Here is a 55,879-nt window from a genome sequence, read left to right as displayed (position 1 = left end):
GCGCCGGTTATGATCGCGACCTTGTCCTGCAGACGTCCAGTCATTCCAACCTCAAAAAGTCGGCCGTCCTCACCAGTCGACGATGGTACCGTCCGGCATCACGGCGTTCTGCGTGTGCAGCACCTCGGGCGCGAAGGGATAGCGCGCGCAGACCGCCTCGTCGACCTCGATGCCGAGACCCGGTGCTTCGGGAATCTGCCAGAAGCCATCAATCATGCAGATCGGGCCTTCGACCACGTCGAAATACCACGGTACCGCGCCGACCATTTCCTCCTGGATGATATGGTTTGGCGTCGAGACGGCGAAGTGCAGCGCGGCGGCGCCGGCGATCGGCCCGAGCGGGTTATGGGGAGCGACGCCGACGCCGACGGCCTCGGCATGGGCCGCGATCTTCTTGGCCTCGGAGAGGCCGCCGCAATGGCAGATGTCGGGCTGGATGATGCTGACCGCGCCTGCCGAAAGCAGTTCGACAAATTCGGCGCGCTCGACCAGTCGCTCTCCGGTCGCCAGCGGCACCGAAGTATGAGCGGCGAGGGCTTTCAGACCGGCCGTGTCGCCGGGCGGCAATGGCTCTTCGATGAACATCGGCCGGCCGGGAGCGAGGGCCTCGACATAGGATAGTGCGGCGGAAACCGAGGCCGGGCGGCCATGAAAATCCACCATGATCTCGATCCCCGGTCCCACTGCCTTGCGCAGAGCGTCCATCAGCCGCGCTGCCTTGTCCACATCGGGCAACGGCGCGTGATAGTGGGTATAAGGAATGAATACCGCCTTGAAGGCGCGGTAGCCCTTTTCGACTACGGCATGCGCGCGCTCGACCAGCGGATCAGCCTCCATCGTCTCATAGACCGCGCGCATGTCGCCAAGACCGAGATGGGTGTAGACGCCGACCTTGTCGCGCACCTTGCCGCCAAGCAGGCGCCAAACCGGCACGCCGAAATGCTTGCCCATAATATCCCACAATGCCATCTCGATGCCCGAGATCGCACTCATGCCGATCGCCCCGAGCCGCCAGAACGATTGCTTGCGCATGATCCGCACGGCCTGCTCGATGTCGCGAGGATCGCGTCCGATGATCAGCTGCGCCAGATCCTCCACCGCGCCGACCACCGCGTGCGTCTTCCATTCCAATGTCGCTTCGCCCCAGCCATGGAGCCCCGCCTCGTCGGCCAGCACCTTCACGAATACCCAGTTTCGCATTTCCGCGTTGACCACGCGGGTTTCAATGCCTGTGATCCTCACTCGGAGAACTCCCGCGCAATCAACCAATAGATCATATCTATATGGACACGTTAGTCGACTTTGACATCGTGTTCAATGGTGATTGTGACGCCGATTCGGCGGCAATCGGCCAATGCGGCGTCCGAATATGCGTTGACAGCCGTTTTAAACATAGTATCTATAAGTAAGTTTGATCCGATCTAGTCGCCTGAACGTTGATCTCGGATTAGGCAGACCGTAGGGAGAGGTTGCCTGCAGTCCGACTTGGCTGCGGGCGCCGCGACGGGCGCAATTCATCATCCGTTGGGAGGACGACATGAAATCCATAAAGCAGTTTGCAATGGCAGCGCTTGCTGCGGTCACGGTCGGCTCGGCGGCAGCGCCGGCGCTCGCCGATTCGACCGGCATCGGTGCCATCTATCTGGATGACGTCGGTTTCTATGCCGCCGTGCGCAAGGGCATCCAGGACAGCGCCAAATCGATGGGCAAAGAGATCGACCTGCTCGAGACGAATGCTCGCGCCGATCCGGGCGCCGAAGCCTCTTTCATCGACCGCCTGATCTCGGCAAACGTCAAGGCGATCATCCTGTCCGCCGTCTCCGCCGACGGTTCGGTGCGCGCCATCAAGCGGGCGCATGAGGCCGGCATTCCGGTCGTGTGCTACAACACCTGCATCAACGACGCCGACATGAAGAAATATGTCTATGCCTATGCGGTCGCCGATCCGACGGAGTTCGGCCGCCAGCTCGGCGACGTCGCGGCCGATTATTTCATCGCTCAGGGGATCAAGGAACCGAAGATCGGCGTGCTCAACTGCGAGTTCGTCGAAGTCTGCGTCAAGCGCCGCGAGGGCTTCGAAGCGGCGCTCAAAGCCAAGGTTCCGGGCTACGTCATCGCTGCGAACCAGCGCGGCACGGTGCTCGATGATGCCGTCTCGGTCAGCGACCAGATGCTGTCGGCCAATCCGGATATCGACGCTTTCTTCGGCGAGGGTGGCGATGCCGGCACCGGTGCGGTGCGCACCATCAAGCAACGCGGCCTGGCCGGAAAAGTCGTCGTCTTCGCCGCCGATATGACGTCTTCAGCCGCGACCGAACTCGCCGACTTCTCGGTGATGAAGGCAGTCGCCGACGTGTCCGGCCAGGGCATCGGCAAGCTGGCTCTCGAACAGGCGCTGAATGGCGCCGAAGGCAAGAAAGCCGCCGACATCATCGTGCCGATGGGCATATCGATCTTCAAATCGGCAGACGAGGCCAAGAAGTGGCTCGAAACCCACAAGGACGGCCTCTCCTGATCGCATCCTCCCGAACATGCGATACTGGCGGCCGCCTCCCGGCGGCCAGTCCTTTTGGGGAACCGACAATCTCGGATACTGCCCGCGGTTGAATGAACCGGGTCCGGAGCTTGACGATGCCAAAAATGCTTGCCGCCTACCTTCCAGGCAATTCCACAGTCGACCTGCGCGAAATCGACCGTCAGAAGCCGGGCATCGGCCAGGTGCTTCTAAAGATGAAGGCGTCCGGCATCTGCGGCAGCGACATCCATTATATCTATCACAAGCATCTCGGCGACGATCCGCGCACGTCCTATCAGGGCGTAGTGGCCGGGCACGAGCCGGCCGGGCAGGTGGTCGATCTTGGCGCTGGCTGCCGGCATTTCAAGCCGGGCAACCGTGTCGCCGTCTATCACATTTCCGGCTGCGGCTTCTGCCGCAACTGCCGCAAGGGGTTCCAGATCTCCTGTACCGACCCGCAGCGTGCCGCCTATGGCTGGCAGCGCGACGGCGGCCACGCCGAGTATCTCGTCGCCGACGAGCGCGATCTCGTGCACCTGCCTGACACACTGTCCTATCGCGACGGCTGCTTCATCTCGTGTGGCGTCGGCACCGCTTATGAGGCCGTGCTGCGCGGCAATGTTTCGGGTAGCGATGCGGTGCTCGTCGTCGGCCTCGGGCCGGTCGGCATGGCGGCGCTGATGCTGGCCAAGGGCCGTGGCGCGCGCCTGGCGATCGGTGTCGACACTCAGCCCGACCGGGTTGAGACAGCGAAAAAACTCGGCCTGCTCGATCACGGCTTCGTCGCCGGGCCGGACGCGCTCGGCGCCATCAACGAGTTGACCAAGGGCGGTGCGGCGGTCGCCATCGACTGCTCCGGCAACCCGCGCGGCCGGGTGCTGGCGCTGCAGGCGACGCGGACATGGGGGCGCTGCGTCTATATCGGGGAAACCGGCAAGGTCGAGTTCGACGTCAGCGACGACCTCCTGCACCGCCAGCGGACCATCTACGGCTCATGGGTGACCAGCGTCCACAATATGGACCAGTGCTGCGAGGACCTCGACGCCTGGGGCCTGCACCCGCACGATATCATCACCGATGCCTTCCCGCTGGAAAAAGCGCCCGAGGCCTATGCACTGATGGCAGGCGGGCGCTCCGGAAAAGTCATCGTCGAATTTCCGGAGTGAGCGATGGCCGATATAGAAATCGGCAACGAAGCACTAGACCTCACCGTCACCACGACCGGCGGATCGATCTGGCGGTTCCTTTCGCGTTCGGGCGGTGTCGAGATGCCGCTGTTTCGCGAGCCGCAGCAAGGGCCGGAACGCGCGGCGTTGAAATCGGGCTGTTTTCCGCTGGTGCCTTTCGGCAACCGGGTGCGCGACAACCGCTTTTCCTTCGAAGGCCGCGAACTTTCGCTAGAACCCAACATGGATTGGGACAAGCACTATCTGCATGGCGATGGCTGGACCGGCGAATGGCGTCTTGCCAGCCATGCGAAAGGCGAGATCGTGCTTTGCCTTGGCCATCGCGGCACTGGCACCCCCTATGCCTACGATGCCCAGCAGCGCTTCACGCTCGCCGGTCCCACGCTGACGACGACACTGTCCGTGACCAATCGTGGCGAGTTCGCGCTCCCATTTGGTCTGGGCTGGCATCCGTATTTTCCGTTAACAAAAGAGACCACGCTCAAGGCGGCCGCTTGCTCCTATTGGGAAGAGGATTCCTCCTGGCTGCCGACCGTCGAGCATCCGGTCGCTGGCGATTTCGATTTCTCCCAACCGCGCGGCCTGCCGCGCCGCTGGGTCAACACGGTTTTCGAGGACTGGGACGGCGGGGCGAAGATCGACTGGCCGGAGAACGGGATTTCGCTGGCGATCGATGCCGATCCCCTCTTTTCCCGTTATCTGGTTTTCGTCTCCGATCCGGCCTTCGATGCCGGCTACGACTATGATTTCTTCTGTTTCGAACCGATGAGCCATAGCGCCGATGGACATAACATGCCCTCACGCGGCGGGCTGGTGAGGCTGGCGCCCGGTGAAAGCCTCACAGGCTCCGTTCGCTACACATGCCACCGGCCTTGACGAGGAAGATTGCGATGAGCGTCACCACAACCACCCCCGACCGTCGGCACGGCTTTCGCCTGCTTGCCCTCGACATGAACGAGATCGGCCTGATCGTCATTTTGCTTCTGCTCTATTTCGGCTTCGGCGCGACCACCAACGGCTTTCTGTCGGCCAACAACCATCTCTCACTGCTGCGCGACGCGGCCTCCATCGCGATTGCCGCCTGGGCGGTGACGTTGATCATCATCGCCGGCGAGATCGACGTCAGTGTCGGGCCGATGGTCGCCTTCACCTCCGTCTGCCTCGCCTTCATGCTGAAAGCCGACGTCAACGTCGCGCTCGCCATCCTGGCCGCACTTGCCATCGGCGCTGCGCTCGGCACTTTCGCCGGATCGCTGCGCGCCTATTTCGGGGTGCCTTCCTTCGTTGCCACGCTCGGCCTGTGGAGCGCGCTGCGCGGCATGTCATTCTTCACCACCAACGCGCTGCCGGTCACCTTTCCCGACAACGCTTTCCTCGACATCCTTGCCGACAACATGTTCGGCATCCCCACCTCCGCCATCGTCATGCTGGTGCTGTTCGCCATCTTCTCCTTCGTCAGCCAGAAGACCGCCTACGGCCGGTCGATCTATGCCGTCGGCGGCAACGCCAATGCCGCCGAACTATGTGGAATCAACGTCGCGCGCATTCGCGTGCTGATCTTCACCACGTCGGGCGTAATGGCAGCACTTGCCGGCGTGCTGCTGACCGCACGCCTAGGCTCCGGCAATGCTGGTACCGCCTCCGGCCTCGAATTCGACGTGATCGCCGCCGTCGTCATCGGCGGCACGGCGCTGTCGGGCGGACGCGGCTCGATGCTTGGCACACTGCTCGGGGTCTTCGTCATCACTCTGATCGGCAACGGGCTGGTACTGCGCGGCATCAATCCGTTCTTCCAGGAAGTGGTGCGCGGCGTCATCATCGTCGCCGCCGTGCTCGCCAACATCCTGGTCATGCGCTATCGCGAACGCCGCATTTTCGGCGCGTGACAGAAACCGGGAGGATCAGCCATGCAGACCGCCCGCAAGCAGGATCCGCAGACTTTAGTCGCCGCGGTGCATGGTGCGACGAAGCAGTATCCCGGCGTGCTTGCGCTGGACGATGTCGATTTCGGGATCCGCCGGGGCGAAGTCCGTGCTCTGCTCGGCAAGAACGGGGCGGGGAAATCGACACTGATCCGGCTGCTGACCGGGGCCACGGTGCCTGACAGCGGCGACGTCACGATCGATGGCTCGTCGCTGACCGGTTCCGGTACCCAACGCACGGTCGAAGCTGCCCGTCTCGGTGTGCGCGCCGTCTATCAGGAGCTCAGCCTGATCGTCGGCATGAGCATCGCCGAGAACCTGTTCCTCGGCCGCTGGCCGTCCAGCATGGGCGTGCTTTCCCATGGCGAAATGGAACATCAGGCACGTGAGACGCTGGCCCGGCTCGAGCTGAAGCTCGATCCGCGCCGCCGCGTCGCGACGCTGAGCCCGGCCGAACGACAACTCGTCGAGATCGCGCGCGTCATGATCGGCGAACCGAAGCTCGTCATCCTCGACGAGCCGACCAGCTCGCTTGCGGCCGCCGAGGTCGAGCTCCTGTTCAAGGCCGTGCGCAGCTTGGCCGCCGCCGGCATCGCGGTGATCTATGTCAGCCATCGCATGAGCGAGATCCGGCAGATCGCCGAGGCCGCCACGGTGATGCGCGACGGCAAGGTCGCGGGGACCGTCGAGCTTGCCGGCGCCGACACCACGGAGATCATCCGGCTGATGCTCGGTCACAGCGAGCAGGAGGATCGGCTCGTCGGCGAGGCGAGGGGAGGCGATACGGTTCTGTCGGTGCGGCATCTTGCCGTGCCGCCGAAGCTCGCCGGCGTCAGCTTCGACCTCAGGCGCGGTGAAGTGCTGGGCTTTGCCGGACTGCTCGGCTCCGGCCGCACCGAGTTGCTCAGGGCGATCGGCGGGCTCGATGCCGTGCGCGCCGGCACGGTCCTGCTCGATGAAAAGGACATCACCCGCGGCTCCTATGGCGAGCGGGTCAAGAGCGGTATCGGCATGACGCCGGAAAGCCGCAAGGAGGACGGCATCATGCCGCTGCTCGGCGTGGACGAAAACACCGTCGCCACCGACTTCTCGAAGGTGGCGGTGAACGGGGTGATCTCGGCATCAAGGATGGCAGAAGCGGCAGGCGACATCATCCGTCGTATCGGCATCAAGACGGCGCGTATCGATACGCCGGTCGGCACGCTTTCGGGCGGTAACCAGCAGAAAGTGGTGATAGGCCGCTGGATCTATGCCGGCAGCCGGATACTGCTGCTCGACGAGCCGACCCGCGGTGTCGACGTCGAAGCGAAGTCGCAAATCTACGCTCTCATCCGCCAGCTTGCCGCAGAGGGGAAAAGCATCGTTTTCGTGTCCAGCGAGATCGAGGAGCTGCCGAAGGTCTGCGACCGGGTCCTGGTGTTGAAGGACGGGTGCTTCGTACAGGAATTCGTCGCGCCGGGCATCGAGACCGACACGCTGATGGCCGCCTGCCTTTAGGACTCCGCTGACGAAATCGCGAGAATCAGCCGTCGCCGCCGCCCTAATCGCGAGACAATTGATTGACGAGGATCTGCATCACCGTGACCCGTTCGGGCAGCTCGACAAGGAACTCTTCGTCGCGCGGCAGGTGATGGATCTTGTGCGGGTCGTCGCCGGTGAAGGTCGCCATGGCTTCGACGTCAGGCCAGTACGAGATCGTCACGAACTCTGTTTCTTCTTCACGATCTTCGCGAAACACACGCCAAGTGCCTTCTCCTGAAGCGGCGGAATGCCTTCGCGGCGGAGATAGGGCTCGTAGACGTCTGCCAGATCACGGCGTGTCCTTCCTCGCCAGATCCGGGCGATTGTGGCGTTGTCGATCATGGGTTGCGATCCTCTCTCGATGGGTCGTGATGAGGATGGGGCAGCGATGGCGGAATCCGCTGCAGTGTTGTGCGGGCGATTACTGCAGGACCTCGCCCAGAAACCGTCGCACCAGTGGCAGGGCGACCTCGAAATGGGTCTCCAGCAGCCAGTGGCCTGCGTCGTTCAGCAAATGCAGCTCGGCCTCGGGGAGATCGCGCAGATAGGCGCGCGCTGCCGGCTCGGGCATGTATTCGTCCTTCGGTCCCCAAAGGATCATTGCCGGTGGCCGCTGCTCGCGCAGGTATGCCTGGTAACGAGGGAAACAGTCAAGATTAGCCTTGAGCTTCTCCATCAGTCCGACTGAAAGCGCACGGCGCACAGGCGTATCCATCAGCGGCCAATGCAACTTCCACAGATCGGGCGGGACACGTCGAGCGACGTCGTCATCGACTTCGCCTACGAATTCGGCGCGAAAGCCGTCTTCGCTCACCGCCTGTTCGAGCGGTGCACGGTTCGCTGGTGAAGGATCGCGCCAGAAGCGCCGGATCGTTTCGTATTTCGGGCCAAGAGCATCGGCGTAGATGTCGCCATTCTGGATGATCAGGGCCCTGATTCGCGATGGGTGCGCTATGGCGTGGCGCAGGCCGATCTGCGAGCCGTAGTCGTGCAGCCATAACGCGTAGCTGCCGAGTTCGAGCGCGTCGGTGAACCGCTCCAGGAACGTTGCATAGGCATCAAAATCATAACCGAACCGTGCCGGATCGGGGGTTCCACTGTAGCCAAAGCCGGGGAAATCCGGCGCGACCGTCCGCCACCGATCGGCGAGTGCCGGCATCAGCCGGCGATATTGGTAGGATGAGCAGGGATAGCCATGCGGAAGCAGCAACACCGGCGCGGTTTCAGGACCTGCTTCTCTGTAAAAGACGATGTCGCCGTCGATCGTGCGGGTGCCGTGGCGCACCTCCAGGTCACTCCTGTCGTTCATAGACGCTTCTCTATTTTGATCTTCCAGATGTTAACCGAAGCTGGTCTAACGCCCTTTACCCGGTATGCGTTCCGGTTGCGCTCGACGGCGATCGGCCTGCCTCGTCGCTTCTGCGGTGATCCTGCGGGTCGACTTCTTCTATCTGCCGGCCAGATTCTGTGGTAAGCAGATGCCGCAATTCCATGCGGGAGACGCGGATATTCCGCTCTGTCATGAAGGGGCGCATGCGTGTCGGCACGCGCAGATCGTCCAAGACAGATTTGGCGATCGGGGAGGAAATGCCATGCGTGCAATCGCGTTTTTCGCTACCGTGTCCGTTGCGATCTTCGTCACGAGCCAATCCCAGGCACAGGATGCCGCGGCGGGTGAGAAGGTCTTCGCCAAATGCAAGGCCTGCCACGTCGTCGACGAGGACAAGAACAAGATCGGTCCGTCATTGAGCGGCGTTATCGGCCGGACGGCCGGCACGCATCCGGGGTTCAAGTATTCTAAAGCCATGACCGAGGCGGGGGCATCCGGCCTCAAATGGGACGACGCCACGCTGACGAATTACCTTCGCGATCCCAAGGCCATGATCAAAGGTGGGAAGATGGCGTTTCCCGGTCTCAAGAAGGACGAGGATCTCGCCAACGTCATCGCCTACCTGAAGCAATTCTCCAAATGACCCGGTTCTTCCGCCAGGAAGACCGGCCGAGGGGCCGGCCAGATTGCGTGTCCCAATCGGTAGTCGCCTGAAATGTCGGCTCGGGAAAGCGGCCTCAAGGATGCCGGTATCGCAATTTCGGAAGCGACGGTCAGTGATTTCTTCGCGCTTCTGAAACCACGCGTCATGGCGCTTGCTGTTTTTACCGCTTTCGTCGGCCTGATGGTGGCGCCCGGGGCGATGAATCCGGTCATCGCCGTGATTGCAATTGGTGCAATTGCGGTTGGAGCGGGAGCGGCCGGGGCACTCAACATGTGGTACGATGCCGATATTGACGCGTTGATGTCGCGCACGTCAAAGCGGCCGGTCCCGTCAGGCCGGGTCACGCCAGGCGAAGCGCTCGGCTTCGGCTTGGTGCTTTCCGTACTTGCGATCATGACGCTCGGCGTGCTGGTGGGGTGGCTCGCCGCATCGCTGCTGGCCTTCACCATCTTCTTCTACGTCGTCATCTACACGATGTGGCTGAAACGCTCGACGCCGCAGAACATCGTCATAGGCGGCGCCGCGGGTGCGCTTCCTCCGGTCATCGGGTGGGCGGCCGCCACCGGCGCCGTCGGGGTTGAAAGTCTCGTCCTGTTTCTGATCATTTTCCTCTGGACGCCGCCGCATTTCTGGGCGCTCGCGCTGTTCAAGATCGGCGACTATGCCGCGGCCGGCATTCCCATGATGCCGAACGTGGCCGGCCAGGTTTCGACCAGAAGACAAATCTTCGTCTATTCGCTGATCCTGGCACCAATCGGCGTGCTCCCCTGGCCTTTCGGATTCGCGAGCGGATTGTACGGGATTGTTTCGGCCGCATTGGGCGCGGGTTTCATCTGGCATGCCTGGAAGCTTCTGGTCGACAAAAGCTGGGTTGAAGGGCGGGAGATGAAACGCGCAAAGGCGCTGTTTGCCTATTCGATTCTCTATCTTTTCGCGATCTTTGCCGTGCTGCTTGCCGATACCGTTGCAATGCGTGCGGTCATGCCAGCCGGAAATTGACGGCCGGAAAGACGGAATGACCTGCTCAAGCCTTACGTTGGCAGTGCACAAAATCCCAAAAACAGCAGAATAACTACGCCAAGGCCGAGTATGAGAACGGTCTTTCCATCCATGACCTTTACCCCCTTCCCCAATTTTGAGAATATCGAAGAAAGGCCGTTAGAGCTAGCCTGATCACCGGGGCCGTCCTCCCAGAGACTGTTTGGAAACTCGCCAGAGCAGATTTCAATACAGTCTAATAAATAAAGGGCCGCGACAAATCCCATGCAAGAGCGTATGTTGATCATGGTGCAGGTCGCGATTTTGCGTGGCCAGTCACGCTGAACGGCAGCACCGTGAAATCGCGACCTTACCGGACCTGGTCTGGAGGAATGGTCATGGCAAGTTTTCACGTGATTGCAGGCGCCAGCGAGACGCTGGAGCACACCAGAATTCGAAAGATAGGCGTTTCCGACCTTTTCGACGCGCTCAAGCGTGGCGTCGACGATTTCATGGTCAAACCGTCGCACATCGTTTTTCTCTGCCTGATCTATCCGCTTGTCGGCGTCGTGCTCGCTGTCTGGACGTCAGGCAACAACGCGTTGCCGCTGTTGTTTCCGCTGGTGTCTGGTTTTGCGCTGATCGGTCCATTCGCGGCGCTCGGCCTTTATGAGATCAGCCGGCGGAGAGAGGCCGGGCTCGACACCTCATGGAGCCACGCTTTCGAGGTCAGGAATTCTCCAGCGCTGCCGGCCATCGCGGCGGTCGGGATCATGCTGCTTGCGATCTTTATCGCCTGGCTGTTGACCGCGCGGATGTTTTATCAGCAGGTGTTCGGTCCGGCCCCGCCGGAATCACTGTCCAGCTTCATCAGTGAAATATTCGCCACCGGACGCGGCTGGACGCTGATTATCGTTGGCCACGCAATCGGCTTCGTCTTCGCCGCGGTCGTGTTGTGCACCACGGTCGTCGCGTTCCCGTTGTTGCTCGACCGCGACGTCGGCGCCTACGAAGCCATCCATACCTCGGTGCGGGTGGTGCTGGCGAACCCGATCGTCATGGCTGTCTGGGGCCTGATTGTCGCCGTCGCGCTGATTATTGGCTCGCTGCCGGTGTTCGCCGGGCTGGCGGTGGTGCTGCCAATCCTCGGTCACGCCACCTGGCACGTCTATCGCAAAGTCGTGGAATCACCGGCCTCCACCAGGCCGGCGGACTGAAAAAATTGCCCTGCCGCACCGGCCTCTCGCCGGTGCGGCAGGTTGGCATGAGCGTTTAGTAAGCCGGGTAGCTAAAGCGGGCTTGTTGTGCGTCGCTGGTCAGGTTGCGGAAATCCTTGCCGCTGACATGCACGAGCGTCCTGTGGTCGCCACCCTCGAAATAGATATCGCCGGCATTGCCGAGGCTTTCATCGACAATCACCGGCACATCGTAGGCCGCGCCGATCGGCGGGATGGCGCCGGTGTCGCAATCCTCGAAGAGCGAAACCACCTCGTCCTCGGAGGCGAGCCCGATACGCTGGCGCATCACGTCCTGCAAAGTGCCGAGCTCGATCCTGTGCGTACTGGGGACCACGGCCAGCGCATAGCCACCGTCGTGGTGAACCACCACCGATTTGGCCATTATGCTGCCGGGCACATGCGCCGCTAAGGCGGACTGCCTGCTTGTCGACGTGCGGTGGTGCTCGACGGTATCGTAGGAAATTCCTTTCTCGTCGATAAAGTCTTTCAATCTGTTTGCGATCGTCATCTTGAGCCTCCCTTGCTGGAGTTCGCGACGGAGAAACGACGAAAATCGTTCTCCTTCTGTCGTTTTCCGGTGGTGACAAAAATGGGCCAGCTGTCGACCGTTTCAAGGCAAAGCAGAGCGGGCCGTGAACAGCCCCTCCGGCCCTCGACGGGAAATGCTGCCCGAACCCGGATTGCGCGTCAGGGCTCGGCCCCAAAAAACAGCGTCCGGGTGAGAAGCGTATAATCCGATTCGAAGACCATCATTGCCACGAACACCAGCACCAGGATCGGCGGCAATATGATCGCATATGTCAGCGCCAGCCGCTCCCAGGCCATGTGCATGAAGACCGCGACGATCAGCCCAGCCTTGAGCATCATGAAGATCAGGATCAGCGACCATCTGAGATAGCCCTGGAGGCCGACATAGTCGACCAGATAGGAGCAGGCGCTGAGGATGAACAGCCATACCCAGACCACCAGATAGAGCCTGATCGGGTGCTCCTGATGAACCTCCGCAGGGGCGATGCCGGTTGCTGCCGCATCATGCGCTTGAGCTCCGTGCAGCGTGTGTTGCCCCAGGCCGTTTGCGGTTGCTTCAGCCATATCTGCCTCTCACCAAAGCCATGTCTGCCTCTCACCAAAGATAGAAGAATGCGAAAATGAACACCCACACCAGGTCGACGAAATGCCAGTAGAGCCCCATGATCTCGACGTGCTCGTAGCGGCCCCTGCGGCTGGTAAAGAACCCGCGCCGGCCGGTTTCGTAATCTCCGCGCCAGACCTTTCGCGCCACGATGATCAGGAAGATCACCCCGAACGTCACATGGGTGCCGTGAAAGCCGGTGATCATGAAGAAGGATGACCCGAACTGCGCCGCACCCCACGGATTGCCCCAGGGCCGCACCCCTTCGGTGATCAGCTTGGTCCATTCGAAGGCCTGCATGCCCACGAAGGTCGCGCCGAGCGCTGCGGTCAGAAGCATCAGGATCGCCGTCTTGCGGCGGTCGTGGCGATAACCGAAGTTCACCGCCATGGCCATCGTTCCGCTGCTCGAGATCAGCACGAAGGTCATGATCGCGATAAGGATCAGTGGAATATCGGAGCCGCCGATATGAAGCGAAAAGACCTCGCTCGGATTGGGCCACGGCACTCGGGTGGACATGCGGGCGGTCATGTAGGAGAGCAGGAAACAGCCGAAGACGAAGGTGTCGCTGAGCAGGAATATCCACATCATGGCCTTGCCCCAGGACACGTTCTTGAACGCGCGCTGATCCGACGACCAATCGGCGGCGACGCCTTGCAAACCAGCCGGCCGCGCCAGTGCTTGGCCGGTATGCGTCACTGTCGTGTCTGCCATCCGTCCGGCCCTCCTAGGTCAGCAGCTGTCGGCAAATCTCGATAAAAGTCGCGGCCCAGCCGGCCAGAAGTGCAAAAATGGCCAGCCAGACGAAAAGCAGGAAATGCCAGTACATGGCACACAGTTCGACACCGAGGCGAAGCCGCTCCGGCCGTGCTCCGTTCCAGGCGCCGGCGGTCGTTCTGCTCAGACCGACCAGCCCGCCCAGTATGTGCAGGCCATGCATCCCGGTTATCAGGTAGAAAAAGCTGTTGGCCGGATTGGCAGTCAGCAAGTAGCCGTCGGCGGTCAGTTCCCGCCATACCACAAGCTGTCCGACCAAGAAGGCAAGCGCGGTGAGCCCAGCCGTGGCGAGGCCGAGCCTGACCGTGTCTATTTGGCCGCGTCGCGCGGCGACCGAGGCGCATTGCAGCGCGATGCTGCTCAGCACCAGCACGCCGGTGTTGAGCCAGAGCACGCGCGGCAGCGGCAGCGCCTGCCAGTCCGACAGCGCCATGCGCATGAAATAGGCACTGGTGAAGAGCGCAAACAGGCAGCCGACGACGGCGAGGAAGACGCCGAGGCCGATCTTGGCGGTCGGCAGCGCCGATCCTTCCAGGGCGACAACATCCCCGATCACTCCTTGCTCGAGCCACGGCTTGGCCATCAGCCGCTGGTGGGAGAGCCACCATCCGGCAAAGCCGGCGATGACGAGGAGGAACACCAGAATGACGCTCATGCCGGCTCCCTGGAGGTTCCGAAGGAGCCCGGCATGTTTTGCGGGATAAAGTCCTCCTTGGCGCCGGGGACGCTGTAGTCATAGGCCCAGCGATAGACGATCGGCAGTTCCTTGCCGAAATTGCCATGGGCGGGCGGTGTTTCCGGCGTCTGCCATTCGAGCGTCGTGGCGCGCCATGGATTGCCGCCGGCCTCGCGGCCGTGGCGGATGCTCCAGATCAGATTGAACAGGAACACGATTTGGGCGAAGCCGACGAGGAACGCCATGATGCTGATGAACGCGTTCAGATCGTGGGCCGACTCGGTCATCACCGTCGTGTTGGTCAGTTCGTGGTAGCGGCGCGGCACGCCCATCAGGCCGATGTAGTGCATGGGAAAGAAAATCAGATAGGCACCGAGGAAGGTGACCCAGAAATGGAACTGGCCCATCGCCTCGTTCAGCATCCGGCCGGTGACCTTCGGGTACCAGTGATAGATCGCGCCGAAGATCACCAGAATCGGGGCGACGCCCATGACCATGTGGAAATGGGCAACGACGAACATCGTGTCCGACAGCGGAACGTCGACGACGACGTTGCCGAGAAACAGTCCGGTCAGCCCGCCATTGACGAAGGTGACGATGAAGGCCAGGGCAAAAAGCATCGGCACGGTGAGGTGGATGTCGCCGCGCCACAGCGTCAGCACCCAATTGTAGACTTTGATCGCGGTCGGCACGGCAATGATCAACGTCGTGGTGGCGAAGAAGAAGCCGAAATAGGGATGCATGCCGCTGACATACATGTGGTGCGCCCAGACTACGAAGCTCAGCGCACCGATGCCGACGATGGCCCAGACCATCATCCGGTAGCCGAAGATGTTCTTGCGCGCATGGGTGCTGATCAGGTCGGACACGATGCCGAAGGCCGGCAGCGCCACGATGTAGACCTCGGGGTGGCCGAAGAACCAGAACAGATGCTGGAACAGGATCGGGCTGCCGCCGCCGTGCTGCAGTTGTTCGCCCATCTGGACGATCGCAGGCATGAAGAAGCTGGTGCCGAGCGCACGGTCGAACAGCATCATCACGCAGGCGACAAACAGCGCCGGGAAGGCGAGCAGCGCCATGACTGTCGCGGTGAAGATACCCCAGACAGTCAGCGGCAGGCGCATCAGCGTCATGCCGCGTGTGCGGGCCTGCAGCACCGTCACGACGTAGTTCAAGCCGCCCATGGTGAAGCCGATGATGAACAGAATCAGCGAGACGAGCATCAGGATGATGCCCCAGTCCTGGCCGCCTGGTGTGCCAGTCATGATCGCCTGCGGCGGGTAGAGCGTCCAGCCGGCACCGGTCGGTCCGCCGGGCGCAAAGAAGCTTGACGCCAAAACCAGCACGGCGAGCAGGTAGATCCAGTAGCTCAGCATGTTGACATAGGGAAAGACCATGTCGCGCGCGCCGACCATCAGCGGGATCAAGTAGTTGCCGAAGCCGCCCAGGAACAGTGCCGTGAGCAGATAGATCACCATGATCATGCCGTGCATGGTGATGAACTGGTAGTAGGCTTCGGGGCTGATGAAGTCGAACGTGCCGGGGAAGCCGAGCTGCAGCCGCATCAACCAGGACAGCACCAGCGCCACCAGGCCGATTGCCGTCGCCGTCGCCGAATACTGGATGGCGATAACCTTGGCGTCCTGCGAAAATACGTATTTCGTCCACCAGCTGTGCGGATGATAGAGTTCCATCTCCGCGACTTCGGCCGGCGGTACCGCATCTGCAGGTGTGACATCGACCATATAGGAACACCTCCGTGCCCTTTTCGGCCAGACTCGACAGTTTCGAGCCGTGCCGCGATTTCAACCCAAATCGCCGACTTTGCCGGCGTCTACTCTGCCGAGCCCACCTGCTGGGGGGCCGACAATTGCGCAAAAGTCTGCTGTTCGCCGAGCCACGCCAGATAGTCCTCCGGCGTGTCGACCATGACCACGCCATTCATCAACGGATGCCCCTGGCCACAAAGTTCAGCACACAGGACCTGAAACGTTCCGGTCTTGGTCGGGGTGAACCAGAAATAGGTGACCGAGCCCGGGATCATGTCCATCTTGGCGCGGAATTCCGGCACGTAGAAATCGTGCAGCACGTCGATCGAGCGGAGCAGCATCTTGACCGGCTTGCCGACCGGCAGATGCAGATCGGCGGCTTCGATGACGACATCGTCCTGGCCGTTGGCGTCACTGGCGTTCACGCCGAGAGGATTTTCAGGGCTGACGTTGCGGGTGTCGGACGTCCCAAGCTTGCCGTCCTTGCCGGGCAAGCGGAAACTCCACTGCCATTGCTGGCCGACGACTTCGACCACTGTTGCGTCGCTTGGGACGCTGACGAACTGGTTCCAGACGAACAGGCCGGGAACCAGCATGGCGGTGACGCCGATTGCGGTGACGATCGTCAGCCACCATTCGAGCCGCTTGTTCTCGGGTTCGTATGCCGCCTGGTTGCCTTCCCTATGACGGAAGCGGAAGACGCAATAGGCCATGAATAGGACGACGGCGGCGAAGACGACGCCGGTGATCCAGAAGGTGATGATGATGGTGTTGTCGATATAGTCCCAGTTAGAGGCAATCGGCGTCCACCACCATGGGCTCAGGAAGTGGAACAACACTGAGCCCACAACTACCAAAACGAGTACAAGCGCTATGGCCATATCCCGTTCCTCCCGGCATTCCAAGGGCGCGAAGCCGTCCCAGGAAATGCCAAATGCATCATAGCTCGATTTCCGGTCGAAATTCTAGTGCGGTCTTCCCGTCAGCCGAAAACGCAAGGGCGGTGATGTGGAAGAACCCAAGAAGAAGAAGGCTGCGGCGAAGAAAAAACCTGCTAGGGCACCGAACAACACGGCTTTCTGCCGAATCGCGAAACGCCGCCCCTGTGCGCCCTTTTTCGTTGCGGCCGACGCATGTTCAAGCAGGGCGTCAGATCAGCAGCAGGCCCTTCATGCTGGCATGACCCTTCTTGCCGATGATGATGTGATCGTGGACGGCGATGCCGAGCGGTTTGGCCGTCTCGATGACCAGCTTGGTCATCTCGATGTCGGCGCGCGACGGCGTCGGGTCGCCTGACGGATGATTATGCGTCAACATACCGTAGAATAATCTTGTTTTGTTTCAATAGTTTGGCAAAGTTTTAAAATCAACTGGGGTCGCTAACTGGTATATGTGCCGCGTGACCTTCAAGGATAAATACCAAACGATCATGGAAGAATTTTCATGATACTCGATTGTCCCGCCTGATCACGGATTCCGAATCGTGAATCGGAATATATCTTATCGTGCGAACATTGAAAGCCAGTCGCAATGACTCGGTTCAACATGCCGGAACACATTCCTCCAGCGACAAGGATCGAGAGGGTCTGCAAACCACCAGATTTGATTTGTCCCAACGATCGAGCTCGCTGAACGGGATAGAGGACCGCTTTGCCGATCTTGATGTAGGATGGACCGATGCGCATCGTTCTCCAGTTCCGCAGTGTACCTTCGCTGACTTGGCCACGGTAGCGGGCGGCGACTTCTTCTAGCGTGAGATAGGCGGGGGTCGACACGAGATCTCCTGAGAGGACAAGCAAACATGCGGCAAAAGCTGGATGTTGGAACGGCGACCTGTGGACTTCCGGCCCGGCGACTTTCGGGCGTGATCGCTGCGATCGCGGACGGCGTGGTGTCCTGCTTACGACTGCTGCCCACTGCTGCGACGTAGAGCTCCCGGTTTCACCATGTGATCAATAGGGACGATGCACCCAAGTGTCGTAGCGCACTTCAGCGGCTTTGATGAAAGTAGCGGCGATGGTCAGCGCATCCGCCGATGCGTGGGCACCATAGCAACTCGATGGGAAGTTCTGTCGGTGCTGGTCGTGGTCAACCTTCTCATGCATTGGCGCCACCGTCGATGGTGAGGCCGGCACCATTGATCGATCGAGCTTCGGGGCTGGCGACAAAGGCGACCAGCGCCGCTACATGGTCGGGTCGTCCATATTGTTTTATTGCCATACGCTGGCGTTGGTGCTCGGCGTAGGGACCATCTGCGGGGTTCATATCCGTATCGGTTGAGCCGGGATGGATAATATTCACAGTGATGCCGCGTGGCCCCAGATCGCGTGCCAGCCCCTTAGTAAAACCGACCAATGCGGCTTTGCTTGCGGAATAAAGCGCGGTCCCAATGTCAGGTACGCGCTCAGCGAGGTTGCTTCCGATAGAGATGATCCGGCCTCCATCAGAGAGATAAGGCAGCACGGCAAGCGAGGCTAGCATGACGGCCCGAACGTTGACGGCGAGCGTATCGTCGATATCTTTGAGCGAAACTTGCTCAAATGGGCCGGCACGCCAGATGCCGGCGTTGTTGACGAGGATGCCGATACCGCCCAACTCCCTGGCCGCCCGATCCACCGCGCTCTTGATTGAGGTTGGATCAGATGCCTGCATCTGAATGGCAATGGCGCGTCGTCCAGATGTTCGAAGTTCGTCTGCGAGCCTGTTGGCAGCATCGGCCGACCGCTCATAAGTTATTGTGACGTCGGCGCCCTCTGCCGAGAGCCGGCGCGCGATTGCAGCGCCGATACCCCGGCTCGCACCAGTTACAAAGGCTTGCTTTCCTTTAAGGGACATTTGGATCTCCATGCGAGCTGACTGAATTGGTTTTGGCAGATGTCACTTGAAACCCGCGCCAAGAATGGCTGATCAAGTTCTGAATATGATCTTGTTGTTTGATCAAGCGGGCATGATGGCCAAGTGCCACTTCTTGCCTTTCAAAGGCGATCCCGCTTGAGCAATGTGTCCCGGTATGTCCCTATCTTCCGGACATAGCGAACCGCAGCACCTTTCATGTTCGTCAGTTCGTCGGATCCAAGCTCCCTTACGACGCGCCCGGGGTTTCCCACCACCAGACTACAGTCTGCGATCACGGCGCCTGCCTTCACGAGTGTGTTGGCCCCAATCAGGCAATTCTCGCCAATGTGGGCGCCGCTCAGAACAGTCGCTCCCATGCCGATCAAGCTTCCGGCCTCAATCGTGCAGCCATGGATGATCGCGCGATGGCCGACCGTCACGTTATTGCCGATGTGCAGGGGAAATCCGGGGTCAGTGTGAAGGACGGCACCGTCCTGAATATTGGTCCCATCGCCGATGATTATCGGATCATTGTCGCCACGGATCACAGCGCCAAACCAGATGGTGACATCCTCGCCCACGGTGACATTGCCGATGAGCACCGCATCCGGGGCAATCCAGAAACGTTTGTCATTGGCTATTCTTGGCCGGATACCATCGAGGGAATAGATTGGCATAAGCGTCTCGCTGTGAGAATTCTAAGGAGCTTCGCCTGGCTAGCGGCCGGCTAACGGCGTTGCCAACAGAATGGACGCGTCGGTGCCGGAGATGTTGCGCAGTTTCCTAGCCTCGCCAGGCGCAAAGCGGCATGAATCCCATGGCGACCACTTCCTCTGTGCCGTTGGACACCAACACTTGTCCGGCCAGAACGACATAAAATTTTTCGGCAGGCGACGCATCAAGCGTAGTGCCGCCGCCAGGCCTTATCGTCGACACACCGAGCCACAGTTGATCTGCGGGCCCCGCTTCGCGGCCCTGCAGCCTGACCATCGTCATATGGTCGTGGCCGGCTGTTTGGTAGACTGGGGCCACCTCGAACCGTGTTATGTGCACGGATCGAAGCCCTGCGGCATGAGGATGACGCGGTCTCGAGATGAGCCCATGACCAGCTGATAGGCGTCATAAGCGCGGTCAAGGGGGTGCATCGCGTGGGGCAGGATCGGAAACGGTCTGAGAGCCTTTGTCGCAAAGCCATGTACGAGTTGCCTTAGGATCGCCCCGCTCGCTACCGATCCAAGGGCGATCGTATCGATACCGACATAGGTGTGACGGCCTTTGTAGAAAGCCAAGATATCGAATGTCACAAGCCGCTCAACGGCCGCTATGAAGATCGCCCTTGCGCCAGCGGCCATGGACGCTTGGCCCATGTCATAGGCGGGATCGCCCACTGTGTTGAAAACGATGCTGGCTCCGGTCCCTGCTGTCAGCTCACGAACGCGCGCTGGCACGTTGTCGTGGGCGGCGTTGATGATGTCTACCGGGCCGTTGGAGTGGCCCACATAGCCCTCGTCGCGCCGCACAACGCCGATGACACGAGCTCCGCGCCACGAGGCGATCTGTGCGGCAGCCTGTCCGACCTTGCCGTTGATGCCCAGGATCAAAACGGTATCGGCCGATGCCGGAAGCCCCGCGCGGGACAGTCCCTCCCAAGCGGTGACGAAGGGTACGCCGATGCCGGCAGCTTCCTGCATGGTCAATCCTTCAGGGACAGGGACGATGGCATCGGCCTCGACAATAAGGTGGCTCGAGTGGCTGCCGTCAACGCGAATACCAAGGTCGCCAGACGAACCAAACACCTTGAGGCCGACGAGCGCTTCTGGGCCGGCTATGACCTTGCCAGCGTAGTCACGACCTGGCGTGCGCGGGAAGACTGCGTATGGCATGAGGCCGGTCGCCGCCTTGGCATCTGACGGATTGACGGCAGCCGCTAGCACCTCGACGATAACTTCGTGGTCCTTGGGCGCGCGCAGTCTGCAGCTGGCAACCGGAAGCGCGATTTCGGCATAGTTTGACACTTTCCGCTCAATGCGCAGCGACCGCGCCTCAACCCCTTGCGTTGGCCAGCTTCCAGCAGGTTTCATATTCATCTCCATGGCATCAAAAGGATCGGATGGCAGCGAAGGATTTGGGGGTCAGGCAGGCAAGGGCGACAAGCCAGTCAACGCGCGTGCCTCGGTGGGCGAGGCGACCTGGCCGCCCAAGTCTTCGACGATCCGCCGCGCCTTCGCGACCATCGCTGCGTTGGACTGCGCCAGGACGCCACGTTCGAGATAGACAGAATCCTCTAGACCGACGCGGATATTGCCCCCGGTCAGGTAGGAAAGTGCGACCGCCTGAAAGGCGCTCCTGCCAATGCCGATCGCGGTAAAGCAGGCGGTTTCAGGCAAGAGGTTGCGCGCGTAGAGAATAGTTTCTGCGCTCGGTTGGAAGCCGTACTGCACACCAAGGACAAAACAAGTCAGCAAAGGCCCGCTGAGCGTCCCGTCCTTCACCAAATCATGCAGCAGGGCAATGTCGCCGGAATCGAACAGTTCCAGTTCAGGCTTTACGCCAGCCGCGTTGATCACTGCTGCCATGCGCCGGACATTGGCTGGCGTGTTTATGACGACCTGGCCAGCAGAATTCATCGTGTTGAGATCGAGTGTGCAGATATCCGGCTTCAATGCTGCGATGTGCTCCACCCTCTTTTCCGGAATAAGCAGCGTGGTGCCGGGACCGGCAACCCTGGGATCTGATTCCCAAGGTACGAATCGTCCGCCTGGGCCGGTGGTCAGGTTGATGATTAGCTGTGAATTCCTGGATCGGATGCGGTCGATGACATCCCGGTAAATCGCGATATCCATGGAAGGCGCCCCGGAAATCGGATCGCGCACGTGGAGGTGAACGATGGCCGCACCGGCATCTGCCGCAGCCAAACTCGAGTTGGCGATTTCCTCAGGCGTTATGGGCAGATGGGGGGTCTGCGACGGGGATGTGAGGTTGCCCGTCACGGCACATGTGATAAACACCTTCGGGAGGGGAGAGCGCATCCGACACACACCCTTACAATGCACGGCCACCATCGACCTGGATCGTGTGTCCGGTCGAATAGGTCAGCATGGTTGCACAAGCGAGGATCGCGGCCGCGATATCATCTGCTTCGGCAATTCTGCCGAGCGGTGTGGAGGCGGCAACCTTAGCGTTAAAATCTTGGCCACGTCCCGGCACGAACTGTGTGTCCACCACACCCGGCGAAACAGCGAGCACCCGGACCTGGGGGGCCAGCGCTCGGCCCAGCGCCTTTGTCATCACATCGATACCAGCTTTGGCCGCGCAATAGGCTATTGATGATCCCACGCCCGTGAACGCGGCAATGGACGACAGGGAAACCACCAGCCCATCGCCCGATGCCCTGAGCAGCGGAGCAAACGTCCTGATCGCCGCGAACTGACCTCGCCAGTTGACCGTGAACATGCGATCGATGAGGTCATCGGTCAGCGCATCGAGATCACCGTGCGGAACTGGCACGGTATAGCCGGCCGCATTGATAAGCACATCGAGCCTTCCGTAGCGCTGCTCGATCACCTGCTTCAACTTAAGCAGCGATCGGGTGTCGGCAATGTCTGCGGGCAATGCATCGCAATGGGCGTCGCCCAGTGCTGCCACGATATCTCGCGCAGCCTTGGTGTCCCGCTCGGTTTCCAGATGCGTCACGATCGCTTTGGCACCAGCCTGGACAAAAAGCCGACTTGTCGCAGCCCCAATGGTGCCCGCGCCTCCCATGACGAGTGCGATCTTGCCCGTCAACGATTTGGGAAAAAGCGCTCGATGAACGTCTCTCGAGGTCTGTGTGGAGCATTCGCTCGTCAATGAATTCATCGCGATCGGATCCTTATTCGAGACTATTTGATTGGCGGAACAGGAAGCTTCGCTTCGCCGGGTTCCATGACGAACGCATAGTCGAGGCTATACCAGTCGCCTGTTACGTCGGGGTCGGGCGCAGCGCCTACACCTTTGCGGTAATCGCCGATAAGGTGGCGCGTTACCCCGAACACGACGTCGCTCTCCAGATGCGTGTCGTCGTCGACGAAAACCTGGGTGATGAGTGTCTTGTATCCCGGCTTGAAACCGAGGAAATGCAGATGCGCCGGCCTGTAGGGGTGACGGTTCTGCGCTCGCAGCAGGTCGCCCACCGGACCGGACGTTGGAACAGGATATCCCGCAGGTTTGACGGAACGGAACCAGAAGCGTCCGCCGGCATCGGTCCGGAACTTGCCGCGCAGGTTCATATCGGCCTGCGTGGAATCCTGGTTTTCATAGAGACCGACCGGTGAAGCCTGCCAGACATCGACCTCGACTCCGGTGAGCGGATTCCCTTTGGGGTCGCTAATGGAGCAGTTTGCGAACAGCGCTGGGCCAGGCGTGTCCGAACGAAGGATACTGCCGCCATTGTGCGTTTCTGGCGAATTCATTCGCCAGAATGGACCAAGCAGTGCTGCCGCGGTTTCGGTGGCCCCGCTACGCCCGTTGTTCAAGAGACAGACGAGAGAGGACAAGCCGATGGCGTCGGAAAAGAGAATTCCTTCGTTATGGTGATCGTTCGTTGCCTGACCAATGCGATTGAGGAAGTCGATACCGATCTCAAACTCATCTTCAGAAAGCGCGGCCTCACGCGCGAAGGCGTGAAGGTGTCGGACCAGGGCCGACATCACGTTCACCAAACGTGGGCTGCTTGCTGACGCCATGGCATCGAGCACAGCAGCCGTGACGCTCTCCTCGCTCTCGATGATCATTGGCCTGTTCTCCTAACGCTCCATTTGGCACCAGTATAATGGGTGTCAAAATTATGCAAGAGGTTTTGCACACGTCGTGAATGGTAAGACTTTTCCCGGAATCCGTTTCCCGGGCAATAAAGTTGGCACCTTTAATACAGGTTGACAACGTGTACGCAAATGCGCTTACCTATCGCCAGGTTCGATGGATTGCTCGCTATGCATTGCGGGCGAATTTTTTGGAGGTGTCGCGTGGTAAGGCAGCCGGGTTTCAGGTCCTCGCCGTCCAATGCGGACGTGGTTGAGGTTCAGACCATTCCTGAACGGCATGTCGACATGCCTTACGCTCCGGCGATACGCGTTGAGAGCCCCGGTGACCTTCTTTTCATCTCGGGCGCGACGCCGTCCCCACTCTATCACAAGCATCCTCATGAGTTGCATGAGCACAACCATCCTGTCGACATCCGCGATCAGACGCGCCTCGCCATGGAGACCATCGGAACTATCTTGCGCCACGAAGGGCTTCAGTGGAGCGATGTGGTCAAAGTAACGAAGTACCTGACGGATATCCGTGATCAGGACGGCATGGTCGCGGTTCTGAAGGAGTATTTCGGGGACTGGAAGCCCGCCAGCACCACAATCTGCATCAACCAGCTCTCGACCCAGGGCGCTCGCGTTGAGCTCGATATGATCGCCGTCTTTCCGAGATCCTCAACTTCGGTGGGCAACACATGACAGTTGTCGGGGGGCTTGCCGCGCTGCTGGCTGTCGTCTTCGTGTGGGCCGGCGCGCTCAATTTGACCGGGCCTGCGTTTGTGCGCGCGGAATTCGACAAGTGGGGCTATCCGGCCTTCATGCGCATAGCGGTCGGATTGATCGAAATCTCGGCGGCGGCGATGTTGTTTTGGCCGCACGGCCAACGATCTGGGGCGGCGATAGGAGGGGTCGTCTTGGTCGGTGTCATCGTTTCGCTGCTGCGTACGCGCGAGTGGCTGAGGCTCGAGTATCCGGCTGTTTTGCTCGTCGCGTGCGTTTTGCTTGTCGCATTGTAATGTCGAAGAGCCCGATTGAAAAATAACAGCGGGCAGACCGGCCAGGGGAGGCCGATTGGCAGAACAGTGCAAGTCGGTGCTGCGCGTCAAGGGAGGAGTTCACTCATGTTGGAAGAATCCGGCTCTGAAGGGCCTGTCGGAATAGGCAGCGGCATCGCTGCCCCCGACGTCGGGGTTTTGTCGGCCGCGCGCGCCGATACGCCCAGGCCGATGATGGTGCTCAACGGGGTCAGCAAGTCATTCGGCCAGATGCAGGCGCTCTCGCAGGTGGATCTCGAGATTTATGCTGGCGAAGTCCATGTCCTGCTTGGTGAGAACGGCGCCGGCAAGTCGACGCTGATCAAGACGCTCGCGGGAATCTACGCGCCCGATGCAGGCGAAATTCTGCTCGATGGAAATCGATTGGCGCTTGGCGGACCATCTGATGCCCGCCGCGCCGGCATCAGCGTCATCCATCAGGAATTGGCACTTGTTCCCCACCTTACGGTCGAAGAGAATATAGTTTTGGGGCGTGAGCCAAGGTTTTTGATCCCCGGATCGATCGACCGTCGGGTTCAGCGCGAAACGGCGCGACGTGCCCTCGAACTGGTTGGCTTCGACGGCGATCCACGCGGTAAAGTCGCGAACCTCACCACGGCCAGGCAGCAGTTGGTTGAAATCGCCAAGGCGCTCGCGCATCGATCGCGCATATTGGTTATGGATGAGCCGACGGCCTCCATATCGGAGCGGGACGCTACGAACCTCCACGCGATCATCGGCGATCTGAAGCGTCGCGGCGTGGCGATCGTGTTCATCTCGCATCGAATGCGCGAGGTCTTCGAATTGGCAGACCGGGTGACCATTCTGCGGGACGGTCGGAAAATCCTGACCACGCTTCCGGATGCAACGACTCCCGAACTGCTGATCAAGGCGATGGTCGGACGGACTGTAGGATCCTTCTATCAGCGGCTGGAGCGGTTCGTGGCTGGCGAAGTCATTCTTGAAACGCGGGCACTTTGTTCCGCGGCCGGACTGGTCGACATGAATATTGTCGTGCGCAGCGGCGAGGTTGTCGGTCTTGCCGGTCTTGTTGGATCGGGGCGAACCGAGTTCGCACGGGCGGTTTTCGGACTGGACAGACGCACCGGCGGTGAAGTGCTTCTCCACCAGCTACCGCTCCCTGCTGACCCGGTTCGTGCTGTGCGGTCCGGAATAGCCTTTGTGCCGGAAAGCCGGAAGGAGCATGGACTGGCGCTGACCAAATCAGTCTGTGACAATCTCACGCTTCCCGCCCTTTGGAAGATCTTTCCGCACGGCTTCCGCTCGCGCCGCAGGGCTGCCGGGGTAGCACGTGGTCTCATCGAGCGCCTGCGCATAGCGACACGTTCGACCCGTCAGCCGGTGCGGACTCTCAGCGGCGGGAACCAGCAGAAAGTGGTTATCGGCAAGTGGCTGCCGATCGAGGGAAACCGCCGGCTCATCATTATTGACGAACCGACGCGCGGCATCGATGTCGGCGCCAAGGCTGAGATTTTGAAGCTCGTCGAAGGTCTTGCCGCTGAAGGGTGCGGGATTCTGATGATCAGTTCCGAACTGCCAGAAGTCGTCGGCTTTTGCGATCGCGTCTATGTGCTGCAAAGCGGCACGGTGCGAGGCGAGCTGTCCGGTGCTCATTTGACCGAGGAAGCCATCATGAAGCTGGCGGTGCATCATGATAGCTGACATTGCGCGCATATCGAGGCTGCGGGGCAGTCGCTCCCTCAACTTTTTGTCGTCCAAGGCGCTGGGCGCGAGCGTGGTTCTAATTATCCTGGTCCCGCTTTTCGGCGTGTTTGCGGGTGGGTTCTTGTCGCCACACAACCTCGTCAATATCGCCCTGCAGAGCTCAATACTGCTCCTGATCGCGTTACCCATGACGTTGGTTATCCTGACCGAGGGCCTGGACCTTTCATCCGGTGCGTTGCTTAGCCTATGCGGCGTTGTCCTGGCGCTGTTGCTGGTGGCCGGCTATTCGATTCCCGTCGCTACCTTGGCGGCGATGGCAGTGGGATTGCTCTTCGGCATTCTTAACGGCTTTTGCGTTGCAAACCTCGGTATGCCGCCTTTTGTCGTGACACTGGGTACGTTGGGCATGGCACAAGGTCTGGCGCTGGCTCTTGCCGACGGCAACGCCGTGTCGGGACTTGGACCCGAGATCGAGGCATTTTCCGCGTTCCGCTTTTTCGGTCTGCCGGTGTTGGTCCTGATAGCCATCGCTGCGTACGGCATCTTCCACTTGGTGCTCTACCGCACCACCTTTGGGCGCTATGTGATTGCGGTCGGGGGCAATGCCGAGGCCCTGCGTCTTTCAGGTGTCAGCGTGCGGCTTGTTCACGGCGCCGTCTTTGCGATTTCCGGAGCAACAGCCGGTTTCGCGGCTCTGTGCATGATCGCGCGCACGAACGCAGGTCATCCCACGATTGCGCTGGGCATGGAGTTCGATGCGATCGCCGCAGTCGTGCTCGGAGGTACATCATTCGAACGCGGCAATGGTTGGTTGTTTGGCACTGTCCTTGGTGTGCTGGCCATCGGCGTCTTGCGCAATGGTCTCAACCTGATCGGTGTCGACACGTCTCTGCAACTGGTCGCAATCGGCGCCTTGGTGATTGCCGTCCTGCTGGTTGAGAGACTGGCCAGCGAGAGGAGTGTTTGAGCATGACGGAGACCACAGAGATGTCGGCCATTCGCACTTTCCGCAGTGACGCCGGCGCACCGCTCGATCCGGAGCTGCGCTCCATCATTGCCCGTTTTGTTGTTTTGGCGGTGCTGTGTGCGGGCGTAGCGCTGTTGAACGAAAACTTCCTGTCCGTCGCCAATTTCACCAACGTTCTTCGGCAGGCAAGCCTGCTGTTCCTGATCGCGGCCGGCGCGACACTCGTCATTATCGCCGGTGCCATCGACCTTTCCGTTGGTGCCATCCTGACGTTGTCGGCGTGCGTTGCGGCCGGGGTCATGCACGCAACTGGATCCTCTGGTCTTGGCATAGCAACAGCACTTGCCATAGGCATCTCGGCAGGCTTGGCAAATGGCATTCTGGTGGCGGGGCTGAGATTGCCCCCATTCCTCGTCACCTACGGCATGCTGTGGATTCTGTCTGGTGGGGCGCTCTATTACATGGGCGGCATTCCCATCACCGGCTTTCCCCGCGAGTTCCGCTTCCTGGGTAGCGGATTTCTGCTCGGCATTCCCGTGCCGATCCTGATTATGATCGCCATCGCGCTCGCCGGCAGTGTCGTGCTGCATATGACAACGGTTGGTCAGCAAATGGTCATGATGGGAGCCAACCGCGCAGCGGCTACACTTGCCGGCATACCTGTGCGGCGCAACCTGATCTGCGTCTACGTGGCCAGCGGAGCATGCGCTGGACTGGCAGCCGTAGTCGCCCTTGGCCGTGTGAACTCGGCAGACCCAGGCATGGGCGACCCGCTGTTGCTGCCATCGATCGCGGCAATCCTGGTGGGCGGCACGTCGCTGTTCGGCGGCACTGGAACGCTATTGGGCACGGCGCTTGGCGCGCTTCTGCTTACGATCGTCCTCAATGCGATGAACCTGCTGACGATCGGCTCCGCTTGGCAGCCTTTCGCAACAGGTATCGTCCTTGTTGGAGCCATGCTTGCCGACGCCTTTCTCAATCGACGTCGCAGCTAGCGGCGTTGGTCAATAACCATAAAAAATATCCAGAGTGGGAGACGGAGAGAGAAAATGAAAACTGCATTAGCCTCGGTAATTCTTCTAGCCATCTCAGCCTCCTGCGCCATGGCCCAGGACAAGGGTGAGATCGCCGTCTTCACCAAGAACAAGGTCGATCCGTTTTTCGAGGAAGCCCGCGTCGGCGCCGATGTCGCCGCCAAGGGTCTAGGCTACTCGACCGTTCAATACGCCCCAACACGACCGAACAATTTTCAGGAGCAGATCGCTCAGGTCGAGGACGCCATCACGCGCAAACCCAAGGGCATGGTGTTTGTTCCGGTTGATACGAAGGGCCTCAAGCCATCGGTCGACAAGGTTCGGGAGGCCGGCATTCCGATCGTCAACTTCATCGATATGGGTGACGGCAACTTCAATTCCTACGTGATTTATGACGACCACAAGATGGGCGCCGATGTCACCCGCATCCTTGCCGAGAAACTTGGCGGCAAGGGCAAGATTGTCATCATTGAGGGCATCAAGGGATCAGCAACCAGCGACAATCGCACCGCTGGCGCGCAGGAAACCTTGAAATCCTATCCACAGATCCAGGTGGTGGCCGTTCAGGCCGCAAACTATCAACGGCTCCAGGCTCTCCAGGTGATGGAGAATCTGATGCAGCAATTTCCAGAAATAGACGGTGTCATCGCGGCATCCGACAACATGGCTTTGGGCGCGATCGAAGCGATGGAATCGGCCGGACACAGCGGCACCCAAGTCGTCAGCATGGACGGAACGATCGACGGCGTGCAAGCCGTATCGGCCGGTCGGTTGCTGGCTTCGGCGGAATTCTCCGGCTTTCAGATGGGCTGCACCGCTGTTGAAATCATCGACCGGCTGACCAAGGGCGAGGCGGTTCCGGAACGGCTGGAGCTGAAGGCTGAGATGATCACCAGGGAGACCGCCGACAAATTCGGTCAACCACTCGAAAGGCGGACCTGCAAGTCGCTCAAGGATCTCGGGCTTGCATCCTGACGTGAGGCAAACCGGCTCGCCCGGGGGCGTTGTCGCCCCGGGCGAGTCTCGACAAGAGATGGAGTGATTCTATGCGGTTCAAGGGTCGCGTCGCCATTGTTACCGGAGGCGCACGGGGGTTTGGCGCGGCAATCGCTCACTTGTTGTCCTCGGAAGGCGCGCAAGTCTATGCGGCGGACCTGAATGCGCCTCAGCAGACAGGTCTGAGGGCGCTGCGGCTAGACGTCTCCGACGAGAAAGCATGGGTTGCCGCGGTTGCTACCGTTTCCTCCGAAGCCGGCCAGGTCGACATCCTTGTCAACAATGCCGGCATCAACATCTATCCGGCGGCACACGAAATCGAGCTCGCTGATTGGAACCGGGCGATCGCCGTCAACCAGACGGGTGTGATGCTGGGGCTGCGTCATGTTCTGCCGCTGATGCTGCTCCGAGGCAATGGGGTGGTTGTCAACGTCTCATCCACGCTAGGCGTGGTAGCGGTTGCTGGGGCGATCGCCTATCATGCCACCAAGGGAGCAGTGTCCCAAATGACCCGAAACGCCGCCATCACGTATGCGGCCCACGGCATCCGCGTGAATGAGGTGCTTCCCGGAATTTCGGACACCGATCTCGTGCGCTCACAGGCGGATGAATTTACCCAAGCCAGCCTGACGCGAACGCCGATGGGAAGGCTAGGCCGCGCTACCGAAATTGCTGCCGCGGTAGCCTTCCTTGCGTCCGATGATGCAAGCTTCATTACCGGTGCAAGTCTTGCGGTCGATGGCGGCTATCTCGCTCAGTAGACCCTAACTGCCCCATTTATACCGGTTTAGCAGCAATTTAGCGGAGGACGCTTCATGCCCAGCAAAGGCGACAATATCTTTGTCTGCATCAGTCAGTATCGAAAGCCGATTGCAGAGGTTGATATCCACCTTCCCGCCCATATCGAGTGGCTGAAAGAACAGGACAGAAACGGGCGCACGATCGCCACAGGCCGGCAAGTTCCTGGTACCGGCGGCGTCAACATCATGGCGGCGCAGGATCGACAGGCAATGCTGGACATTCTGGCCACCGATCCCTTCACGGCTCATGGCTGTTCCTCCTATTGGATATTCGAGTTCGAGCTCAATCCCGACCCGCACAAGGGACGCCTGATGGATCATTTCTTCAGAGAGGACTTTTCCATTTCCGCAAACGCCGTTCAGAAATCGGGCGCGCGCTCGAAATGAGGCTGGCGCGCAAGGTCGCCATCGTTACGGGTGCTGCGCGCGGCATTGGGCTCGCCATCGCGCGCCGGTTTGCCGAAGAGGGTGCCTGCGTGGTCGCGGCAGACCTCCATGTCGAGGATTGGCCTGCCGGGCAGCTTACGCCATTCCTGCATGACGTCACCGATGAGAAATCCTGGGCGACCTTGGTCGACGAGACGACGACGCTGTTTGGCAGGCTAGACATTCTTGTCAACAATGCCGGTATCATTAGCCACAATACCATCGAGGCCGAGACGATGGAATCGTGGCAACGGGAAATCGACGTCAACCAGACCGCTGTCTGGATCGGGATGCGCGCGGTGGTGCCGGCGATGCGACGCGGCGGAAGCGGCTCTATTGTCAACGTATCGTCCACTTGGGGCCTGGTCGCGGTACCGAGCGCAATTGCCTACCATGCGTCGAAGGCTGCGGTTGTGAATATGTCGCGTTGTGGCGCGGTGAGCTTCGCCAAAGACCGGATAAGGGTCAATGCGCTTCACCCAGGCCTGACACTCACGGAGATGGTACGAGCACAGTCTGAAGAGATCACGGGCCGCGTTGTTGCCATGACGCCGCTTGGCCGTGGCTGCGAGCCGCGAGAAGTCGCCAACGGGGCGTTGTTCCTCGCCAGCGACGAGGCGAGTTTTGTCACCGGCACATCGTTGATCGTCGACGGCGGTTACACGGCACAGTAGCGCGGTCGCCCAACCAGCATCATCAACCAAGAAAAAAGCCCGGTAACCAGGTTACCGGGCAGGCGTCAGCGGTAGGGGGAGAAATCCACCGATGAAGTCTGGAAGTCAGCCATTCGGGGCGTCACCGCGCGGCGCGAAGAAAGCGAAGTCTTCCCTTATCGGTTCCCAATACTGCATCACTCTTGGCGCCCTCAGGATTTCGGGTAGGCGCGCTTCATAGGTTTTTCGGTACTCCCTGGTCATCTGCACTTCCAGGAAGTCCGCCTTGTCGGCCCAGGTTTCATAAAGCATGAAACGGGTGGGATCCTCAGGATCTCGATTGAGGACTGTGTTGATGAAGGTTTTCTCATGGCGCATGGCGTCGAGAACGGGCGTGACGAGTTCGACATATTCTGCCTCATGCCCCGGTTTCACGTGGTTAGAAACCACCACCACGAACTCACACATCGTCACCTCGCATCATTGAAGGATTATCCGTCCTTGAACCCGTCGATAGCACCGCTTTAACCGGTGCGCAAGTGATTCTCTCTTGGCAAATCAACGAACACCACTTAAACTGGTGCTATGATGGAAAATGACGTCACACATCGTAGCAAGGAAGACTTTCGTTTTCGCGACACCCGCCTCTGTTTCACCCTTCCGGCAACGCTCGGTGACAGGGGGTCTACGCAACCCTTTGAGCGCATGCGGTCTCCGGAGGATCTGGGGAGATGGTGCGTGGAAAGCGGATTGCTTGACAGGGCTCCGGCGGTGGATGAGCAGAAGCTTGCCAAAGCAATCTCCCTGAGGGAATCGCTGCAGCGAATTGGTGAGTCTATTGCCACGAGGCGATCTCCCGATCTGTCTGACATCGCTCAAGTCAATGTTGCAGCGTCGGTCGAGGTTATACCTCAGTTGTCGGAAGACGCGGCTTCTGTGCGATGGGTCGCAGGCGGCGTCGAGGCGGCCTTGTCGCGCGTCGCGCGCGATGCCGTCGATCTGTTCTCCGGGAGCTTTCGCGACCGCATCAGAATTTGTGCCAATCCAAAATGCCAAGGACTTTTCGTCGACGAGTCGCGACCTGGACTTCGCCGTTGGTGTTCAATGACAACATGCGGCGACCAAGCCAAGAAGGCGCGGTTTCGCAAGAAGGCGCATTCGTGAGGCCAAGCTATAATCTGTCGTGCGTTTTTATGCTACAGCTAGGTAAGTCGTGCTCTAGTCGTGCGCGGTGTCGCCAAGAGGAGCGCGGTTCGGTGTTGTTCTCAGGCACGGTCGGCGACTCTCCGTAAGCAGGCCCTGAAACAGACCCGAGGCCAAGTGCCGGCCTTTCCCAGCGGACTGCCGAGAAGGTGGCTCTTGGGTCGCGGCACATCCCCATTCACAAATGCACTTTTGCGCGGGCAACGGTTGGTGCTTCGCCGCTCCAGCGGACGGCTGACCACCGACCATGGCACCAGATTCTTCGCGTAGGCGGAGTGTGCCCTTGAGTATGCCCGCCGCGCCTGCCGACGCCCCCAGACGTCTCCCTGCCGGATCAGGACAAGATCGCAGGGTACGATTTCATCGAGTGAAACCTCTTCCAATGCGCCATCACGGCGCCGGGTCGCCGTATGCGGGACGCGCGCGAGGAGGGTCGCGCATCTCTCGGCGGGCGCGGCCCTCAGCTGGGTGGGCGTGAAAGAGATTCTCAGGTCCCTCATTTCACAGCGAATTTCGATCGAGCGTGACACAACGTGATCCAGAATACCCGACGGGTATGGAGCGGGATCATTATGCGGCAGGCTCATTCCACTCATAACCAATTGATTCTATTAACAAATATTGACCATGCCCACAGACGGTGCTGGTAATTGGGGTAGGTAGCGAGTGCGCAAACAGGAACATCACCGTTGATCATCCAAGCTCTCGATGAGTGGCATTGACGCACGACAAGCGACGCGGTTCTGTTCGTCCGAAGCATCTAGTTCAGCGATAGGGTAGAGAACGGCTTTGCCGATCTTAACGAAGCTAGGCCCGATGCGCATCGAACGCCAGTTTCTTAGCGTGCCAAGAGAGATCCCCCCACGATAGCGTTCTGCTACTTCTTCCGGGGTCAGATATCTGACGCCATCCATGAGTGACTCCCTCCTTACTGTGGGGTTGCGGCCACGAGTCAAAGCACCTTGACAGGCATGGAATCAGCGAAGGCTCAGCGCTGCGTCATAGGTACGTGAACGGCTGCTCACGCTCGTTCATGGCATGAGAGCATTGTTATGGGCTTTGATGGAAGTGCTTGGTGGTCGTCGTCGTGAAAAACGGACAGCGAGGGCGGCAAATCGGCGGGGATGCACCCTCTGCAGTGATGGAAGAAGTTCGTGAAACCACGCTATTCACGGGCATCCGGTTTGCCTGGGGTTCTTGGAAGCTTTTCGAACTTTCTGTCTTTGCTCCACCGGCCGAATTGCGCGTGCTTATGAAAGAGATTGGGAGGTCCAGCCACGCTGTGGGACAAACTTGATTATCTGACACGTTCGCCCACCATGGGGGTTCGAGTCGGGAGAGCGCTACCGCCTTTCCCCCCATTCGGAAACCCTGCGATATTGTCTACGGTGTTGGGCGTGATGGGCCTGTCTCGGTGCTGCAAAGTCCGGTGGGGACGGGAAAGTCTGAACCGAAGCCGACGTACGTTTTCCACGACGCAAACGGCAGCTTCGCGCCGCATGCCAGTCATTCCAACGGTCCCGACCGTTCACACCAAGAGCGCACGTCGCTGGCGCCGGGGCCAAAGTGGCTTCGGACTAGCAATGCGGTACACGAATATATGGGCAGCTACAGTTGGCGGCGGCATGACCGAGGCGGTCAATCAGATCGCTTGCGCTTGATCTTTTGGTAGGGGCGCACATGGCAAGCATTTCGCGAATTTCTAAGCTGCTCGTCGATCGTAACGGCGATGATCCCGGGAAGGTACTCGCCCGGCGACGCGGGTTTGCGGTGACAATGAAGCTGGGCGAAGATGTCGCCGCCTCAAGGTCGCTTCAACTGGCTGCCTTGACCGCGGTACGTCTGGCAGCCCGGTGCTTTCCGGGCGCTGTCCGCGTGGACGCGCCGGACTCCGTCCTGAGCGCGCCGGCCCTGGTTGGAGCACCAGGGAGAGCCACGCTTGGGTTCGCCCTTGCCAGGGAAGTTGGAAACCGCAACATGACGCCGACCGATGGTGGTCGGCTTGTTCTTTTCGGCAATGCTGCCCACGACGGGGCTGCCACACGCGTAACGTTCGACGGTTGGGTGGCTGTAACCGGTCCGCAGCACGTTCTGAGTCGCTATGCGGAACGCGAGCATTGCTCGCTTGCGCCCATTCTCGCTGCCGCCCTCGCCGTTTCGGAGACTTTCCTAGGTTTCGCGGGCATCGACCTTTTGGCTGGAAAACGCGTCGTGGGTCTTTCGCTGTGGCGCCCCGACCTCGGCCACACAAATCCCGAAGCCGTCGGACCGGTCGTGACCGCGCTGCCAAAGCAGGCGTGGCTGCTAGGTTTGGGGCATCTCGGCAACGCTTATCTGTGGGCGCTGGCGACGCTCCCCTTCGCCGATCCTACCGATGTACTTCTGTACCTGCTGGACTTCGACAAGGTCGAAAAGTCAAATACCGAAACCGGCGTGCTGTTCCGGAGCCGCGACATCGGCAGGCTAAAGACGCGGGTGTGCTCGAACTGGCTGGAGCGGTTCGGCATCAAGAGCCGCCTTGTCGAACGGCGCTTCGATAAGCACACGCGCAGGCTCGATGGCGAACCAGCACTTGCGCTCAGTGGCTTCGACAACAACGAGGCGCGCCAGCTTCTCGTCGGAGCCAGTTTCGGGCGTGTCGTTGATAGCGGGCTCGGCGGCACCGCGACTAACTTCGATTCGATTAGCTTCCGGACATGGCCGAATGCGCGCGCGGCGGTCGAAATCTGGCCGGTGCTTTCGGCCGCCGAGAAGGCAGATGCTGAAGAAGCGATCTTGAAAGCGGCTGAAGAAAACCCTGCCTATCGCCGCCTGAAGCGCGACCGTTGTGGCATTATCGAATATGCTGGGAAGTCAGTCGCTGTGCCTTTCGTGGGCATGGTGGCCGCGACACTGGTTATGGCCGACACCCTGCGAGTACTCAATGACGGCGAACGCTTGCAAAACCTGAAGGTCCGGCTGGGCGAGCTTTCGGGCGAACTTGCGGTGACCTGGTCGAAATATACGAAGGATGATTTGGCTGCGGTGGCCTATGCGCCCGCGCAGAAATATTGATACACGTCCCGCCTTAACCGTGGGTTCGCTTGCAGAGCGGCCATTTCGGAAGTAAATCGGCACCACGGACCACGTTTCGGACCGATCAGGTTTATCCTAGTGAGAGCCGTGGCCAATTTGATCGAACCGCGGCTCCTAACCTCAACAAATCTGACCGGCTGGTCCGGCAGTATCCGCTTCCCAGACCGATTGACCAAGGTCATCCCAACGCGCACGCCCTTACCAATATTGCTCACTCGGCGGGCTGAATTGGGCTGATCCTGCCATCGGCCGTGTGGGCGGCGGCATACCGATGGCTGGCCAGCAGCTTCTCCGTCTCGGCTATCTCGCGCACGATCGCATCCCGCGTCACCATGGACTCAATGATAACTGGAGTACGGGACAAGACCATTGCGAAGGGTTCGTACGCGCGCTTGGCGGCGAACGACATCGCAAAATGTGTACCTTTGCTATTGATTTCACTGACATGGAATTGAGCAAGCCGGCCGCCGAACCGTCGCAGAATACGCACCGCTTCGGTCATGGAGGAGTCGACCTGCCGGGCGTGAGCAATGTCCAGGCACAATTTAGCATCTGGGAGCATGTCGAAGAATGGCTGTAATTCTTCTGCTGTGCGGCCGGCTGGTTTGCGAGAATCCATGTTTTCCAGACAAAGACGCGACCCTAGCGCCCGCCATATAGGGATGTCGCCGATCGTATCGGGATGGACAACCACATTCAGCCCCATATCCGCGACAGTCTTCAGTTGCTGAACCATCGGACGTTCGTCGTCGAAATTGGTGGGCGCGTGGAAACTCACATAGCGATATCGTTTTTTCAACCCCGGTAACAATCCCGGCAACGCGGCCAACAACGCCGGCAGTTCTGCGGTTCGTAACGCGGAGAGTTCTACCGCAGAGGCGCGCGTGGGTGCCAGCAGATCAAGTGCAGTCGCGAAATCGTCACGGGCGATTGCGCCCGTGGAGAAGCCGATCGTCGGCATCAGAACACCCCATATTTTTGTACCAGCTTGGCAACGCCGGCGTCCGCTTCGAACAACAGCTTGGTCAGTGCTTCATCGAACTTCGTCGCCACACCCCTCGCTTCCAAGAAGACCTCATCTTCGTATGCTTCGTCCGGAGACAAATTCTCAAGCCTGGTCCGACGGATCTCATCGTCAAGAACAGCGAGAAAGGAATCGTAATTATCGAAGATGTCGGACGCCAATTCCGGCGCATATCGCTCTACCACGCCTGCTAGAGAGACCAATGGAGAGCGTTGGGTCCAAGCCAGTAGATGATCAACGAGATCTTGGATCTCGAAATCGTCGCTTTTTTGGGCGTGGTCCTGCAGTGCCCAAGATAGGCACATGAAGAAGCCGGAGACGAAGAGCAACTTCCTCGACATCCGTAGCTTTATATTTCGTAGCGCCCACTTTTGACCGCCTCTGGCCCGGTACTTGTTCGCGTAATCGACTGCCATAGTGCGCCAGAAACGCACCACATCGTTTAAGAGGAAACGCGGAATCCTGTCAGCACGTTTGTTGCTGCCAATGAAACTGGCGTCCTCTTGGACATAGCGATTCAGGATAGCCTGCACTATGCGGGCATGGGTCTCGACGCTGCCCGCAGCATGGATCGGGGCCGACTCTAACAGCAGTAGTAAACGCCGGGTCATATTCTTGTTAGTATCTTCGTCGCCGCCGATGGCATGGACCAGGTCATGGCTGAAGATTAGACCGCCGAACACCTCAGTTGGTCCCGGGATCTTGAAGTCAGCTTTCTCGAGCTCGGTCTTGAGCTTGTGTATGATCTGCAAATGCAAGGAGTCGGCGCGCCCGTCAATCAGGACGGTCCAGTCGAGATCACTACCTGCGGTATATTCACCGCGCGCTAGAGAGCCGAACACAACGAAGCTACCTTCGTCGGTCGGTAGCAGGTCGTTTGCGATACGGGCCAAGACCTCCAAGCACTCTATGCTACGGCGTTCGGCGGCGGCGATATGACTCCACCGGGAGGCGTCGTTTCCCCTGAGTCGATCTAGCGCGGTGATAGGCATATGCGGGTTGGCTCGTTTTGAATCGGCATTCGCTCACCTGTAACTCTTCCGGGCGACTTTGTCTCTCGTATGTCCCGCGGCGATTTAGAGCAACAAAGCGCAGTCAGGCGGCCGAGATGCCTATCCCGTGTACCCATGGCGCAATCGCGAGGCTGCAAAGTGTTCGCCGCAAGCTTTTGGCAACCGGCAGCAGTGACCCAAACGACCGATGTGTGGCGCATTGCTGCCATTTGGTCGTGAACTCTCCGATGACCAAAGCGGGTCGAATTTGCCTGTTTGCTGCTAGGTCATTTGCTTTCCAGACGGCGTGCGGACGTACGCCAGGCTCGCCGCTATTCTCTGGGATGAACTCGCCTCGCTCAAAATCAACTGCGGTAGGCCATGATGCCTTCGCGGCGTCCGCCAACTCGTCTGTTAATCCCCTTCCTTCGCGCTTACCTTGATTCCGCGCCGTTCGGCGTACTCGATCAATGCGAGTTCTATGACCGAGGTGATCGAGCGCCGTTCTGTTTCAGCAAGCTGTTGAGCCAACGCCAACACCGGCGGATCAAGGCGAGTGGTGAACGGCTTTTTTGTCATTTTCGCTCTACGGCTTGATATTTGGTTTCAAAGGGCGCATTGATATGCACGTGCATTGCACTTGCATTGCACGCACAACGACTGGCTAGAGTGCGTCAACACTCCAGCCAGCCTGACCACAACCAAGCTGTTCAGGAGCTCGGATCATGGCTGATTCCGACAATAGCATGACTCTGCCTTTCGTCACCCGCAGGCGAGTGCTTGCGGGAGGGCTGATCACGTCCACCGCTTTGCTGCTTGAGAAAGGCGCGCTTGCCGGCAACGCTGTTGCAACGGGTACGCCCCCCGACCCATCGCTGATCCTTTGGCGGGAATGGGAGACAGCCCACAAGCTGACCGAGCGGCTTTGCCGCAAGCAGCAGCGCCTGGAGACAAACCTTGTCGAGAGCGTCGGCTTTCCCTGTGCGACCGTCCGCCTGCCCGAGGGTGAGGACGTGACGGTCCACTCGATCGTGGCGCTCAATGAAGTGCTCGGAAAAGGGCCGGATATGGCGGCTCTCCGCGAGAGGGCCGAAGCCGATTTTGCCGTGCATCAGGCACGCTGGGACGCGGCTGCCGAGGAGACCGGTTACACCGCCGCGCTCAGGGCCGAGCGCGAGGCTGGCGACCGTGCCGAGGATCTGCTGGAAGCGTTCTCAACGACGCCTGCCACGACCCTCGCCGGTGTGGCGGGCAAGCTCGATGCCGTGTTGCGCGAGGGCGAGGCCTGGGAGGAATGTTCCGACTTCCCCTGGCCGCAAATCCGCTCGGCACTCAGCGATCTGGTGCGCATCGCCCAGCAGATGCCGGAACAGTTCTTTCACGGCGAGCCGCGTCCCCAGCTCCGCCCGCGGCGGGCTGGCTGCTGTTTCCGCGTCTGACAGACGAAGAAGGAGGCGAGACATGAAGTTCCGTCCAACCAAACTTCCGGCTTCAGCGGAGAACCCCTTAACTAGCAGCCAAGCATCTGCCTGCCGTCACCCTTCAACCGGCACAGAGTCGGCAGCACCCGACGTTCTTGCGGCATCTCACCATCCAGCGGCGAGCGATCCCGATCTACTGGACGCCTTCAACCGCGATGCCTCCTTGCAGAAATGGACCGTGCCTGAAGCTGCAGAGGCAGCGAACGCCTTGTGGGGAAAGACAGCCGCGACCGCAATCGCCTGGTGCGCCTTCTCGGCGTATTGCGACGGGAGGACACAGGAGTACCGATTCTGGTTTCGGGTATTCGCCTATCTTCAAGCGGGTTCGCCCGATTCTGAAGCGGGAGCAGCGTCCGGGAAGGCTCGTCCAGGCTCTTCTCGATAGCGGAGTTAAGTCTGGCGAGGGAACTGCCTGCTTGTCGAGAGGAAGCCCGACCGAACCAGCCCGTCAAGGCCAGAGCCGCTTCGCGGTGGCGCGTACCGCGCAGCCTTGACCGGCAGTTTTCGGCCCGGCGGATGCTTCGGACACAGGCAAGGCTCCTGTACCAGCGATACCGTTCCACCAGGATGTTCCAGCGCCTTGGGAGAACAGGCAGCGCGTTCCTGAAAACAGCTTTCCGTGCGCAGCGCCGAAAGCTTCTCGGCGACTGCCACATTGAGAACTGGCTGAACGGCACGCCTTCGCTCTCCGCCACCCTTGCGCGCCTCATCGAGAAGCGAGAGCTGAAGCCGCAGTGCGAACCGCGCAAGTATTTGCACGCCACCGTACGACCAAGCGAATTCGCCCTTTTTGTCCTGGCCGTTTCGCGGCTCAATGCCCGTTTGATCTCGACAGAAGAGCAGGCATCACCATGGCGGATGACACCAAACCGGCCAATGACAACCAGAATGCGGGTTTTGCCGACGTCGCGGTACGGGACAAGTTAGACAAGGTTGTGCTGTCGATCGCCCGCCTCATCGGCCGCCAGATCGCGCGGGAGCATTTCGAGGCGCAGCAGGCAGCCAACGATAACCGGGTGTGCCCCAGCCGAGCAGAAGCGCCGGGCGAGGAGGGCGGGAGCCCTGCAGAGGACGAAGCAGGGTAGGGGACGTGAAAAGGAGATCAGTCGATGGCCCGTGTCGCACTCTATGCGCGCTATTCTTCCGACAATCAGAGCGAAAGCTCGATTGACGACCAGTTACGCCTTTGCCGGTTGCAGGCGATACGCGAGCGCTGGGAGGTGGCCGGCACCTATCATGATGCGGCGATTTCCGGAGCGAGCACAATCCTGCGGACGGGTATCCAGCAACTGGTCCACGACGCCCAGCGCGGCCTCTTCGAGGTGGTGCTAGCCGAAGCGCTCGACCGAATTTCCCGCGACCAGGCCGATGTCGCCAACCTCTTCAAACACCTGCGCTTTGCGGGCTAAGGATCGTCACCCTGGCGGAAGGCGAGATTTCCGAGCTTCATGTCGGCCTGAAGGGCACGATGAACGCGCTGTTCCTGAAGGACCTTGCGAAGAAGACCCATCGCGGCCTGCGGGGCCGGGTGGAGAAGGGCAAGGCCGGTGGCGGGCTCTGCTACGGCTATCGCGTCGTGAAGAAGACGGATTCCGGCGGCGAGCCGATCCGCGGCGACCGCGAGATCGTGCCGGAGCAAGCAGAAGTCGTCCGCCGCATCTTCCACGAGTTTGCTTCCGGCAAGAGCCCGAAGGCCATCGCTGCTGATCTCAACAAGGACGGCATCCCCGGCCCGCTCGGCCGCGCCTGGGGCGACACCAGCATCCGAGGCCATGCCAGCCGGGGCACCGGCATCCTCAACAACGAGCTCTATACCGGCGTTCTGGTCTGGAACCGGCAGCGTTTCGTCAAGGACCCATCCACCGGCAAGCGCGTGTCGCGCCCGAACCCGGAGAGCGAATGGATCAGGACCGAGGTGCCGCATCTGCGGATCGCCGATGACGAACTCTGGCAGGCGGCGAAGGCCCGCCAGCAGCAAATCGCCATGCTCTTCGAGACAACGACGGCCGGTATGCGGGAGGCGAGGGCGAAGAGGCTGCACGCAGCGCGGCGGCCGGTCTCGCTCCTTTCCGGCCTGCTCAGCTGCGGGTGCTGTGGCGGCAAATATGGTCTCATCCTGCGTGACCGCTTCGGCTGCCTCAACCATCACCGGCGCGGCACCTGCAACAACAATCGAACCATAGTCCGCGCCAGGATCGAGGAGCGGGTACTTTCCGGCCTCAAGGACCGGCTGGTCTGCGCCGAGTCCGTCGCAGAGGCGGTACGCGCCTATGCGGAGGAGATGAACCGCCTCAACCGCGAGCGGCGGGCGCAGGCGGAAGCAGACCGCAAGGCGCTGGAGAAGGTTGAGCGCGCTATTGCCGGCATCATCGTAGCGATCGAGGACGGCATGTATCAGCCGGTGATGAAGGCGCGCGCTGAGGAACTGGAGCGGCAGAAGGCAGAGATCATGGGTCGCATGGCTGAGGCGCCGGCCGATGTGCCGGATGTTCATCCCAACATCGCCACCATCTACCGCATCAGGGTTGTTGTCTTCACTGAAGTGCTCAACGACCCGGTCGGCGGCCGGGAAGCGGCCGAGGCGCTGTGCTCGCTTGTCGGTGAGGTGGTTCTTTCGCCCGGTAGCAAGCGAGGCGAGGTCATCGCCGAGCTACGCGGCGAACTGCTCGGCATCCTTGATTTTGCCAATCCTCGGCAAGATCATCGGATTGGAGAAGTTAGGACAAAGGTCGAAGCCAGTCCGTGATTTGAACCTGCGAGGCGATAGCTATCAGGCAGCACGTTTGACCGCCTTTTTTCTCAGCAGCTTCACGACGAAGGCGTTCCACTTCTTCATGGCTGCCCGTTTTTCCGGCATGTAGTTCCAGCGATCGTAATTCTTGGAGCTGACGTCCTGGAGTGTGTGGTTCTGGATGCGGTCACGAATCTCTTTGGAGATGCCGGTCTGGCCGGCCAGCGTCTTCCAGGTCCGGCGAAGATCTCGGTTGGTCACGACAGGGATGACGCCGCGGTCGCGCTGACGCCACATAAAGCTATAGAGAGTTCCAGCGCTCACCGGCTTCGATGGGTCCATGGCGGACGGAAAAAACCAGCCATGCGCGTTGGGTTTGATCGACTCGATGAGTTCGGCCGCGAGTAGAGGGACCGGAATGGCGTGCGGTTTGCCGTTCTTTGTCTTGGACCAGTCGATGATGCGTTCACGAGCACCCCATTGATCCACATGTAGGCGCGCGATCTCTTCGACGCGCTGCCCGGTCAGCATCAGGATGCGAACGGCACGGGTATAGGGCGGGTGAACCGGCGCATCTGGGCATTCGAGCCAGCGGTAGAGCCTGACGAACTCGTCTTCGTCCAGCCAGCGTGTTCCGACGTTCTTTGGTTCGGTCGGGATGCCTGCCGCCGGATTGTATGCCAGGCGAAATCGCCGGGCAGAGGTCGTTCGATAGTCATGTTCGGACTTCAGACCCCAACTGTAGGCGGAACGGATGTAGCTGCGAACATGGTCGGCCATGACACGAGCGCCGCGTTCGTAAATGGGCCTGATCACATCCGTGATTTCGTCAGGCTCAATCTCACGAGCCTGACGATTCCGGCCGAGCGTGTCGGCGATCTTGTTCAGCCCTTTTTCGGTCTCCTTCCACGATGGCTTGCCGGCCTCCCTCAGGTAGCGGACATATGCCTCGAAGAGATCGGCGACCGTGCCAGGGCGTGTATCGCCAGCGAGCTTGATGCTGCGCCCCCTCTGGATCATGTCCGCGAAATCTCGTTTGAAGAACTCGCGAGCCTTGCTGAGTGGCATCGACGGATATGAGCCAAGCTTCTTTTTGAGGCGCTTCTGATCGCGTCACTGTTGCGCCATCCAGTCGGCGGTAACTCGCGTTGGCATGGGCTTCAGGACCAAGACAAGACGGCCGGTGCCGTGCCCTTCGCCATCGACGAGGCTTAGCTGTTTTCCGGTTTGCTCCACCTGCTTTAATGTCCGGCGAATTTCTCCATCGTTAAGGCTAGGCACTAGGCTCTCCCATCGGCTCTCGAGTGGGGTCGCCGGACGGGTAGGCAGGGGTCGGCGACTGGGGTTAAAGGGGGCTGCAATCCCCCTTTAAACAGGTCCCAGTTTGCCACAATATCCAAGAGCACCACAAGCCAAAAAATATCGATGATTCAATGGGTAATGGCATGATCATGCGTGATCGAAATAGGTCGAGTGGGATGGTTATGCGCCAGAATGATCGCCGTGGCAGAGAGTTCGAGCGCGCGCTTGACCACTTAGCTCGGATAGACCGGCGTGTGGTCGACGGTGCCGACCTGCTGCACCTCGTCGGCGATCAGCGCGTTCTTCTTGTCGAGAAACAGGATACGGAACTGCTCGCGCTCCTCGAAGGCCATGACCGACCGGCAGTATCCGAGAACCTGCGTCCACGACGACAGAACCTCGCGGCCTTTGATCTCGCTACGCGCCGCACGTTGCGCCGTGGCGGCAACGATCTTCAGCTCGAGCGCCACCGTCGGACCGATACCTCTAACCTCCTCAAGCCGTGCGACGGGCGCGCCAAGCACCTCCGCCAGCGTGCCGAAGCGTGCCAGCAATGCCTTGGCGAGGGGCTTGGTGTCGGCGCGGGGGATCAGGCGAAAGAGCAAGAGTTCCAGCAATTCGTAGTCGGGCAGGGCGTCGGAAGCGGCCGCAAACCGTTGGCGCAAGCGATCGCGATGGCCGAGATAATGCGGCTTTTCGACCGACTTATCGGCCGAATTGGTTTGCGCGAGCGATTTTATCGGTCCTTCGGGAAAGAAGATCCGTTCATCTTCGTCGCTGGTTTTCCCCATAGGCCGCCCGCATTTTTTCTTGACCGGAAAGATCCGGCCCTCGCACAAACACTATGCTGGGCAGGACACTATGCCGGCAGGCCGGGGCGGTCGAGGTTTTTTGGCGACAGGGTGAAAATCTCGCATCCCGTCTCGGTGACGCCGATCGTGTGCTCGTACTGCGCCGACAGCGAGCGGTCGCGTGTCACCGCCGTCCAGCCATCCGACAGCACTTTTACGTGCGGCCGGCCGAGATTGATCATCGGTTCGACGGTGAAGATCATGCCCGGCCGCATCTCGACGCCCTCGCTGGCGCTGCCATAGTGCAGGATGTTCGGCGCGTCGTGAAAGAGCTGGCCGACGCCGTGGCCGCAGAAATCGCGCACCACCGAGCAGCGCTCGGCTTCGGCATAGGTCTGGATGGCGGCGCCGATGGCGCCGGTGCGGGCGCCGGGCCTGATCGCGGCGATGCCGCGCATCAGGCATTCATGCGTGACCTCGAGCAGGCGCTCGGCGGCGCGCTTGATCGTGCCCACCGGATACATGCGCGAGGAATCGCCATGCCAGCCATCGAGGATGTAAGTGACATCGATGTTGACGATGTCGCCGTCCTTCAACGGCTTGCTATCGGGGATGCCATGGCAGACGACGTGGTTGATCGAGGTGCAGGACGATTTCGTGTAGCCGCGATAGTTGAGCGTCGCCGGCAATGCGCCGTGATCCATGCCGAACTCGAAGACGAAGCGGTCGATGGCTTCGGTGGTGACGCCCGGCGCGACTATCGACACCAGTTCGTCGAGGCAGCGCGCGGTGAGATCGCAGGCCTTGCGCATGCCGGCAAAGCCCTCTTCGCCATAGAGGCGGATCTGGCCGGTGTTTCTGAGCGGTGCCGTGGCGGCGTCGAGATAGGTGACCATTGTGTCCGTCTTGCCGGGATTAAAGGGCTTCTGATGAGCCCGCGAGAAAAGTCTCCCAGATTTGGCACCTGACGGCGCCAGGTTCAAGGAGGAACTGCCGGCGATTGGGCTCAAGCCGGCGATATTCACGCTTTGCGGCTTCATCTTGTGCTTATGCGTGTGCGGCCCATGCCGAGCTGTCGTCCGCACTGACGTCATATTTTCGAGCAAGAAGTTTCGGGGTAAGAAATGGAGCCTGAGCGAAAAGCTGGTCAAAGCAACCTTTTGTGATGAGCGGCGTTGCTGCGGGAACGCGTTCTGGAGAGACAGGAATGGACAGATTGCAATTCGAGGTGCCGGTGCGCATCACGACCGCGCCTGGCCTGCCGGTCGAGGAAATATACAGCGTCGAACAGGCGCTGGATTTCCTGCAGGGCTGGCCGGTTCGCCGCCAGGGCCCAGTCTATCAGGCTGCGTTCAACGCCTGCTTCGGCGCCACGGTCGACCTGGTCGAGACCGAGGAGGCTTGCCGGGCGTTCATGGCATTCTGCCGGGTGAGCCGCCTGCTAGCCAGGGATATGATGGTCCCGAGCAAACGCAGAGGCGAGGCGAGAGGGCTTAGGGCTTAACGGCCGGGCGGGCAGGTCCCAGCAAATTGCTTGATGCATAGCTCCATGTGTTCACGGAGCGACAAAACTGCCCCTCGGCGGCAAAGCCTGTCGGTGATGCTGTGCCAACCAGCCACGAATCGGCTATGCCCCGCGCATGCAGGAAACGTCTCTTTACATCCCGGTGAAGCGGTTTCTTGAGAGTCTGGACTTCACTGTCAAAGGCGAGGTTGGCGGCTGCGATGTCGTTGGACTGCGTGACGGCGAGCCGCCCGTGCTCGTCATCTGCGAATTGAAGCTGCAGTTCAACCTCGAGCTCATTCTTCAAGGTGTTGACCGTGCTGTGTCATGCGATGAGGTCTGGCTCGCGGCGAGGATGTCAAGTCGAGGCAAAGGCCGCGAGCACGATCGCCGGTTTCGTGCGCTCTGCCGGCGGCTCGGCTTCGGCCTTCTCGCGGTTGGCTCCGCCGGCAACGTCGAATTGCTGCTCAGTCCGGCCGCCTTGCCGCCCCGGCGAGACCCGAGGCGAAGATCGCGCCTGGTGGACGAGCATCGGCGCCGGCGCGGCGACCCTGTAGTCGGCGGCGGCTCGCGTACGCCGATAATGACCGCTTACCGGCAGGACGCGCTGGCCTGCGCCGCTGCGATGGTCGACGGCCCGAAGCGCCCGCGCGATCTGAAAACCATTTCGCCACGCGCCGCCAATATCCTGCTTCACAATGTTTATGGCTGGTTCGCCAGGGCCGAGCGCGGCGTCTATGCGCTTACCGACGTTGGCCGTGCTGCGCTACAGCGCTGGCCTCAATCGGCCTCATGACGAAGCGGCACGTTTGAGCGACTTGCAGCGGCAGCAGACAACGACGCCTCGTCAAGCGACAGAAGAGGTGGAGCGGCTTGCGGTTGCCGGCCGCGCAACCGTGAGCAGAGTCGTCAGCCCCAGCGGCACCGACGGCTGGATGACGGGCTTCTCGCGCTCAGGTTTCTTAAGAATGTAGAGCGGCCTGGCTGTCCTTAGTTGCTGCAATTGTCGACGGGCCTTGGCGCGCAGGGCGGTTTCCGCCGGCGCGGGCGATCCATTCTCAAGGACCAGCGTGAAAGCCTGGGCCGCCTCATCCGTCCGCTGGAGGGCGAGAAGGCTGCGGCCCAGGGCATAACGCGCCAGGATGAGGCCTGGATCGAGGTCCGTGGCTCGCCCAAACCACTCGACGGCTGCGGAGTGGTCGTTTAGCGACTGCTGCGCAATGCCCAGGCAAAGCCAGGCGTTGACAGATTGCGGCGACATCGCTGCAAGCGCGCCAAAGCATTCCGCAGCCTGGCGGTGATCGCCCTTCGTGCCCAGAACGTAACCGAGTCCGTACAGAGCCTGATCATGCCTCGGCTCGGTGTTCAGGATCTGGCGATAGACGTTCTCAGCCTGGATGACCCAACCCTTCTTGTGGAGGCGGGCCGCCTCCTGCAACGCGCCGACCAGGGATCGCCTGTCCAGCCGGTCGCCAAGGTTCCGGCCGGTTTTGGTTCGCACCAGTGTGCAGTTGAGGACGGTGTCGTGGGTGCCGAAGGAATATTTGTAAGGTTCGTTGCCGCGCAGGAAATCGTATGTCCGGAAACCGTTCTCGATCGCGCGGCGGATGCAATAACCGTGCAGGACCAGTCCCGACGGCAGCATGTCGGCCGTCTCGTCGCGCCCGACCATGTGGAACAGCATGCTCTTCTTGACCGGATCGAGGAAGATCGCGAGAGCGCTCAAGGGCCGATCGCCGTGCCAAAGCACAGGCAGAAACAGCGTGCCCCGTTCGAAAGCTTGCCTGAACAGCAGTCGGTTGCTCTTGACCAGGCCGGGAACGAGATTCCCCTTCCGCGGCGTCCACTTGATGCGCCAGAACTCGAGCAGGATGTCGATATCGCGCTCGATGGTAGAGGCGTCGGCATGCGTTATGCGAAACTCGTCAGAGTTCTCCAGCTTCCGGAGAAATCTCCGCATCTTCTGGCGGGTGTTGCTGCTGAGATTGTGCAGAAGATAATCTTCCCATGAGGACGGGAGGTCGATCGCCGGGCATATGCAGTTGTCGACATTGTCAACCTGGTTGACGCGCCTCATCCGACGCATCGTCAGCCGATTGTCGGAAAGCTGCTCCATCAGCCAGCCTGTCCTGCGTTCCGACATCCGCAGGTTTTCCAGATGCAGGCTGGCCCAATGCATCGTCTTCAGATGCTTCGCGAAAACCGCGATTGCCCGGTAGGCGTATTCCGGCGCGCAGAGGATGCCGGTATAATCGGCTGCGAGGTTTCCCCCCATATACACTTCATGGTAGAGTTCGCCGGTCTTTTTCCTCATACTGGTGCGCAGCCGGAGCGGCAGAAGGGCGACATAGGGAGACCCCGGCTGCCCCTTGCGCGCCGCCAAAATGAACCATTCACCGTCGAAGCGGCGAAGATAGTGGGAAAGAAAATCCCACGACACGAAGAAATGCGCGTCAGGATCCCTGGCGTAGAGGTCGTCCCAGTTGTCGCGAAGCCCCTTCAGTTCTTCCGGGCGCGTTAAGACGTCGATCTGCATATTTACCCCCGCCGCTACGATCAGCGCTCATTGAATGCCCTGGCCATGCTGTCCTTGATCGGCTTGGACAGGTAGTTGAAAAAGGTCCGCTCCGCCGTCTGGATGAGAACTTCGGCGGGCATGCCTGGCGTCGGAACAAATCCAGGCACGCGAGCCAGTTCGCTGACTGGCAGGTTGACGCGCGCCAGATAAACCTCTTTTGCGGTCGGGCCGGAGGCGTCGGGGAGCGAGTCGGCCGAGACGTAGTAAACTTCGCCGTTCAGAACCGGCGTCGTGCGCGCGTTGAGCGCGACCAGCCGTACCGTCGCCTTTTGTCCAACCTTCACATTGTCGATCTCGGTGCGAGGCACCTGCGCTTCTATGATCAGCGGCACATTCGCCGGCAAGATCTCCATGATGCTCTTGCCGCTCTCGATCACGCCGCCGGACGTGTGGTAGAACAGCCGCACGACAGTGCCCGAAACCGGCGCATTGATCGTCGCTCGGCGCAGCACGTTTTGCGCCTCGCGGGACTGTTCGCGGATGCTGTCCAGTTCGGTCTCAACGCCCTCGAGCTCGTCGAGCGCCGCCTGGCGGTAGGCGTTTTCTGTCTGCCGCATCTCCTGTTCGTGCTTGACGACCTGGGCGCCGGTCTCGGATATCTCGGCTGAGAGCCGCCCCATCTGCCCTTCGGCATCTGCTATCGCGCGCTGAATCGCCTTGATCTCGGTCGCGCGGATCAACCCTTGGTCGAGCAAGGTCTTCTTGCCGTTGTATTCCTCCCGTAGCAGACCGAGCTGTATCGTGACCGCTTTCAGCAACTGCTCATAACCGCCCGCCCGGAACTTCAGGGCGCCGATGTTCTGGTCGAGCAATCGGATCTCGCTGCTCATTTTGGTGCGCGAGCCCTCGAAGTTGAGGCGCTGGCTATGCACGATCGAAGCAATTTCCGGGTCGTCGCGATTTTCAGTTATTGTGGCCGGGAACTGTATAGTCTCCGCCCCATGCACCTCGGCGGTCAAGCGCGCCACGATCGCTTCAAGGCGCGCCTGGCGGAAGAACAACTGCCGTTCCTTTGCCCGCGCGGCCGTTTCGTCGAGCAGCACCAAAGGCTGATCGGTTACGACATGGTCGCCTTCGCTAACCAGAAGCTGCTTGATAATACCCCCTTCCAGGTGCTGGATGATCTTGTTCTGCCCAGTGGCCACGAAGCTTCCTTGCGCGATGATCGCGGCTGCGAGCGGTGCTGTGAATGCCCAGGTGCCAAATCCGCCGAAGGTGACGGCCATCAGCAGCAATCCGGCTGTCGTCTGCTTCCAAATGGAACGCGGTACGGCGCCATACCATTGAGCGTCTTCGATCTTGGCTATTTCCTTCACGGCCGATCTCTCTCATTTGACCTGAATATTGGCAAAATGGCCGCCATCGAGGCTCATGCCGCGCGCCGCCAAAGCCTGAAGCACTTCCTGACGCATCCCGAAAAGAGCCACGGTGCCGTTGACGAGCACCAGGATCTTATCCACGGTCTGCAGCAAAGCAGGCCGCTGTGTGATCGTCACCATCGTGATCTTTTGCTCTTTGGCTTGCTGCAGGGCGCGCGACAAAGCCAACTCGCCAGCGGTGTCGAGGTTCGAATTCGGCTCATCGAGGACCACCAATTTCGGGCTGCCGAAAAAGGCGCGCGCCAAAGCGATCCGCTGCTTCTGCCCGCCAGAAAGCGGCGCGCCATCGGCGGCGACAAAGGTCTCGTAGCCATGCGGCAGCGAGGCGATCAGTTCGTGAACGTCGGCCAGCTTGGCGGCTTCGTAAATTGCGCCATCATCGACGTCCTCGCGCATTCTGGCGATGTTCGCCTTGATCGACCCCGGGAAAAGCTGCACGTCCTGAGGAAGGTAGCCGATGCTTTCACCAAATTGCCGCTGATCCCAGTTCCGCAGGTCCATCAGATCGAGCCGCACGCTTCCCGAAGTTGGAAGGATCGAGCCGACGAGCATTTTGCCCAGGGTCGTTTTACCGGCGCCCGAATTGCCGATGATCGCAAGCGAGTCTCCGGCCTCCAGGCCAAAGCCGATGCCATTGAGCACGACACGTTTGGTTCCTTGCGGCACGAACAGCAGCCGCTCGACATCGAGACGCCCTTCCGGACGCGGCAGCTTCAGGCGTTCGAAGTTCAGCGGGGATTCCTTCAGCAGCGCACTGATGCGGCCAAAGGCGGCGCGTGACTGCACAACCTGGTTCCACCCTTCAATCGCACCCTCGATCGGGCCAAGCGCGCGACCGGCGATGATTGACGCGGCGATGACCATGCCGCCCGTGACAGAGCCTTCGATGGCCAGATAGGCGCCCCAGCCGAGCATCATGACCTGGGTCAGCAGCCGGACGCCCTTGGAAAGGGAAGCAAAGGCTATGTTTCGGTCCTGAGCTATGACCTGCCATCTGAGCGAGTTGCCGGTATCCTTGCCCCAGATCCACACGGCTTCCGGGATCATCGCGAGCGCGTTGATGATCTGCGAGTTGCGCGACATCGAATCGACGTGGAGGTTGGCTTTGGTTTGGCTTGTGTTGGCCTCGCCGAATGGCTTGGCGGTTGCGCGCTGGTTGGCGAGCGTGATGGCCAGCAGCAGCAGCGCCGTCGCCACGACGATGAAGCCGAGGTCGGGGTGGATCAGGAATATCGCCAGCATGAACAACGGGGCCATCGGCGCATCGAGAAGAGACAGCAACGTGCCGGACACCAGAAACGTACGCAGCTGCTGAAGATCCCCCAGCGTCTGATATTCGCGCCCGTTGCTGTGCAGTGAAGCCCTGGCGGCTGCGCTGAGGATTGGTCCGCCTAGTTGGGCGGCGACCTCGACCGCCGTGCGCATGAGGATGAAGCGCCGGATGGCGTCAAAAACCGACTGCAGAATGACCGCGCCGACAATCACCACCGTCAGCATCACCAGGGTGTCGACCGAGCGGCTCGTCAGGACGCGATCCGAAATCTGGAAGAGATAAACAGGTATCGCAAGCACCAGCACGTTGGTCGCGATCGTGAAGATCATCACCGCGATGAGGTTCTTCTTGACCGCGCGAAGCCCGGCTGTGAGGCTTGCCGAGAGATCGATTGGCCCGAGACGCTTGTGGAACGCGCCGCCGCCGCCATTCCCGCCACCACCACTGCCGCCCCCCTTGCCGGTTCCGGTCGGACCGCCGCCGCCAGGCACTTCCCGGGCAAGCAAGGGACCGCGGTCGCCCTCGATTGTCACGCCGGGCAGAACCGGCTTGTTTTTCATCTCCTGCGTGGGCGGCTCTACTCGCGCGCTCGGCTGGTCCTGCTTGCCTGGCGCGTCCTTCGGTGCGTTCGGCGTCTTCCGTTCCAATATTTCCGGCTCGGGCTTCGCGGGTTCTTCCTTTGGGGATACGGGGCGCTGGGCCGGCTCGGAGATCCGAGGGCTCGGTGGCCGGATCTCCTGCGTGGGCGGCTCTACCCGCGCGCTCGGCTGTTCCTGCTTGCCGGGCGCGTCCTTCGGCGCGCTCTGCGTCTTCCGTTCCAATATTTCCGGCTCGGGCTTGCGCGCCGGTTCTTCCTTTGGTGATACGGCGCGCTGGGCCGGCCCGGGGATCCTAGGGATCGGTGGCCGGATCTCCTGCGTGGGCGGCTCGCCTCCTCGTGCGCTCGGCTGGTCCTGCTTGCCGGGTTCGTCCTGCGGTGCGCTCGGCGGCTTGCGTTCCATTATTTCCGGCTCGGGCTTGCGCGCGGGTTCTTCCTTTGGTGATACGGCGCGCTGGGCCGGCTTGGAGATCCGAGGGCTCGGTGGCCGGATAAGGTCGGGCTTTCTAATGCTGTCTGCAGCTGGAGCAGTGGGCGCGGCCTGCGACGGAGCCGAAGGCGCTTTTGCTTGCGGGGAGGGTGGTTGCACCTCGCGTTGCTGAGCGCGGCTATCACCAGGTAAAGGCGCGGTGGAAGGGCGCGCTTGTTCGGTGACCTTGGCTTGTTCGGTGCCCTTGGCTGGCGCCGCGTCGCGAAGCGATGTTGGCGTTTCGGTTGGCCGGGCGTCCACTATGCGCCACAATTCGGCAACGACATCGTCCAGTTGTTCCACCGAACGATCGACCGCCCTGCTGTGACGAAACCAAGACTGTGCGATCGGCTCGGCGGCGCTTCGCCCGACTGCTTCGCCGCCGTCATCCGACCGGTCCCATTCTGGTTCTTGGGCGAAAGCGCGCCCGGTTTGATCGCGATCTTCGGTCATTGCTGCCACCCCGGTTCGAAAATCACGCGAGAACGCTTTGCATCGGATCGGAATAGGTCTCAGGCACGAGCGAGGGATACGCCACGTTTTGAGAGGCTTCCGGCGCCAGCATGTCGTCATCGAGGAAAGCGACCGCCTCATTCACCAGCACGTCGGGATTCTGGCCGCCAAGATCGGGGCCGGTGGAAATCAGCTCCGCCTGGATGAGGATCTCGTCCGAATAGATGCCGCCGCCGACATAGGTCTTGCCGGTGGAATCCACGTCGGCAATGTAGGCATAATTGACCAGCGAGTTGGTTCCCGTCGAAATTGTCCAGTCCGCCTCCGGATGCCCCAGCGCATTCATGGCCAGCGCCACCTGATCGCTGTCACCAAGAATGGTGGTCTGTTTGATGTATTGCAGATTGAGGATGTCGCCGGAGATGTAGAGCACCCGAATCGCCCCGATGCCCGCGAATGGGCCATCGCCCAGTATGTCGGAAAGGTCACCATTGCCGTTCTGCAGGCTTTCACACGCCTTGCGATAAGCTTCAGACATCGCCTCGAAGCGATCGCCGGCGCCGTAATTGACGATGTTGGCCTGGTTCCAAAGCAGATTGTCGCTGGTGGAGGCCGCGCCTTCGCCGGTTGTCTGGAAACCATCGACCGCGCCGATCAGGTCGTTATCCAGGAGCACGTTCAACTGATGGATGATGTTGGCGTCATAAATGTTTCCGCCGACGACGATCAGGTCGTAATTGAAACCCAGTTCGTCCAGCGAAATGTCGTTAGCCGCCGTGTTGGCGCCGGCTGTCACCAGCGTCTTGACTCCCGATGACGACAGGACGGAAACGTCATTGTCCGTCATGAAGGTGTATTGCTGGATCCAGTTCATGATGAGCAGGTCGCCTTCGACCTCGGTGACAACCCAGTGCTTGGGAAAGTCACCCTGCATGGCCTGCGACGCCGCAGCTTCCGCCGACGGATCGATGCGCTTGAACATCGCGATATTGAAGCCTTGGGTCGGATCGGTGGCGTTCAGGCCCCAACCGTTGATGGAGGAGCTGACGAGGTCGCTGTCGCACGCGACATTGATCTGAATGATCGCGTTGAGTTCGACGTGGTCGCCCATCACCGCGCAAACCGGCGACTGCAGCCAATTGTTGGCCATGGACACGCTGTTGACGAGGAGATTGCCGCCGGCTTCCAGCTCGACCGAAACGTCGATGTCGATGCTTCCGGACCCAGGCGTGTAGGAGGGTTGCTCGGGCTCTTCTTCCTCGTCCTCTTCCTCCTCGGCTCGACGGTGCTTCTCCGGAAGGTGATCGTCGAGCTTGGGCGCTTCGTCCACCGACTGCCCATTGACGTAAGTGCCTTCGATGACGTCAGCCTTGACGACGAAAACATCGGCTTCGCCATCCGTTTCCTCCGGATAGCCGTTGAGCCGCTCGCCGGCTGTCTTGATGACGGCCACTATCTCCTCGGACGAACCCGGTATTTCCAGATCGTCGATGGGAGACAGATCCGCCGCCGCGCCCAGCAAGGTCGCCATTTCGGCAGCATGGTTCGCTGCTGCGGGAGAGAATTTCAGGCCATGTCCGCCAGCGCCTGCATAGTCGTTGTCGGAGAGCTGAAGCTCCTGATTGATAAGGACCGCCACCGAGCCAGGGGGCTCGATCTCGGGCAGGATCAGGCGTGAAGGCGCACTCCCCATCGGCGGCGCTTCCGGATGGAGCAGGAAACCTGGATAGGCGACGTCCGGCTGCGGGATCGCAGGGATGTCTGGAGGAGCGAATTGGAAATCCGACCAGGGTGTCGTCAGGACAAGTTTGGGTGGAACCGGCGAATACTCGATCGAGGGAACGAAATCCTCCAGATCGTATCCTGCGTCAACGTTGACCGTTTGACTGGCAAGCTCCGGCCTTTCTTCCTCGACCGCCTGGGCCGCCTTGAATTCGTCATAGGCTTTCCTGAGACGGGCTTGCTCCAGCGTGATTTCAAAGAGTCCCACAAAGTGGCTGATCGCCTCGGTGATCTTGTCCATATACACGGAAGTTTCCTCCGGTTTTCGAGATCATCCGCGCCCTTGCCGGGTCGCGCTTCTCTTCTCTGGTTGGGAAGACTGCGCGGGGTTTTCCCCCGCGCAGTCCCTTTTTTGCAGGTCTCGCCGCGGCGAAACCGGCCATGCCAGTTATGTCGCGTCGTCTTCGCCAACCAGCGAGCTGGTGAGGTTGCCGCCCACCACAGTCATGTCGACCGAGTGGCCTTGCAGGTTGGCGCCCATCACGATCTGCTGGTTGAAGCCGTTCATGTCGATGGTGCCATTGGCGTTGGCCTGGCTTATGGCTTCAATGTGCTGGTCGTGGCCGATATTCGACCCCCAGCTGCCGCCGTCGCCGCCAGCGCCAGCCGCGCCGCCGGTCGCAGTCGCTGCGCCGCCGTTGCCGCCAGCGCCGGCCGTGGCGTCGCCGCTCCAGGCATAGCCACCGTCCGCTCCGTCAGCCCAGGCACCGCTGAGAGCAACCGCGCCCGTTCCACCGGTCGCCGTCGAAGCGCCGCCAGTCGCATCGCCGCCAGTCGCGGCGCCGGCCGTAGCCGCACCGCTGGTGGCTGCGCCACCGGTGTCGACGTTGCTCGCAAAGCCGCTGCCGGCTCCGCCGCTGCCGGCTCCGCCGGTTGCGTCGCCGCTCGTGCCAGCCCCACCCGCGCCGCTGTTGGCGCCGCCGCCGGCGCCGCCGACGCCAGAGCCAGTGCCAGAGCCAGTGCCAGTGCCAGAGCCAGCGCCGCCGGTCGAGTTTGCGCCGCCGCCAGTCGAGCTTGCAGCGCCGCCATCGACATCGGCGAAGTTGCCGGCATTCGCGCCGCCGCCACCGCCACCGCCACCGCCGCCACCGCCACCGCCGGTGTTACCGGCATCGGTGTCGCCATTCGCGGCGATCGGGATAGCTACGGCGACGTTGTCACTGCTCTTGTTCCCACCCCAATAGGGATCGTTGTCGCTGCCAGCCTCGGCGTCGTCCATCAGCGCCAGGGCGACAGGCACTGCGGTCGAGTTGCCGCCGTTGCCGCCGTTGCCGCCGTTGCCGCCGTCGCCACCCTTGGCGTCGGCAAAGCCAAGCGCGCCAGCGTCGCCGCCCTTGGCGTCGGAATCGCCGCCGTCGGCCTTGGAGTCGCCGCCGACGCCGACGCCCAGGCCGAGGCCCAGGCCGAGCCCGACGCCGTCGCCGCCGTCGCCGCCCTTGGCGTCGCCGCTGTAGCCGCCCTTGGCGTCGCCACTGTCGCCTTCGCCGCCCTTGCCGTCACCGCCGAGGCCTGCGCCGACAGCCACGCCGGACGCGTCGCCGCCCTTGGCGTCGCCGCTAACCGCGATCGGCACGGCGTCGCCGCCATTGGCGTTGCCGCCGTCGGACTTGGCGTCCGCGGAGCCGACGACAATCGGCACGCTCACGGCCACACCGCCGCCCTTGGCGTCGCCGCCCTTGGCGTCGCCGCTATCGGCATCGCCGCCCTTGGCGCCGAAGCCGCCCAAAGCGAGCGCATCGCCGGCATGGCCGCCGTCGCCGCCGGCATCAATGCCTTCCTCGGACTTGGCGTAGCCACCCTTGGCGTCGCCCTTGTTGCCGAAGTAGCCATCATTCTTGACCGTCGCGCTGCCGAGATAGTCGTTGTCCTTCATGTCGCCGGTCTGGTTGATGATGGTGGCGCTGTGGCCATTGCCGGCCCCGGCAAACGCGCCGTTCAGGACGTCCGAGAAGCTGATGTCATCGCCCGGATCGAAGCTGATGTCGCCGTCGCGGCTGAACATCATGACGCCGCCGAGGCCGACATTCACGTCGTCGAGGTCAGCGTAATCGTCGTCCGACTTTCCGTCGGACGACGCGTGGGCGCTAACATTGGCGTTAACATTGGTGTTAACGTTGTTGGTGTTGGTGTTGGTGTTGCTGTTGGTGGCGTTGTTGGTATTGGTGTTGCTGCTCGTATTGCTATTGCCGTTATTGTTGGTGTTGTTGCTGGTCGAATTGGCCGTAGCGTCGCCAATGCCGATGCCAGCTCCGACACCCACACCGACGCCGACGCCGGTGGCGTCGGCGTCGCTCTTGGAGTCAGCGCTGGATTTTGC

General features: G+C 60.8%; 55 protein-coding genes and 5 pseudogenes (2 of these 60 running past the window's edge). 27 read left to right on the top strand and 33 right to left on the bottom strand.

Features of this window, described 5'->3' with window-relative positions; genetic code table 11:
• Positions 1-44: the 5' end (the start) of an SDR family oxidoreductase gene (locus NMG80_RS03170; RefSeq protein WP_254016794.1), read on the bottom strand. The gene continues 733 nt to the left of window position 1, outside the view; only the first 44 of its 777 coding nucleotides appear in the window; its start codon is at positions 42-44; its stop codon lies off the left edge, out of view.
• Positions 45-69: 25 nt separating this feature from the next.
• Entirely contained in the window at positions 70-1,242 is a 1,173-nt protein-coding gene (dgoD, locus tag NMG80_RS03165) for a galactonate dehydratase (RefSeq protein WP_254016793.1), read from the bottom strand.
• Between the two features lie 295 nt (positions 1,243-1,537).
• Here dgoD and NMG80_RS03160 point away from each other — a divergent pair, with 295 nt between their 5' ends.
• The 5 genes from NMG80_RS03160 to NMG80_RS03140 all read left to right on the top strand — a co-directional run bounded on the left by NMG80_RS03160 (position 1,538) and on the right by NMG80_RS03140 (position 7,121).
• Positions 1,538-2,515: a substrate-binding domain-containing protein gene (locus tag NMG80_RS03160; RefSeq protein ID WP_254016792.1), complete on the top strand. Its 978-nt coding sequence runs from the start codon at positions 1,538-1,540 to the stop codon at positions 2,513-2,515.
• 116 nt (positions 2,516-2,631) lie between these two features.
• The gene (locus NMG80_RS03155; RefSeq protein ID WP_254016791.1) at positions 2,632-3,681 is read left to right on the top strand and encodes a zinc-dependent alcohol dehydrogenase family protein; all 1,050 of its coding nucleotides are present in this window, start codon (positions 2,632-2,634) and stop codon (positions 3,679-3,681) included.
• Between the two features lie 3 nt (positions 3,682-3,684).
• The gene (locus tag NMG80_RS03150) at positions 3,685-4,578 is read left to right on the top strand and encodes an aldose 1-epimerase (protein WP_254016790.1); all 894 of its coding nucleotides are present in this window, start codon (positions 3,685-3,687) and stop codon (positions 4,576-4,578) included.
• A 14-nt stretch (positions 4,579-4,592) separates the two neighbouring features.
• On the top strand, positions 4,593-5,588 hold the full coding sequence (locus NMG80_RS03145; protein ID WP_254016789.1) for an ABC transporter permease: 996 nt from the start codon (positions 4,593-4,595) through the stop codon (positions 5,586-5,588).
• A 21-nt stretch (positions 5,589-5,609) separates the two neighbouring features.
• Positions 5,610-7,121 carry a sugar ABC transporter ATP-binding protein gene (locus NMG80_RS03140; protein WP_254016788.1) on the top strand — a complete coding sequence of 504 codons (1,512 nt, stop codon included), beginning with the start codon at positions 5,610-5,612 and terminating at the stop codon, positions 7,119-7,121.
• A gap of 43 nt (positions 7,122-7,164) precedes the next feature.
• On the opposite strand, the pseudogene NMG80_RS03135 reads toward NMG80_RS03140, so the two are convergent.
• Both NMG80_RS03135 and NMG80_RS03130 read right to left on the bottom strand, forming a co-directional pair.
• A pseudogene (locus NMG80_RS03135) lies at positions 7,165-7,487 on the bottom strand (hypothetical protein).
• Positions 7,488-7,566: 79 nt separating this feature from the next.
• Complete coding sequence (locus NMG80_RS03130) at positions 7,567-8,454, bottom strand: alpha/beta fold hydrolase (protein ID WP_254016787.1); 888 nt, start codon at positions 8,452-8,454, stop codon at positions 7,567-7,569.
• Positions 8,455-8,737: 283 nt separating this feature from the next.
• On the opposite strand from NMG80_RS03130, the gene NMG80_RS03125 reads away from it, so the two are divergent.
• The 3 genes from NMG80_RS03125 (at position 8,738) to NMG80_RS03115 (ending at position 11,334) form a co-directional block, all read left to right on the top strand.
• Positions 8,738-9,118: a c-type cytochrome gene (locus NMG80_RS03125; RefSeq protein ID WP_254016832.1), complete on the top strand. Its 381-nt coding sequence runs from the start codon at positions 8,738-8,740 to the stop codon at positions 9,116-9,118.
• Between the two features lie 72 nt (positions 9,119-9,190).
• Entirely contained in the window at positions 9,191-10,138 is a 948-nt protein-coding gene (locus NMG80_RS03120) for a heme o synthase (protein ID WP_254016786.1), read from the top strand.
• A gap of 377 nt (positions 10,139-10,515) precedes the next feature.
• Positions 10,516-11,334: a DUF2189 domain-containing protein gene (locus NMG80_RS03115; protein ID WP_254016785.1), complete on the top strand. Its 819-nt coding sequence runs from the start codon at positions 10,516-10,518 to the stop codon at positions 11,332-11,334.
• A 55-nt stretch (positions 11,335-11,389) separates the two neighbouring features.
• Here NMG80_RS03115 and NMG80_RS03110 read toward each other — a convergent pair whose 3' ends face one another.
• From NMG80_RS03110 to NMG80_RS03035, 16 genes and pseudogenes are all read right to left on the bottom strand, one after another.
• A complete protein-coding gene (locus tag NMG80_RS03110) occupies positions 11,390-11,863 on the bottom strand; it encodes an aminoacyl-tRNA deacylase (protein ID WP_254016784.1) in 474 nt (157 codons plus the stop codon).
• A gap of 179 nt (positions 11,864-12,042) precedes the next feature.
• Positions 12,043-12,447 carry a cytochrome C oxidase subunit IV family protein gene (locus NMG80_RS03105; protein ID WP_254016783.1) on the bottom strand — a complete coding sequence of 135 codons (405 nt, stop codon included), beginning with the start codon at positions 12,445-12,447 and terminating at the stop codon, positions 12,043-12,045.
• A 31-nt stretch (positions 12,448-12,478) separates the two neighbouring features.
• Positions 12,479-13,201: a heme-copper oxidase subunit III family protein gene (locus tag NMG80_RS03100; RefSeq protein ID WP_254016782.1), complete on the bottom strand. Its 723-nt coding sequence runs from the start codon at positions 13,199-13,201 to the stop codon at positions 12,479-12,481.
• A 13-nt stretch (positions 13,202-13,214) separates the two neighbouring features.
• A complete protein-coding gene (locus NMG80_RS03095) occupies positions 13,215-13,919 on the bottom strand; it encodes a cytochrome c oxidase subunit 3 (protein WP_254016781.1) in 705 nt (234 codons plus the stop codon).
• Entirely contained in the window at positions 13,916-15,685 is a 1,770-nt protein-coding gene (ctaD, locus tag NMG80_RS03090) for a cytochrome c oxidase subunit I (protein ID WP_254016780.1), read from the bottom strand. Before ctaD ends, NMG80_RS03095 begins: the two co-directional genes overlap by 4 nt.
• A gap of 89 nt (positions 15,686-15,774) precedes the next feature.
• Positions 15,775-16,590 carry a cytochrome c oxidase subunit II gene (gene coxB, locus NMG80_RS03085; RefSeq protein WP_254016779.1) on the bottom strand — a complete coding sequence of 272 codons (816 nt, stop codon included), beginning with the start codon at positions 16,588-16,590 and terminating at the stop codon, positions 15,775-15,777.
• A gap of 268 nt (positions 16,591-16,858) precedes the next feature.
• Positions 16,859-17,026: pseudogene (locus tag NMG80_RS03080) on the bottom strand (JAB domain-containing protein); the annotation flags it as partial.
• A 223-nt stretch (positions 17,027-17,249) separates the two neighbouring features.
• Positions 17,250-17,484 (bottom strand): annotated as a pseudogene (locus tag NMG80_RS03075) (helix-turn-helix transcriptional regulator).
• A gap of 177 nt (positions 17,485-17,661) precedes the next feature.
• Positions 17,662-17,814 carry a hypothetical protein gene (locus NMG80_RS03070; protein ID WP_254016778.1) on the bottom strand — a complete coding sequence of 51 codons (153 nt, stop codon included), beginning with the start codon at positions 17,812-17,814 and terminating at the stop codon, positions 17,662-17,664.
• Positions 17,807-18,544 carry an SDR family NAD(P)-dependent oxidoreductase gene (locus NMG80_RS03065; protein WP_254016777.1) on the bottom strand — a complete coding sequence of 246 codons (738 nt, stop codon included), beginning with the start codon at positions 18,542-18,544 and terminating at the stop codon, positions 17,807-17,809. The genes NMG80_RS03070 and NMG80_RS03065 overlap by 8 nt, the downstream gene beginning before the upstream one ends.
• 140 nt (positions 18,545-18,684) lie before the next feature.
• Positions 18,685-19,221, bottom strand: a complete 537-nt coding sequence (locus NMG80_RS03060) for a gamma carbonic anhydrase family protein (RefSeq protein ID WP_254016776.1) — start codon at positions 19,219-19,221, stop codon at positions 18,685-18,687.
• 106 nt (positions 19,222-19,327) lie between these two features.
• A complete protein-coding gene (locus tag NMG80_RS03055; RefSeq protein WP_254016775.1) occupies positions 19,328-19,597 on the bottom strand; it encodes a cupin domain-containing protein in 270 nt (89 codons plus the stop codon).
• The gene (locus NMG80_RS03050; RefSeq protein WP_254016774.1) at positions 19,588-20,625 is read right to left on the bottom strand and encodes a quinone oxidoreductase family protein; all 1,038 of its coding nucleotides are present in this window, start codon (positions 20,623-20,625) and stop codon (positions 19,588-19,590) included. The genes NMG80_RS03055 and NMG80_RS03050 overlap by 10 nt, the downstream gene beginning before the upstream one ends.
• A gap of 51 nt (positions 20,626-20,676) precedes the next feature.
• Positions 20,677-21,573, bottom strand: a complete 897-nt coding sequence (locus tag NMG80_RS03045; RefSeq protein ID WP_254016773.1) for a beta-keto acid cleavage family enzyme — start codon at positions 21,571-21,573, stop codon at positions 20,677-20,679.
• A 13-nt stretch (positions 21,574-21,586) separates the two neighbouring features.
• Entirely contained in the window at positions 21,587-22,402 is an 816-nt protein-coding gene (locus tag NMG80_RS03040) for an SDR family NAD(P)-dependent oxidoreductase (protein ID WP_254016772.1), read from the bottom strand.
• Positions 22,403-22,425: 23 nt separating this feature from the next.
• Complete coding sequence (locus tag NMG80_RS03035) at positions 22,426-23,316, bottom strand: dioxygenase family protein (protein ID WP_254016771.1); 891 nt, start codon at positions 23,314-23,316, stop codon at positions 22,426-22,428.
• Between the two features lie 231 nt (positions 23,317-23,547).
• Between NMG80_RS03035 and NMG80_RS03030 the strand changes: the two genes are divergently transcribed.
• From NMG80_RS03030 to NMG80_RS02990, 9 genes are all read left to right on the top strand, one after another.
• A complete protein-coding gene (locus NMG80_RS03030; protein WP_254016770.1) occupies positions 23,548-24,030 on the top strand; it encodes a RidA family protein in 483 nt (160 codons plus the stop codon).
• Positions 24,027-24,347, top strand: a complete 321-nt coding sequence (locus NMG80_RS03025) for a DoxX family protein (protein ID WP_254016769.1) — start codon at positions 24,027-24,029, stop codon at positions 24,345-24,347. The genes NMG80_RS03030 and NMG80_RS03025 overlap by 4 nt, the downstream gene beginning before the upstream one ends.
• Positions 24,348-24,452: 105 nt before the next feature.
• The gene (locus tag NMG80_RS03020; protein ID WP_367185911.1) at positions 24,453-26,048 is read left to right on the top strand and encodes a sugar ABC transporter ATP-binding protein; all 1,596 of its coding nucleotides are present in this window, start codon (positions 24,453-24,455) and stop codon (positions 26,046-26,048) included.
• A complete protein-coding gene (locus NMG80_RS03015) occupies positions 26,038-27,018 on the top strand; it encodes an ABC transporter permease (protein ID WP_254016768.1) in 981 nt (326 codons plus the stop codon). The genes NMG80_RS03020 and NMG80_RS03015 overlap by 11 nt, the downstream gene beginning before the upstream one ends.
• Before the next feature lie 2 nt (positions 27,019-27,020).
• The gene (locus NMG80_RS03010) at positions 27,021-28,013 is read left to right on the top strand and encodes an ABC transporter permease (protein WP_254016767.1); all 993 of its coding nucleotides are present in this window, start codon (positions 27,021-27,023) and stop codon (positions 28,011-28,013) included.
• Positions 28,014-28,067: 54 nt separating this feature from the next.
• Positions 28,068-29,027 carry a sugar ABC transporter substrate-binding protein gene (locus NMG80_RS03005; RefSeq protein ID WP_254016766.1) on the top strand — a complete coding sequence of 320 codons (960 nt, stop codon included), beginning with the start codon at positions 28,068-28,070 and terminating at the stop codon, positions 29,025-29,027.
• 71 nt (positions 29,028-29,098) lie between these two features.
• Entirely contained in the window at positions 29,099-29,809 is a 711-nt protein-coding gene (locus tag NMG80_RS03000; protein ID WP_254016765.1) for an SDR family NAD(P)-dependent oxidoreductase, read from the top strand.
• A 54-nt stretch (positions 29,810-29,863) separates the two neighbouring features.
• On the top strand, positions 29,864-30,235 hold the full coding sequence (locus tag NMG80_RS02995; RefSeq protein WP_254016764.1) for a YciI family protein: 372 nt from the start codon (positions 29,864-29,866) through the stop codon (positions 30,233-30,235).
• Entirely contained in the window at positions 30,232-30,948 is a 717-nt protein-coding gene (locus NMG80_RS02990; RefSeq protein ID WP_254016763.1) for an SDR family NAD(P)-dependent oxidoreductase, read from the top strand. The genes NMG80_RS02995 and NMG80_RS02990 overlap by 4 nt, the downstream gene beginning before the upstream one ends.
• A gap of 105 nt (positions 30,949-31,053) precedes the next feature.
• Here NMG80_RS02990 and NMG80_RS02985 read toward each other — a convergent pair whose 3' ends face one another.
• The gene (locus tag NMG80_RS02985; protein ID WP_254016762.1) at positions 31,054-31,395 is read right to left on the bottom strand and encodes a putative quinol monooxygenase; all 342 of its coding nucleotides are present in this window, start codon (positions 31,393-31,395) and stop codon (positions 31,054-31,056) included.
• Between the two features lie 117 nt (positions 31,396-31,512).
• On the opposite strand from NMG80_RS02985, the gene NMG80_RS02980 reads away from it, so the two are divergent.
• Positions 31,513-32,091, top strand: a complete 579-nt coding sequence (locus tag NMG80_RS02980) for a CGNR zinc finger domain-containing protein (RefSeq protein WP_367185910.1) — start codon at positions 31,513-31,515, stop codon at positions 32,089-32,091.
• A 722-nt stretch (positions 32,092-32,813) separates the two neighbouring features.
• Here the strand turns inward: NMG80_RS02980 and NMG80_RS02975 are convergent.
• Positions 32,814-33,044 carry a helix-turn-helix transcriptional regulator gene (locus tag NMG80_RS02975; RefSeq protein WP_254016760.1) on the bottom strand — a complete coding sequence of 77 codons (231 nt, stop codon included), beginning with the start codon at positions 33,042-33,044 and terminating at the stop codon, positions 32,814-32,816.
• Between the two features lie 161 nt (positions 33,045-33,205).
• On the opposite strand from NMG80_RS02975, the gene NMG80_RS02970 reads away from it, so the two are divergent.
• Together NMG80_RS02970 and NMG80_RS02965 are read left to right on the top strand one after the other, a co-directional pair.
• A complete protein-coding gene (locus NMG80_RS02970) occupies positions 33,206-33,427 on the top strand; it encodes a hypothetical protein (protein WP_254016759.1) in 222 nt (73 codons plus the stop codon).
• Positions 33,428-33,810: 383 nt separating this feature from the next.
• On the top strand, positions 33,811-35,184 hold the full coding sequence (locus NMG80_RS02965; RefSeq protein ID WP_495664003.1) for a ThiF family adenylyltransferase: 1,374 nt from the start codon (positions 33,811-33,813) through the stop codon (positions 35,182-35,184).
• A gap of 232 nt (positions 35,185-35,416) precedes the next feature.
• Here the strand turns inward: NMG80_RS02965 and NMG80_RS02960 are convergent, their stop codons facing one another.
• From NMG80_RS02960 to NMG80_RS02950, 3 genes are all read right to left on the bottom strand, one after another.
• Complete coding sequence (locus NMG80_RS02960; protein WP_254016757.1) at positions 35,417-36,166, bottom strand: apurinic/apyrimidinic endonuclease family protein; 750 nt, start codon at positions 36,164-36,166, stop codon at positions 35,417-35,419.
• Positions 36,166-37,122 carry a nucleotidyltransferase domain-containing protein gene (locus NMG80_RS02955; protein WP_254016756.1) on the bottom strand — a complete coding sequence of 319 codons (957 nt, stop codon included), beginning with the start codon at positions 37,120-37,122 and terminating at the stop codon, positions 36,166-36,168. The genes NMG80_RS02960 and NMG80_RS02955 overlap by 1 nt, the downstream gene beginning before the upstream one ends.
• Before the next feature lie 513 nt (positions 37,123-37,635).
• Positions 37,636-37,800, bottom strand: coding sequence for a hypothetical protein (locus NMG80_RS02950; RefSeq protein ID WP_254016755.1), 165 nt, complete (start codon positions 37,798-37,800; stop codon positions 37,636-37,638).
• 146 nt (positions 37,801-37,946) lie between these two features.
• Here NMG80_RS02950 and NMG80_RS02945 point away from each other — a divergent pair, with 146 nt between their 5' ends.
• From NMG80_RS02945 to NMG80_RS02930, 5 genes are all read left to right on the top strand, one after another.
• Complete coding sequence (locus NMG80_RS02945) at positions 37,947-38,660, top strand: hypothetical protein (protein WP_254016754.1); 714 nt, start codon at positions 37,947-37,949, stop codon at positions 38,658-38,660.
• A gap of 22 nt (positions 38,661-38,682) precedes the next feature.
• Positions 38,683-39,087 carry a Y4oE-related protein gene (locus NMG80_RS38145; RefSeq protein ID WP_495664002.1) on the top strand — a complete coding sequence of 135 codons (405 nt, stop codon included), beginning with the start codon at positions 38,683-38,685 and terminating at the stop codon, positions 39,085-39,087.
• A gap of 466 nt (positions 39,088-39,553) precedes the next feature.
• Entirely contained in the window at positions 39,554-39,787 is a 234-nt protein-coding gene (locus NMG80_RS02940; RefSeq protein ID WP_254016753.1) for a hypothetical protein, read from the top strand.
• 24 nt (positions 39,788-39,811) lie between these two features.
• Complete coding sequence (locus NMG80_RS02935) at positions 39,812-40,111, top strand: recombinase family protein (protein ID WP_254016752.1); 300 nt, start codon at positions 39,812-39,814, stop codon at positions 40,109-40,111.
• Positions 40,112-40,170: 59 nt separating this feature from the next.
• Positions 40,171-41,448: a recombinase family protein gene (locus tag NMG80_RS02930; protein ID WP_254016751.1), complete on the top strand. Its 1,278-nt coding sequence runs from the start codon at positions 40,171-40,173 to the stop codon at positions 41,446-41,448.
• 24 nt (positions 41,449-41,472) lie between these two features.
• On the opposite strand, the pseudogene NMG80_RS02925 reads toward NMG80_RS02930, so the two are convergent.
• The 3 genes and pseudogenes from NMG80_RS02925 to map form a co-directional block, all read right to left on the bottom strand.
• Positions 41,473-42,714 (bottom strand): annotated as a pseudogene (locus tag NMG80_RS02925) (tyrosine-type recombinase/integrase).
• Positions 42,715-42,863: 149 nt separating this feature from the next.
• Positions 42,864-43,526, bottom strand: a pseudogene (locus NMG80_RS02920) (JAB domain-containing protein).
• A gap of 68 nt (positions 43,527-43,594) precedes the next feature.
• Positions 43,595-44,422, bottom strand: a complete 828-nt coding sequence (gene map, locus NMG80_RS02915) for a type I methionyl aminopeptidase (RefSeq protein WP_254016750.1) — start codon at positions 44,420-44,422, stop codon at positions 43,595-43,597.
• 311 nt (positions 44,423-44,733) lie between these two features.
• On the opposite strand from map, the gene NMG80_RS02910 reads away from it, so the two are divergent.
• Both NMG80_RS02910 and NMG80_RS02905 read left to right on the top strand, forming a co-directional pair.
• The gene (locus NMG80_RS02910) at positions 44,734-45,030 is read left to right on the top strand and encodes a DUF982 domain-containing protein (RefSeq protein WP_254016749.1); all 297 of its coding nucleotides are present in this window, start codon (positions 44,734-44,736) and stop codon (positions 45,028-45,030) included.
• 136 nt (positions 45,031-45,166) lie between these two features.
• The gene (locus NMG80_RS02905) at positions 45,167-45,826 is read left to right on the top strand and encodes a DUF2161 domain-containing phosphodiesterase (RefSeq protein ID WP_254016748.1); all 660 of its coding nucleotides are present in this window, start codon (positions 45,167-45,169) and stop codon (positions 45,824-45,826) included.
• A gap of 51 nt (positions 45,827-45,877) precedes the next feature.
• On the opposite strand, the gene NMG80_RS02900 is transcribed toward NMG80_RS02905, so the two are convergent.
• The 5 genes from NMG80_RS02900 to NMG80_RS02880 form a co-directional block, all read right to left on the bottom strand.
• Positions 45,878-47,566 (bottom strand): GNAT family N-acetyltransferase, encoded by a 1,689-nt coding sequence (locus tag NMG80_RS02900; protein ID WP_254016747.1) that lies wholly within the window; start codon positions 47,564-47,566, stop codon positions 45,878-45,880.
• 20 nt (positions 47,567-47,586) lie between these two features.
• The gene (locus NMG80_RS02895) at positions 47,587-48,924 is read right to left on the bottom strand and encodes an HlyD family type I secretion periplasmic adaptor subunit (protein WP_254016746.1); all 1,338 of its coding nucleotides are present in this window, start codon (positions 48,922-48,924) and stop codon (positions 47,587-47,589) included.
• 12 nt (positions 48,925-48,936) lie between these two features.
• Positions 48,937-51,261, bottom strand: a complete 2,325-nt coding sequence (locus tag NMG80_RS02890) for a type I secretion system permease/ATPase (RefSeq protein WP_436798534.1) — start codon at positions 51,259-51,261, stop codon at positions 48,937-48,939.
• 541 nt (positions 51,262-51,802) lie between these two features.
• Positions 51,803-53,803 carry a type I secretion protein gene (locus tag NMG80_RS02885; protein WP_436798533.1) on the bottom strand — a complete coding sequence of 667 codons (2,001 nt, stop codon included), beginning with the start codon at positions 53,801-53,803 and terminating at the stop codon, positions 51,803-51,805.
• A 147-nt stretch (positions 53,804-53,950) separates the two neighbouring features.
• Positions 53,951-55,879 carry the 3' portion of a hypothetical protein gene (locus NMG80_RS02880; RefSeq protein WP_254016744.1) on the bottom strand. 162 nt of this gene lie beyond the right edge of the window, so 1,929 of the gene's 2,091 nt are visible here — the last part of the coding sequence; the start codon falls outside the window, past its right edge — the gene reads right to left on this strand; it ends in the stop codon at positions 53,951-53,953.

Source organism: Mesorhizobium escarrei (assembly GCF_935825525.1).
GTDB lineage: Bacteria > Pseudomonadota > Alphaproteobacteria > Rhizobiales > Rhizobiaceae > Mesorhizobium > Mesorhizobium escarrei.
The sequence above is the reverse complement of the archived record's forward strand: the minus strand, read 5'-3'. Positions and strand labels throughout refer to the sequence as shown.

Coding starts and splice junctions, on each gene's coding strand:
- NMG80_RS03160 (WP_254016792.1), top strand. CDS start 1,538: ATGAAATCCATAAAGCAGTTTGCAATGGCAGCGCTTGCTGCGGTCACG.
- NMG80_RS03155 (WP_254016791.1), top strand. CDS start 2,632: ATGCCAAAAATGCTTGCCGCCTACCTTCCAGGCAATTCCACAGTCGAC.
- NMG80_RS03150 (WP_254016790.1), top strand. CDS start 3,685: ATGGCCGATATAGAAATCGGCAACGAAGCACTAGACCTCACCGTCACC.
- NMG80_RS03145 (WP_254016789.1), top strand. CDS start 4,593: ATGAGCGTCACCACAACCACCCCCGACCGTCGGCACGGCTTTCGCCTG.
- NMG80_RS03140 (WP_254016788.1), top strand. CDS start 5,610: ATGCAGACCGCCCGCAAGCAGGATCCGCAGACTTTAGTCGCCGCGGTG.
- NMG80_RS03130 (WP_254016787.1), bottom strand. CDS start 8,454: ATGAACGACAGGAGTGACCTGGAGGTGCGCCACGGCACCCGCACGATC.
- NMG80_RS03125 (WP_254016832.1), top strand. CDS start 8,738: ATGCGTGCAATCGCGTTTTTCGCTACCGTGTCCGTTGCGATCTTCGTC.
- NMG80_RS03120 (WP_254016786.1), top strand. CDS start 9,191: ATGTCGGCTCGGGAAAGCGGCCTCAAGGATGCCGGTATCGCAATTTCG.
- NMG80_RS03115 (WP_254016785.1), top strand. CDS start 10,516: ATGGCAAGTTTTCACGTGATTGCAGGCGCCAGCGAGACGCTGGAGCAC.
- NMG80_RS03110 (WP_254016784.1), bottom strand. CDS start 11,863: ATGACGATCGCAAACAGATTGAAAGACTTTATCGACGAGAAAGGAATT.
- NMG80_RS03105 (WP_254016783.1), bottom strand. CDS start 12,447: ATGGCTGAAGCAACCGCAAACGGCCTGGGGCAACACACGCTGCACGGA.
- NMG80_RS03100 (WP_254016782.1), bottom strand. CDS start 13,201: ATGGCAGACACGACAGTGACGCATACCGGCCAAGCACTGGCGCGGCCG.
- NMG80_RS03095 (WP_254016781.1), bottom strand. CDS start 13,919: ATGAGCGTCATTCTGGTGTTCCTCCTCGTCATCGCCGGCTTTGCCGGA.
- ctaD (WP_254016780.1), bottom strand. CDS start 15,685: ATGGTCGATGTCACACCTGCAGATGCGGTACCGCCGGCCGAAGTCGCG.
- coxB (WP_254016779.1), bottom strand. CDS start 16,590: ATGGCCATAGCGCTTGTACTCGTTTTGGTAGTTGTGGGCTCAGTGTTG.
- NMG80_RS03070 (WP_254016778.1), bottom strand. CDS start 17,814: ATGCATGAGAAGGTTGACCACGACCAGCACCGACAGAACTTCCCATCG.
- NMG80_RS03065 (WP_254016777.1), bottom strand. CDS start 18,544: ATGTCCCTTAAAGGAAAGCAAGCCTTTGTAACTGGTGCGAGCCGGGGT.
- NMG80_RS03060 (WP_254016776.1), bottom strand. CDS start 19,221: ATGCCAATCTATTCCCTCGATGGTATCCGGCCAAGAATAGCCAATGAC.
- NMG80_RS03050 (WP_254016774.1), bottom strand. CDS start 20,625: ATGAAACCTGCTGGAAGCTGGCCAACGCAAGGGGTTGAGGCGCGGTCG.
- NMG80_RS03045 (WP_254016773.1), bottom strand. CDS start 21,573: ATGCGCTCTCCCCTCCCGAAGGTGTTTATCACATGTGCCGTGACGGGC.
- NMG80_RS03040 (WP_254016772.1), bottom strand. CDS start 22,402: ATGAATTCATTGACGAGCGAATGCTCCACACAGACCTCGAGAGACGTT.
- NMG80_RS03035 (WP_254016771.1), bottom strand. CDS start 23,316: ATGATCATCGAGAGCGAGGAGAGCGTCACGGCTGCTGTGCTCGATGCC.
- NMG80_RS03025 (WP_254016769.1), top strand. CDS start 24,027: ATGACAGTTGTCGGGGGGCTTGCCGCGCTGCTGGCTGTCGTCTTCGTG.
- NMG80_RS03020 (WP_367185911.1), top strand. CDS start 24,453: ATGTTGGAAGAATCCGGCTCTGAAGGGCCTGTCGGAATAGGCAGCGGC.
- NMG80_RS03015 (WP_254016768.1), top strand. CDS start 26,038: ATGATAGCTGACATTGCGCGCATATCGAGGCTGCGGGGCAGTCGCTCC.
- NMG80_RS03010 (WP_254016767.1), top strand. CDS start 27,021: ATGACGGAGACCACAGAGATGTCGGCCATTCGCACTTTCCGCAGTGAC.
- NMG80_RS03005 (WP_254016766.1), top strand. CDS start 28,068: ATGAAAACTGCATTAGCCTCGGTAATTCTTCTAGCCATCTCAGCCTCC.
- NMG80_RS03000 (WP_254016765.1), top strand. CDS start 29,099: ATGCGGTTCAAGGGTCGCGTCGCCATTGTTACCGGAGGCGCACGGGGG.
- NMG80_RS02995 (WP_254016764.1), top strand. CDS start 29,864: ATGCCCAGCAAAGGCGACAATATCTTTGTCTGCATCAGTCAGTATCGA.
- NMG80_RS02990 (WP_254016763.1), top strand. CDS start 30,232: ATGAGGCTGGCGCGCAAGGTCGCCATCGTTACGGGTGCTGCGCGCGGC.
- NMG80_RS02985 (WP_254016762.1), bottom strand. CDS start 31,395: ATGTGTGAGTTCGTGGTGGTGGTTTCTAACCACGTGAAACCGGGGCAT.
- NMG80_RS02980 (WP_367185910.1), top strand. CDS start 31,513: ATGATGGAAAATGACGTCACACATCGTAGCAAGGAAGACTTTCGTTTT.
- NMG80_RS02975 (WP_254016760.1), bottom strand. CDS start 33,044: ATGGATGGCGTCAGATATCTGACCCCGGAAGAAGTAGCAGAACGCTAT.
- NMG80_RS02965 (WP_495664003.1), top strand. CDS start 33,811: ATGGCAAGCATTTCGCGAATTTCTAAGCTGCTCGTCGATCGTAACGGC.
- NMG80_RS02960 (WP_254016757.1), bottom strand. CDS start 36,166: ATGCCGACGATCGGCTTCTCCACGGGCGCAATCGCCCGTGACGATTTC.
- NMG80_RS02950 (WP_254016755.1), bottom strand. CDS start 37,800: ATGACAAAAAAGCCGTTCACCACTCGCCTTGATCCGCCGGTGTTGGCG.
- NMG80_RS02945 (WP_254016754.1), top strand. CDS start 37,947: ATGGCTGATTCCGACAATAGCATGACTCTGCCTTTCGTCACCCGCAGG.
- NMG80_RS38145 (WP_495664002.1), top strand. CDS start 38,683: ATGAAGTTCCGTCCAACCAAACTTCCGGCTTCAGCGGAGAACCCCTTA.
- NMG80_RS02940 (WP_254016753.1), top strand. CDS start 39,554: ATGGCGGATGACACCAAACCGGCCAATGACAACCAGAATGCGGGTTTT.
- NMG80_RS02935 (WP_254016752.1), top strand. CDS start 39,812: ATGGCCCGTGTCGCACTCTATGCGCGCTATTCTTCCGACAATCAGAGC.
- NMG80_RS02930 (WP_254016751.1), top strand. CDS start 40,171: ATGAACGCGCTGTTCCTGAAGGACCTTGCGAAGAAGACCCATCGCGGC.
- map (WP_254016750.1), bottom strand. CDS start 44,422: ATGGTCACCTATCTCGACGCCGCCACGGCACCGCTCAGAAACACCGGC.
- NMG80_RS02910 (WP_254016749.1), top strand. CDS start 44,734: ATGGACAGATTGCAATTCGAGGTGCCGGTGCGCATCACGACCGCGCCT.
- NMG80_RS02905 (WP_254016748.1), top strand. CDS start 45,167: ATGCAGGAAACGTCTCTTTACATCCCGGTGAAGCGGTTTCTTGAGAGT.
- NMG80_RS02900 (WP_254016747.1), bottom strand. CDS start 47,566: ATGCAGATCGACGTCTTAACGCGCCCGGAAGAACTGAAGGGGCTTCGC.
- NMG80_RS02890 (WP_436798534.1), bottom strand. CDS start 51,261: ATGGAACGCAAGCCGCCGAGCGCACCGCAGGACGAACCCGGCAAGCAG.
- NMG80_RS02885 (WP_436798533.1), bottom strand. CDS start 53,803: ATGGACAAGATCACCGAGGCGATCAGCCACTTTGTGGGACTCTTTGAA.